This window comes from Streptomyces sp. NPDC058086, from assembly GCF_042885015.1.
Lineage (GTDB): Bacteria > Actinomycetota > Actinomycetes > Streptomycetales > Streptomycetaceae > Streptomyces.
In genome coordinates this window covers 115343-164813 of sequence record NZ_JBHVST010000015.1, presented here as the reverse complement: position 1 = coordinate 164813, position 49471 = coordinate 115343, and the positions used below count along the sequence as shown (strand labels likewise).

Below are 49471 nucleotides of genomic sequence, written 5' to 3'. Positions count from 1 at the left end.
TCCTTGTCCACGCGGCAGGGCAGGTTCCCGTGGCGTGCGTCACACGGTCAGGAGACATGGGGCTCCGCGGCCAGGCTCGCACATCACGGCCGCCGCCTCCGTGGGCCGAGCGACATCTCGGGCGGCAGCGAGTACTGGGCGGCACGGCAGTTGAGCAGCAGAGCAGGTGGCGTTGCCAGGTTGCATGGAGGTCTTGTCAGGCGATCGCCGACACGACGTGCTCGGCCGCCACTCGGCACGTTTGAGCGCGTTGGCCGGTGACAGTGCGACTTTCCCAGATGGATGACACTTGGCTGAGTGCCACTCGGGGTTACGGCACCTGTTGGGGCGCCGCTTGATAGGCAGCGGGGGTGACGCCGTAGGTGCGGGAGAACCATCGGGTGAGATGGGCTTGGTCCGCGAAGCCGGCCTCGGCGGCTGCCGTCGATGGCGCCGTGCCCTTCGCCAGGAGCGCGCGGGCTCGGCGCAGCCGCACATCGCGTTGGTAGTCACTGGGTGCGAAGCCGTACGCCGCGCGGAAGCCCCGGTACAGCGCGAAGCGACTGCATCCGGCCACTCGAGCCAGGTCTTCTGCGGCGATGTTCTCGGCGAATCGCTGCCGTAGCAGACCGCGGGCCCGTGCCACAGCAGCCAGACCCACCCTGCTCTGCTGATCCGGCGGGCGCGCCGGACGCGTGGCGGCGTCGCGGGTCAGGGCCAGCACGGCGGCGGTGAGGCGCTCGTCGATGACCAGTCGGGGCGCGTTCTCGACGACCGCGGTGTGGAGGCAGGCCACGGATCGGGCCAGGGCCGGGTTGTCCACCACCGGGGTGTCGAAGAGCGGCAATCCGGCGTTGCCGGGAGCCGCGTCGGCGAGAACGTCCCGGACAAGATCCTCGCCGAGGTGCAGCATCCGGTAGCGGTACCCGTGGTGGACGGCCGACTGTCCGTCGTGTGGCTCGTCCGGATTGAACGCCATGACCAGTCCCACCGCACTGACGTGCCGCTCTCCCCTGCACACGAACGACTGGGCGCCGTCGTCGGTGACTCCGAAGGAGTACGTGTCGTGGGCGTGCATCGGATAGGCGTAGTCCTCGAAGCGGGCGTCCATGACCTCCAGCGCAAGCCCGGGAACCCGCCAGTAGGCGGCGCGCTCTCTGGAAGGCGTCATGTCCTAATTGTGCCGCACGAGCGTTCAAGCCTCCGGACCTCCTCGACGCGCACTCTGGACCCATCGCCGCGACCAGCGAAGGAATCACAAGAATGACCGGGAACGTCTCAGCAGCACCGACGAGCCTTCAGGGGACAGAGAGAGTCCGCCTGGCCGTCTACAACGGATTCGCCCGCACCGGCCGTGCTCCGAGCGTGCCGGAACTCGCCGCACTCACCGGACTCGCCCCCGACCAGGTGCGTCAGGAACTGCGCACCCTTCACGACAGTCATGATGTGGTCCTGGACCCGCAGGACAACGACCAGGTCGTGATGGCCCACCCCTTCGCGTCCGTGCCGCTCGGCTTCTCCGTCATGGGGGCGCACACACTGTGGTGGGGCGGGTGCGCCTGGGACTCGTTCGCCATGCCCCACCTGCTCCGGGACGAGCCTGACGTCTTGGTCGCCACCCGCTGTCCGGCCTGTGACACCCCGCACGCCTGGGTGGTCGGCCGAGACGCACCCCCGCAAGGCGACCAGGTAGCCCATTTCCTCACCCCCATGCACCGGGCCTGGGACGACGTCGTGCACACCTGCGGCAACCAACGCCTGTTCTGCTCCACCGACTGCGTCGGCACATGGCTGCGGCGGACGGGCCAGGAACGCGGCTACGTCATGGATCTGGGCACCCTGTGGCGCTTCGCCGGCGACTGGTACACCGGACGCCTGGAACCGGGCTACACCCGCCGCGACCCCGCCTCCGCCACCGCCTACTTCGCCAAGGTCGGCCTGCACGGATCCTTCTGGGGACTGCCCGACTAAGGTCCCCGTCCGCTTGCCGCCCCCTTGAACGACCTTCCGGTGTCAAGTACAGCGATCCGATCCACAGAGCCGACCTGGTCAGCCCGCCGCTCTGGTGTCACTTACCGCGCAAAGTCGCAGACAGGCGCCCGCTCGACCAGGGGAAGGGTGTCGAAGTGCTTGTTAGGTATTTAGCTAAGGTGCTAAATATTGGCCATGACAGGAGCCCAGGACGAGGCGGGGGCCTTCCGTGCGCTCGCTGACCCAACGAGACGCCAGATCCTTGAAGACCTCAGGGGTGGCGAGCTCGCGGCCGGTGAGATCGCGAGCAGGTTCGCCATCAGCGCGCCATCCGTCTCACGGCATCTGGGTGTGCTCAAGAGTGCCGGGCTTGTCACCGAGCGCCGGGACGGCAACCGGATCCTCTACACGCTGGCCGAGGAACGCCTGGCGATCTGCATCGGGCGGTTCCTCACCGTCGTGTGCCCAGAGCAAATCGTGCTGCGTCACACCAAATGGCGCCCCGGGGCGCAGAGCGAGGGATCATGAGGCAGCCACACTTGTCCAGCGTCGTTGAACGACGGCTTCTGGTGAACTACCGGGTCGCCCCGGACGCCGCGGCACGCCTGCTCCCCGAGCCCCTGCGCCCGCATCTGGTGCACGGTTACGCGGTCGCGGGCATCTGCCTGCTGAGGCTGGGAAGCGTGCGGCCCACCTGGGCACCCAAGGCGGTCGGCCTGCGGAGCGAGAACGCGGCCCATCGGATCGCCGTGGAATGGGACGGACCGCACGGGGTGGAGACCGGCGTCTACATCCCACGGCGCGACACCGCCTCGCGGCTCAATGCCTGGGCCGGAGGCCGCGTCTTCCCCGGCGAACACGGCCGCGCCGATTTCGAGGTGCACGAGACACCCGGCCAAGTGCATGTCGCCTTCGCGACACGGGATGGCGACACCCGAGTGGATGCCACTGTCGAGCTGTCCGACGAGTTGCGGGGCAGTGAACTCTTCGCCGACCTCGCAGAGGCTTCCCGCTTCTTCCAAGGTGGGAAAAAGGGCTTCTCGGCCACCAGGTCCGGCCGTCACCTGGACGGCATGGAACTGCACACCGACGCCTGGCACGTGGAAGCCGGCCGGGTTCGCTCCGCCGCGTCGTCCTTCTTCGACGCCCCAGACCGGTTCCCGTCGGGGAGCGCAACCCTGGACTGCGCCCTGGTCATGCGGAACGTCCCCGCCAATTGGTCTCCCCTACCGGTCATGCCCGTCAACTGAGGCGCTCAACTCGCCAACTGAGGCGCTCAGTCCATCGGCCCGACGAAAGCACAGGTCGCGGCCAATCCCGCGGCCCGACATCCGGTCCACGCCTGGTCCACACACGCTGATCCACAACGTGACGGAGCCGGATCAAGGTGAGACAGGCTCCACGCAGAAGGGGTGCCTCTCAGCGAGAGGCACCCCTTCTGACCAGCACGTCTATGACCTGCGGTGGCGGTGCGATCCGAGCCCACGGAGACGCTTTCGCGTCCTCACGTTTTTCAAGACCGTTCCCTTAGGCCGCTCGGGCAACCCACCCCGCGCCACCGGCAATCGTCGGTGGCGCGGGGACAAAACTAACCGGTCAGCTGTCGCCGTCACGCTGTCCGAGGGTGACCTCGGCGGTGTGGGTCTTTCCGTCGCGCGTGTAGGTGAGCTTGACGACGTCGCCGGGCTGGTGGGTCCAGATCTCGCCGATGAGGGTCGGGCCGCTGTCGATCACCTGGTCGTCGAGCTTGGTGATGACGTCGCCGGGCTTGAGACCGGCCTTGTCGGCGGGGCCGCCGGAGGTGACCGCCGCTGAGCCGCTCGCGCCCTGCTCGGTGATCTTCGCGCCGCCGGTGCCGTCCTCGAGGGAGACCGAGGCGCCGATCACCGGGTAGACCGGCTTGCCCGTCTTGATCAGCTGCTGGGCGACGTGCTTCGCCTGGTTGATCGGGATGGCGAAGCCGAGGCCGATGGAGCCGGACTGGCTGGTGCCGCCCAGACCGCCGCTGCTCGAGGACTGGATCGCCGAGTTGATGCCGATGACCGCGCCCTGGGCGTCCAGGAGAGGTCCACCGGAGTTGCCCGGGTTGATCGAGGCGTCCGTCTGCAGGGCGCTCATGTAGGAGGCCTTGCTGCTGGCACTGCCGTCGCTGGAGGCCACGGGGCGGTTCTTGGCGCTGATGATGCCCGTGGTCACCGTGTTCGAGAGGCCGAAGGGCGCTCCGATCGCGATCGTGGAGTCGCCGACCGCCACCGAGTCGGAGTCACCCAGGGTGAGCGGCTGCAGGTCCGACGGCGCGTTCTTGAGCTTGATGACCGCGACGTCGTAGCCCTGCGCGTGGCCGACGACCTCGGCGTCGTACTTCTTGCCGTTGGGGAAGGTCGCGGTGAGCTTGCCGCCGTCGACCGCGTCCGCCACGACGTGGTTGTTGGTGAGGATGTGGCCCTGGGTGTCGAAGACGAACCCGGTGCCGGTGCCGCCCGAGCCGCTGCTGCTCTCGGCCTCGATGGTGACGGTGCTCGGCAGCGCCTTGGCGGCCACGTTCGCGACCGTGCCCGAGGCCCGCTTCACGTCACCGCTGCCGCTCGGCGCGGAGACCGTCGTCGAGTCGGTGGAGCTGTCGTTGTTCTTGGCCAGCGAGTAGCCGATGCCGCCGCCGACGCCGCCCGCGACCAGCGCGGCCACCAGGATCGCCGCGGCCAGGCCGCCGCGCCGGTTCTTGGGCTTCGGCGTGGGCTGCCCGTAGGAGGAGCCCCAGCCGCCCGCTCCCGAGCCGCCACCGTCCGCGTACGACGGAACGGCGGGCGGCGGGGGCGGCCAGGCCGCCTCAGCGGCGGAGAGCGGCGCTCCGGGCGCCCCGGAGTCGTGTCCCTGCGCCCCGGGAGCCCCGGCACCGAACGACGCGTACGCCGGTGTCTGCTCCGGTGCGCCGGGGGCGCTCGGAGGCACCGTCGGGATCTGGGCGGTCGGCGCGCCCCCCTCGGGCGGAGCGCTCTGCGCGGAAGCAGCGGGAGTTTCCACCGGCACAGGAGGTGCGGACGGGGCCGGGGGTACTGCAGTGCCCTCGTTCTCGGTGCTCACAGCTCTTCTCCTCGGTCCACGGCTGTTGTTCTCGGTCGCACTCGGTCACGCTCACTCACGCTTGTCAGACGGTCCGGCGCGATGCAGCTGTGCTGGTGTGCATGTGCTTTTTGTACGCCGTCAGCTTTTCCCACGGGACGTCAGAGCACCATAAGCGGTGGCTGTGGGTCCAGGACCATCCTTTATATCGGGCCTTTTATACTAAAAGAAACATTCCTGGTGTCTCGGCCCCCACGTCGGCGCCGTGACGGTGGCACCATGACGCGGTGACCCACGCACGACAGCACCCGATTCAGGTCGTCGCCCACCGCGGGGCCTCCGAAGAGGCTCCCGAGCACACCCTGGCCGCGTACAAGAAGGCGATCGAGGACGGTGCGGACGCCCTTGAGTGCGATGTACGGCTGACCGCGGACGGACATCTCGTCTGCGTGCACGACCGCCGCGTCAACCGTACGTCCAACGGCCGCGGAGCCGTCTCGGCCCTGGAGCTCGCCGAGCTCGCCGCCCTGGACTTCGGCTCCTGGAAGAACCGCGACGAGTCCCCCGACTGGGAGTACGGCCCCGGGGACCCGGAGGACACCTCCGTCCTCACCCTGGAGCGGCTGCTCGAACTCGTCGCCGACGCGGGCCGCCGCGTGGAGCTGGCCATCGAGACCAAGCACCCCACGCGCTGGGCGGGCCAGGTCGAGGACCGGCTGCTGCTCCTCCTGAAGCGCTTCGGCCTGGACGCGCCGGCGAGCGCCGCCGCCTCTCCGGTGCGCGTCATGAGCTTCTCGGCGCGCTCCCTGCACCGCGTCCGGTCCGCGTCTTCGACGCTGCCGACGGTCTATCTGCTGCAGTTCATCTCGCCCCGGCTGCGCGACGGACGGCTGCCGGCCGGTGTCCGGATCGCGGGCCCCTCGATGCGGATCGTACGCAGTCACCCTGGATACATCGAACGGCTGAAAAGAGCCGGTCATCAGGTCCACGTCTGGACGGTGAACGAACCCGAGGACGTCGATCTCTGCGTTGAACTGGGCATCGACGCCATCATCACCAACCGCCCGCGCGCGGTGCTGCACCAACTCGGCCGCTGACCTCGCGGCTCACCGTCCGGAAAGCACCGCTCGAAGCGCCGGCAACGGCCGTCCGGCCACGTCAATCACCGCCGAGATCCAGCCACATGGTTACAGGGAGTGCACCGGCGCGTTCGTTCCGTGTTCGATCGTTACGAGTGCGTCAGCACACGTGGATTGGCCGGTTTCCGGTCCAGTCCAAAGGGGCATCCACTCCGTGGCGTGGGGCAAAGGAGGTCTCGGGGGTGGCGTTGGTGGTGGCACGGGAGGTGCCCACGTCGTCGAGCATGGCCGTTCCCCATGGCCCTGCGGGCGTGGGGAGAGCAAGACATCGGATGCGCGACCAACTGCGCACCGGTGGAGTGACGGAATCGGTCATCGACGACGCCGTACTGATCCTTTCCGAACTTTTGAGCAATGCGTGCCGACACGGCAGGCCCCTCGGCGACGCCCTGGCCGGGGACGGCGACGTCCGGGCCGCTTGGCGCGTCGACGCGTCCGGGAGGCTCACCGTCGAGGTGACGGACGGCGGCGGTCCGACCCGCCCGGTTCCCGCCACGCCCTCGGTCACCGCGCACGGCGGCCGTGGGCTGAACATCATCACGGCGCTGGCCAAGGACTGGGGCGTACGGGACGACACCCGCGGAGAGGTCACCGTGTGGGTCGTCGTCCAGGACGACGTGACGGACACGGCCGCCGCGCGCCGGCGGGACGACTTCGCTACGCGCGTCGCGTCACCGGGTGTGGCGGGGCTGCCCGGACTGGACTTCGCGGACGTCTTCGACGACTTGGACTGACGACCGCGCACGGACCGAACACCCACCACACCCACCACACACCGGACGGACCGACCACCACACGCACCGCACACCGGACGGACCGACCACCACACGAACCGCACGGACCGGACGGACCGACCACCGCGCACACCAGGACGGGACGGGGGAGGAAACCCCCGACAGGACGGGGGAGGAAACCCCGGACGGAAGGCTCTGTTCCGGGACGACTCGGTGCGTTGTCCACAGGGTCCCAGCAGCCGACGTACGAGCGGCTAGGCTCGCGCCAGTACGAGACGAGCCGTGATCGGGAGACACCCACGATGGCCAAGAAGCGACCCCAGACGAAGGCCAAGCAGCCTCAGCTCAAGGACGGGGAGATCCCGGTAGTCGGCGCTCGCGAGCCCTGCCCCTGCGGCAGCGGCCGCCGCTACAAGGCCTGCCACGGCCGGGCGGCCGCACACGCGGTGACGGAGCTGGTCCAGCGCCCCTTCGAGGGCCTGCCGAGCGAGGGCGACTGGGTCGCGCTGCGCGAGCTGGTACCCGCCGCGACGGTCGAGCTGAAGCTCAAGGAGGGCCTGCCCGAGGGAGTTCCCTCGGTGACGCTCGCCACCGTCCTGCCGATGGCCTGGCCCGCGCTGCGCCGCGACGACGGCTCGGTCCTGATCGGCCTGCAGAACGACACGGCGTCCGGCGACATCAGCCGCGACCTCGCCGACACCCTCCAGCGCGCGCTCACGGCGCGGCCCGGCACCCCGATCCAGGGCCGCCGCGCCCCGGCCGACGGCCCGCGACTGCAGGAACTGCTCGACCCCGAAGGCACGTTCGAGCCAGTTGTGCACTCGGGCTTCGAATTCTGGGTCCCGGACGCGGAGCACTCGACGCCGGAGGTCACCGCCTCCCTGGAGCGGGCCAACGCGGCGGCGATCCCGACCGTGAAGCTCTCCGGCGTGGACGCGGCGTACTGGTGCGAGACCCCCGACAAGAACCACCTGCGCTGGGTGATGCCGTACCCGGAGGAGCAGCTTCTGGACGCGCTCGCGCGGCTGCACGCGGCCGGTCGCTCGAACCTCGGCGAGGGCACCCGGCTGGTCGGTTCCTTCCGTGCGCACGGACTCACGGTGCCGGTCTGGGACCTGCCGACAGGCGTCACGGCCGACGATGTGGAAAAGCCGGCGGCCGAGTTCGCCGAGCGCCTCGCGACCGCCCTGGCCTCGGATGCACCGCTCACCGTGGACGAGCGGCGGGCACGGGGCGGCCTCACGAACCGACAGGTCACGCTCAGCTGACACACAGCGGGGACACTGACCGACCGGTCAGCTGGTCGCTGCTTCGCGGAACAGGTGACTCCTGTCACAACTCCCGGTGGTGACAGGTAAATCCGTGTCCGAATAGCCGAGATCGAATTTGCGAACCGCCGATCTCTTGTTACCGTTCGAGTAGCCCGGTTGCTGGTGCATCCCCCGTCGCCAGCAACCGGGTCTTTCCATGTACGGATTTCCCTGCGGCGTCAACCGCCTTGCTACGGGGCCGAGTTGCTCCCCGAGGCGCCCTACGGACCGCTCTCCGGTCCGCTTCCCCAGGTACTCTCGGAATCGCTCCCCGAGGCGCTCTGCGCCTCGCTTCCCGACCGCAGCAGCATCGGCCCGCTCCCGGCGCTCCTCGCGAACTCCGCGACCGCCGTGTACGCCCCCACACCCCCCGCAGTACGCCCTCTGGGCGTCTCGCACACCCCCGGGTCGTCCTCGGCGCCCACCACGCAGTTCATCTCCACGGTGCGGCCACCGGGGCCCATGAGGCTCAGTGCGGAGCTCAGCGCGTCACCGGTCACGTTGCGGTAGTAGGTGCGCGCCCAGGTGTCCTCCCCCTGGGTCATGACACAGGTCTGCGCCTCGATGCCGTCGGGGGAGGAGAGTTCCGGGCCGCAGCGGGCGGCGGTGGCCCGGCCGAGGCCCAGGAGCCGGGGCACGGGCGCGGAAGCGGGAGGGGTCGCGGAAGCGGAACGGGGAGCGGCGGGGGCGGCCGTTCCCTTGTCGTCGATCGTCCGGGACGCGCGTAGGGCCTCGGAGCTCCCGTCACCGACGGGTCCTGCGGAGGCCACGGTCAGTGGCAGGGCGACCGTGAACACCACGAGGCCCGCCAGCGCCACCAGGCGAACCCTTTGGAAGTCCGGCTCGGCGCGTAGAGACGATGGGGCTCTGTGTCCCCCGGAATGACGCTGCATAGTGCGGAACATAACGAGCGTGGGTGGGCGCGCGGCTCACCGCGCGCCGGGCACCCTACAACTCGGGCGCGCTCACACCCGTACGAGTGAGCGCCTCCACCACCGCGTCCACCACGGCCTCCACATCGGGCACCCAGGGCGCGGCCGAGCCGGGCAGTGGTGCGCGCTCCCAGCGGATCTGGCCCTGGCCGGTCTCGGACGGGGGCAGCGCGATGTAGCCGCCCTCGCCGTGGAAGCGCAGGGACCCCGGCACGAAGTCCTTGGCGTAGAGGAGCTCGCCGAGCTGCTCCATGGAGTAGGGCGCGACGAGGATCGCCCAGCGCGTGGGCGCCGCGACGACCGGGCCGAGGCGCATGCCCGTGCGGTCGAGCGCGTCGAGTGCGCGGGCCGCCGCGAGGGCGGGCAGGCTCACCGCGCAGGGGGCCATGCCTCCGGTGGCCAGCACGATGGGTGCGGACGGCCGGTTGGTCCACCACCAGCGCACCATGCGCTCGTCTGTGGTGGCCGCGAGGAGGCCGGGGTCGAAGGGGTGGGCACCGGGCACCGTGCACTCCGGGTCCGGGCACCCGCAGCGGGCACGCCCCTGCGGGTCCGGTGCCACACCCGGGAGTACGGGCCACTGCCAATCGGCCGCGAAGGTCAGGGCCGCGCTGAGCATCTCAGGGCTCCCGTTGTTTCGCCTGGACAGGAGCCTGCGTCGCCTTCCGAGGATCTCGCGCATGAGCGCTCGTTCCTTTCCGTTGCACGCCTGGCAACACCGTGGATCACATCACACCATGTGTCGATCACTTCACTGTGCGTACCTGCTGGCGCATCACACCCTTGCGTGAGGCAAGGGGAACCCATCTGGGCCGAGCGTTGGCTGCGTCCGCGTCCATACTGCGTCTGTCTAAAGCATGGGCATGGCGTGGGGTGGCGGCGCCTGGCGATTTGCCGTCCCGCTGTCTCTTGCCGCCTCCGCCACGGGAGGATGGGGCACGGTCGTCGGTGGTTAAGACGCCCGGGTCCGTCGCCAGGTTCCGGGCGGATCCCAACCACCCCTGGCCTTCACCGAGTACGTACCCATCACGACCGCTGTGACGCTCCGTCGAACGAGGCCAGTCGACCTCAATGACCCGTTACCCGAGTCAGTTTTAAGCCAACTTTGCTTTCCCGCAAGGGTTACCGAGGGTCTCATGGACACCAGGAATCCCAGCAGGACAATGCTGGACATCCCCTCACGAGTGCGTGTACATGTGGAGACACCGCTAGCGGCGCAGAACGACATGGGGGTTTGCGATGCTATTGAGCAATACGCACCGGTCGGAAAGCCGGACGCCATGAACGCCCCTCACGTTCCGAAAGTGGCCGGAATCGATTCAACGGTTCCCGCGCCCGCACACACTGTCGCGCCGACGACGTCCGTCACGGGTTCCGCGACGGGTTCCGCAACGGGCTCTTCTTCGGCCACCTCGTCCACCGGCCCCGGAGCCGTTCTCCAAGATCGGCTCGCCGGCTGGGTGTCCGACCTCACCACCCTCCACGAACTCACCGAGCGCCTGGTGCGCACCGCGACACTGAGCGACGCGCTGCAGGAGCTGCTGCGCGCCGGAGCCGCCCTCGTGGGCGCCCGACGCGGTCTCGTCGTCATGGAACCGGGCGACGGACTCGGCCCGGACACCACCATCGGCCTGGGACTCGCCCGCGCCGACCTCGGCCACATCGAGACCGTCCCGCGCAGCGCCATGTCGTACGGCAGGATCCTGGACGGACTGCCCGGCGGCGAGGGCGAGATCTCCCAGCCCGACCTGCTCTCCGAGGACGGGCTCGACCCCCGCCACCGCGAGGTGGCCGCGCGGCTCGGCTACGCCGCGAGCTACGCGCTGCCCCTGTCCACCAAGGCGGCGGGCCGGCTGGGCGCCGCCGTATGGCTCTACGACGAACCCGCCGAACCGGTGGAGCGCCAGCGCCACCTCGTCGGCCTCTACGCCCGCTACGCGACCGAGCACCTGGCACGGCTGCTGGAACTGGACCGCACACGCGCGTGCATGAAGACGATCTCCCGGGAGCTGCTTCCGCCGCGACTGCCCCGGGTCTCCGGTGTCCAGCTCGCCGCCCGGCACCGCACGGGCCCGCGCGGCGGCGGCGACTGGTACGACGCGCTGCCGCTGCCCGACGCCGCGCTCGGCCTCGCGGTCGGCTCCGTCACCGGGGCCGGGCCCAGCGCGGTCGCCGCCATGGGCCGGCTGAGGGCCTCCCTGCGGGCGTACGCCGTGATGGAGGGCGAGGACCCCGTCGCCGTCCTGTCCGACCTCGAACTGCTGCTGCGCCTGACCGAGCCCGCCCGTTCCGCGACCGCCCTCTTCGCGTACTGCGAGCCCGCCCTGCGCAAGGTCACGCTCGCCGGTGCCGGACACAGCCCGCCGCTGGTGATCGGCGCGCGGCGCACCGAGTTCGTGGAGACCTCCCTGTCCGCACCCCTGGGCATGCTCGCCTGCTGGGAGGCGCCCAGCGTCGAACTGACGGCCGAGCCCGGCGAGACTGTGCTGCTCTACACCGACGGCCTGCTGCACCGCACCGGCGACCCCATGGACCGCGCCTTCGCCCGGCTGCACGCGGCGGCCGCCAGCGTCCCCAGGACGCTGCGTGAGGACCCCGGCGCGCTCGCCGACCATGTTCTGCGGTCCATGCTGCCGGACGGGCTGGACGAGGCGGACAGCGCGGAGGACGTCGTACTGCTGGCGGCGCGCTTCGAGTGAGGCCCTCGGGCCGCGCGGCTGAGCTCTGCGCGTAACAGGACTTCCGGCCCTGGGCCCACCTCTGTACGACCGTACGATGATGGGTGTCCCCCTGCTCCGGCACAGCGGAGAACTGGGGGGAAGGTCCAGAGTCGTATCTAGGAGGCAGACCGTGTCGGAGGCGCTCAACCCGGAGACCCCGGAAGCCGTGCTCGACGATGCCGCTGACGAAGCGGGCGAAGAAGAGCCGATCAAGCAGCGCAAGAACGGCCTGTACCCGGGCGTGTCCGACGAGCTCGCCGAGAACATGAAGTCCGGATGGGCCGATACCGAGCTGCGCGGCCTCACGCCGATCGCGCAGGCCGAGTACACCGCCGCCCGCCGCGCCGCGCTCTCCGCGCGCTTCCCGGGCGAGCGCCTGGTGATCCCGGCGGGCAACCTGAAGACCCGCTCGAACGACACGGAGTACCCCTTCCGCGCCTCGGTCGAGTACGCGTACCTCACCGGCAACCTGACCGAGGACGGCGTCCTGGTCCTGGAGCCCACCACCGACGGCCACAAGGCGACGATCTACCTGCTGCCGCGCTCCGACCGCGAGAACGGCGAGTTCTGGCTGTCCGGGCAGGGCGAGCTGTGGGTCGGCCGCCGACACTCCCTCACCGAGGCCGAACAGCTGTACGGCATCCCCGCCTCCGACGTACGCGAACTGGCTGGCAAGCTGCGCGAGGCCACCGGACCGGTCCGGGTCGTGCGCGGCTACGACGCCGGCATCGAGGCGGCCCTGACCGACAAGGTCACCGCCGAGCGCGACGAGGAGCTGCGGGTCTTCCTCTCCGAGGCACGGCTGATCAAGGACGACTTCGAGGCCGGCGAGCTGCAGAAGGCCGTCGACTCGACGGTGCGCGGCTTCGAGGACGTCGTGAAGGTCCTGGACAAGGCCGAGGCGACCAGCGAGCGCTACATCGAGGGCACCTTCTTCCTGCGCGCCCGGGTCGAGGGCAACGACATCGGCTACGGCTCGATCTGCGCCGCCGGCCCGCACGCCTGCACGCTGCACTGGGTGCGCAACGACGGGCCCGTGCGCTCCGGAGACCTGCTGCTGCTCGACGCGGGCGTGGAGACGCACACGCTCTACACCGCCGACGTCACGCGCACGCTGCCGGTCAACGGCCGCTACAGCGAGATCCAGAAGAAGATCTACGACGCCGTGTACGAGGCCCAGGAGGCCGGTATCGCGGCCGTGCAGCCCGGTGCCAAGTACCGCGACTTCCACGACGCCGCGCAGCGCGTGCTGGCCGAGAAGCTCGTCGAGTGGGGTCTGGTCGAGGGTCCGGTCGAGCGCGTCCTGGAGCTGGGTCTGCAGCGCCGCTGGACCCTGCACGGCACCGGCCACATGCTCGGCATGGACGTCCACGACTGCGCCGCCGCACGGACCGAGACGTACGTGGACAGCACGCTGGAGCCGGGCATGTGCCTGACCGTCGAGCCGGGCCTGTACTTCCAGGCGGACGACCTGACCGTCCCCGAGGAGTACCGGGGCATCGGCGTGCGCATCGAGGACGACATCCTGGTGACCGAGGACGGCAACCGGAACCTGTCGGCGGGGCTGCCGCGCCGCTCCGACGAGGTCGAGACGTGGATGGCGGCCCTGAAGGGCTGACGTGGGGCTGATGTAGGGCTGACGTAGGGCTGATGGCCGGGTACGAGAAGTGCCCGGCCATTCGTCTGCGGGTAGGCCGTTGCTGGTCGCAGTTCCCCGCGCCTCTTTGGGCGCGGGAACTCACGGGGGGGATTAGTGCGCGACGACTTCTGGTCCGGTGTCGGGGTGGATCTGCATCTGGAGCCGGACGTGGCCGCGGGGCGCAGGACCGGGCTCGAACGGGCTCTGCGGGACGCGGTGCGTGACGGACGGCTCGCTCCGGGCACACGATTGCCCCCGACCCGGCGGCTCGCGGCCGAACTCGGCATCTCGCGCGGGACGGCCAAGGGGGCGTACGACCAACTGGTCGCCGAGGGGTACCTGACGGCCCGGCAGGGGTCGGGCACAGAGGTCGCGGTGCTTCCCGCGGACGCCGTGTCGGAGGCCGTCGGGGCGCCCCGCGCGCGTGCGCCCCGTTTCGATCTGCGGCCCGGCAGCCCGGACGTCGGTACGTTCCCGGCCGCGGCGTGGCTGCGGGCACTGCGCCGCGCGATCGCGACGGCGCCCTCCCTGGCGTACGACTACGGGGACCCGCGCGGCCGGATCGAACTGCGGACGGCGCTCTCGGGCTACCTGGGACGGGCCCGGGGTGTGATCGCGCCGCCCGAGCGGATCGTGATCACCTCGGGGTACGTGCAGGGGCTCGCGCTCCTCACACGGGTGCTGGACGGCGGGGTGGTGGCGATGGAGGACCCCGGGCTCCCGTTCCACCGGGACGTGGTGCGGCGGGGCGGGGGCACGGTGGTGCCGCTGAAGGTGGACGAACGAGGCGCCTGCGCCGGGGAGTTGACTTCCTCGCAGGCGGACGCGGTCGTCGTCACGCCCGCCCATCAGTACCCGACCGGGGTGACCCTGCACCCCGAGCGGCGGCGGGCGCTCACCGACTGGGCACGCGCGCGGGGCGGGCTGATCGTCGAGGACGACTACGACGGTGAGTTCCGCTACGACCGGCAACCCGTCGGCGCCCTCCAGGGCATGGCACCGGGGCAGGTCGCCTACCTGGGTACGGCGTCCAAGACGCTCGGGCCCGCGCTGCGGCTCGGCTGGATGGTGCTGCCGCCGCACCTGGTCGACGCGGTGGCCGACGTGAAACTGCACAGCGACCATCACACCGAGTCCATCGGCCAGTTGGCGCTGGCCGAGATGATCACCAGCCACGCGTACGACCGTCATGTGCGCGCCTGCCGGCTGCGGTACCGGCGGCGCCGGGACCAGCTGCTCGACCGGCTTGGTGCGCGCAGGAGCGTGCGCGGTATCGCGGCCGGGCTGCACGCGCTGGTGGACGTGGCGGACGAGGCGGAGGTACTGGCGCGGGCGGAGGAGGAGGGTCTCGCCGTCGGGCATCTCGGCGAGCACTGGCACGAGCGCGGCGAGGGGCGGCCTCAGGGCTTGGTCGTGGGCTACGGGACTCCCCGGGAGCGGATCTATCCGGAAGCGCTGGAGGCGTTGGGGCGAGTGCTGGACGGGAGCCAGGGGGTGTCGGGCGGGAGCCGATTGGGTCGCAAAAAGGCGTGAGGATTGGGCCTGTTGACGGGTCCACCGGGCTCGTAGCGTCGAAGCCATGACGAATCCGGCAGCATCCGCGCAGTCGAGCCGCCTCGTCCCGCCCGCGGGACCGCAACGCGTCCTGGCCCTCGCCCAGCTGACCAACTCCGTGGGCGACGGCGCCTATTACGTGACCTCCGCGCTGTACTTCACCCATGTCGTGGGACTGGCCCCCGCGCGAGTGGGGCTCGGACTGACCGTCGCCTGGGCGATCGGCTCTCTCGTGGGCGTCCCGCTGGGGCGGCTCGCCGACCGGCGCGGGCCGCGTGGCACGGCGGTGCTGCTGGCCCTCGCGACCGGAGCGGCGGTGGCGTCCTTCCTGGTCGTCCGCGGCTTCCTGCCCTTCGTCCTCGCGGCCTGCGCGTACGCCTCCGCGCAGTCGGGGCTCGCGGCGGCCCGGCAGGCGCTGCTCGCCGGGCTGATACCGGCCGGGGAGCGGACCGGGCTGCTCGCCCATCTTCAGTCGACCCTCAACGCCGGCCTGGCGGTGGGGGCGGGCCTCGGCGGCCTCGCACTGCACGCCGGCACACGGCACGCGTATCTCGGGGTGTTCGCGCTGGACGCGGTGAGCTTCCTGCTCTGTGCGGGTGTGCTGCTGCGGCTGCCGTCCGTGCCGCGAGTGACCGTACGGCCCGGTCACGGGGCCGGTGTCCTGCGCGACCGCCCGTACGTGCTCGTCACGTTCCTCAACACCGTGCTGCTGCTGCGGATGCCGCTGCTCAGTCTGGGCATCCCGCTGTGGATCACCGAGCGCACCCAGGCGCCCGCCTGGCTGGTCTCCGCGCTGTTCGTCCTCAACACCGTTGCGGTGATGGTCTTCCAAGTGCGGATGGCGCGCGGTGTCACGGGCCTCGCCCCGGCCACGCGCGCGATACGCCGTTCCGGACTCATGATGCTGGTGTCCTGCGCGGTCTTCGCGCTGTCGGCCGGTGCCTCGCCGTGGGTCGCGGCCGGGGTCCTGGTGGCGGGCGCGGTGCTCCAGGTCGTCGCCGAGATGCAGCAGTCCGCAGGCTCCTGGCAGGTGGGCTTCGACCTCGCCCCGGCCGACCGCATGGGCGAGTACCAGGGCTTCTTCGGCACGGGCGTCACGGTGGCGCGCACCGCGGGTCCGCTGGTCCTGACCGCGCTGCTGGTGGGCTGGGGCACGCCGGGATGGCTGCTGCTGGGGGGACTGATGCTGGGGGCTTCGTACGGGATGGGCCCGGCGGTGCGGTGGGCCGCCACACGCGAGGCGACAGCCCACCGCCGGGACCAGGACCGGGACCAGGACCGGAATCAGGACCAGGACCGGAATCAGGACAGGGACCGGAATCAGGACCAGGACCAGGACCAGGACCGGGACCGGGACCGGGACCGGGACCAGGTCAGGCAGCAACCCGTACCGGTGAACTGACCACCACCGGAAGCGAGTCCACGAACAGGGCGCCGGCGAGCAGTCCCCCCGTGCCACGAGGGCTCCACGCGCGCGTGTGGAGGTCGTCGTCGAAGGCGGCCAGAGCCGCGCGGCCGGCCTCCGTCGCCGTACCGCCCGCCTCCAGCACACCCCGGGCACCCGCCTGGACGTGCCGGAGCCCGTGCGGGCCCGCCGTGTACAGCAACTCGGTGTCCTGGAGGGTGGACATGACGGTGAGGAGGGCATCCAGCCGGGCGTGCGGCTCGGACGCACCGGCGGAGCGTGAGGCGGCGAGCGCGTCCAACGCCCGTCGTATGTGCGGGAATCCGGCGCGTGCCTCGCCCCGCGCCCCGGCCGCCCCGTACTTCGCGGACATGGAGGACCCCCGGGAAGGCCGCCGGGGCGCCCGCCTGTCGGGGTGCGCCGCGATCCGCTTGGCGGTGGCGGCGACCTCGGCACCCTTGGCCCCTGGGTCCAGGGCCGCCCCCGCGACCAGGAAGCCCAGGACCCACAGCGCACCGCGGTGCCCACCGCCCGCCAGCGTCAGCGAGTGTTCGGTGGACCGGCCGATCGCGCCCAGTTCCGTGCGGAGTTCGGGCGTGGGCCGGCCGGTGCGGCGGGCGGCGGCCGCCATGGCCGCGAGGCCGGGCGTCAGCGCCTTGGCCGACCAGCGCAGGGAACACAGGTCCCGGCGGGTCGCCCGGGCCCCGAGATCGCGCGGATCGGGCAGGCCGGGCTTGGGGGTGAGCTCCAGTTGCCCTGTCAGCGCGGCCACGGCGGCCCGCGCCAGCGTCTCGTCCTCGCGGCTGCTCATGCGCGAGCCCTAAGAGGACGAGGACGCCGAGGCGGACGGACTGGCACTGTCGCTCGGGGCGCCGCTCGGCGGCGTACCGGTCGGAGCATCGCTCGGCGCACCGCTCGGGGGCGTACCACCACCACCGCTGCCCGCGCCGGTGCTCTCGGCGTCGGGGTCGATGCCCAGGATGATGGACCCCTTGAAGCCCTTGGACGGGTCCTTCTTGTGGACCGGCTTCAGGGCGAGCAGCCCGCTGGAGGTGCCGCCGCCGTCGTACACCATGTCGTCGGCGAGCTTGGTGTAGCTGCCGGTGTGCTTGGAGTACGGCTCCAGGGCCTGGACCTCGGCGGCGATGTCGTCGTCGAAGAAGAGCTGCCCGGTGAAGTTGACCTTGCCGCCCTCGTAGGTGCCGTCCGCCTTCTCGCCGCCGGTGTGCACCTTGACGTGGATGTGCGTGGTGCGGGGCGTGTACCAGCCGGGGAAGATCGTCTCGAACTTGACGACCCCGTTGGCGTTGGCGACCTGATAGCCGCGCAGGTACGTCTGGTCGTTGGCGGTCGAGCCGTCCTCGCTCTCGGCGGGCGCGGAGCCGCCGGGGTTGGCGGTGGTGTAGCCGGAGTAGTAGCCCCAGGCGTCGCAGTGCCAGATCTCCACGGCCGCGCCCGCGACCGGGCCGCAGGAGTCGGTGGTGTCCTGCACCGTGATGCGCAGCGTCAGCGGGACGCCGCCCTTGCCCTCGGTGATGTCCTTGCGCACCAGAGCCCCGTCGAGGTAGTACGGCCCCTCCGTGACGCTGGACATCAGCACGCACTGGCCACTGCTGGTGGAGGACGCCGAGGCGGTCGCCTCGGCGTCGGCGGCGGTGGTCGTCTCGTCGGCGAACGCCGATTGGTAGCCCGCTACCGCGAGCCCGCCCGCGGCGACCGTGCCGCCCGTCACCGCGAGCGCACGGCGCCGGGTGACCGATGTGTCTTTGTGGCTTCTCGTCATGATCGGAAAGCTAGGAAGGGCAGCCGTCAGGGGCATGGGGTGGGGCTGTGAGGAGGGTAAGAATTCTGAGAAAGCTGAAGTCGACGGGAAATCGCCCTCTCCGGGGAGCGCGAAAACGCCGGAGGCGTCACCACGCGTACGGCAGGTCCACCTTGATCACCGTCGGCCCCCCGACAGGGCTGGTCAGTCGCACGGCCCCGTCGAGCGCGGCGACCCGCCGTCGCATGCCGAGCAGTCCCGAACCGGCCGCCTCGTCGGCGCCGCCGCGGCCCTCGTCACGGACGACCACGCTCAACCCCGTCGGTGTACGGGCGAGCAGGACCGCCGCCCGCTCCGAGCCGCTGTGCTTGCCCGCGTTCGTCAGGGCCTCGGCCAGCACGAAATACGCGGCCGCCTCGATCGCCGCGGGGGCCCGGACCCCGCTCTGCGCCCCGTCCTCCAGACCGTCCACGTCCATGGTCACGTCGAGCCCGCTGCTCGCCGCGAGCGCCCGCGCCGCCCCGACGAGACCACGGTCGGTGAGGATCGGCGGGTGGATGCCACGGACGACGTGACGCAGTTCGGTCAGCGCCTCTTCGGCCTGGTCCTGGGCGTCGTCGAGGAGTTTGCGGGCGGCGTCCGGGTCGCGTTCGTACGCCCGTTTGGCGATACCGATCCGCATGGAGAGCGACACCAGCCGCGCCTGCGTACCCTCTTGCAGGTCCCGCTCGATGCGGCGCAGTTCGGCCTCGTGCGCGGCGACCGCGCCCGCCCGGGTCTCGGTCAGTTCCTCGACCCGCTCCGCGAGCAGCGCCTTGGGTGAGGGCTTGAGCAGGTTGGTGGACCAGGCGGCGTCGAGGTCCGCGAGACGGCTGATCAGCGGCAGGACCAGCGGTGAACGGCCCAGCACACCCTGCCGTACGCCGTCGACGAGCAGGCCCGCCGGCCACAGCGGCAGCGCGAGGACGCCCAGGAAGCCGTAGGCGTAGTGGGCGACCATCCAGCGCAGGTCGTTGAAGGTGCCCGGGTCACGGACCGCCGTGCGCATCCGCCGACGGAGGGAGCCCTCGATGCGCTGGTACGCCTCGGGGATCTCGCGGCCCGTCCACTCGGCGACCTGGCGCCGCTTGGAACCGGCGAAGCGGCGCACCAGGAGCACCGTCTCGGGCAGCAGTCCGGCACCGACCACCACGAGGGTGGCGACCGCCGTGATCAGCAGCACCGTGATGAAGATGATCGAGCCGAACGCCAGTACGGCGGCCCGTCCCAATTGGACCGTGGCTCGCGCTGCCTGCCGCACTGTCGTACCCATGCCGTCCAGGCTAGGCACGCCCGGTGCGGCTGCGCGGGAGAGCAGGCTCCAGATAGATGGTGTAGCCCGCTACACCACAGGTTCGGGAGAGCACTCACTCGTGGCGGCGAGCTTCCGACGGGATCGTTGAATCCGGAAGCTCACGCCCCTACAGACTCCCCGCCGAAGGAAAAGGTTCATGAAGTCGCTGCTCTCCTCGATCGTGCTCTGGTCGCTGTTCCTGGTCGGCCTCTCCGCCACCGTGGCCTCCGGTGCCGTACTCGACGGCACGCAGAAGGACGTGGCCACCTACGGCGGGATCGCCCTCTCCCTCGTGGCCGGCTCCCGCATCGCCAAGAAGGAACCGATCAAGTCGTTCCTCTCCTCCCGTCCTGTGCTCTGGTTCCTGTTCCTCTTCAACGGAGTCGTCGCCGCGGCCGCCGGCTTCGCCCTCGACGGCGTGCAGGGGATCACGGCCGCGGCCGGTATGGGCCTCGTCTCGCTCGGCGCGGGCTTCGGCCTCCTCCAGAGCCGCGGGACACAGAACCGCGGGACACAGAACCGCGAGACGCAGAACCGCGAGACGCAGGGCCTCGAAACGCAAGGCCTCGAAACGCGGGGCCGCAGGACGCCGACCCCGGCCTGACGCGCCTGCCACGCCCACTCCGGCCCGACGCTCTTCCCCCCTCGGCCTCCGACCCCGGCGCCGACGACGCCGCCTCCGGGCCACGGGACACCCCGGCATGCCCGTCCCCTCGCAGCACCCCACCGCTCGCTGCCCCGAACACAGACCTTGGAGACCCCTCCCGTGGCTACTTTCCTCTATCGACTGGGCCGTACGGCCTTCCGGCGACGCTGGTACGTCGCCCTCATATGGGTGGCCGTCCTGGCCGCGGTCGGCTTCGGCGCCGCCAAGGCACCCGCCGCCCCCGACGCTTCGAACTCCATGCCGGGCATCGAGTCCCAGAAGGCGTTCGACCTCATGGAGCAGCGCTTCCCCGGGGCGAAGGCCGACGGGGCGAACGCCCGGATCGTCTTCGTGGCCCCCGACGGGCAGAAGATCACCGCTGCCGAGAACAAGAAGACCATCGACAAGCTGGTGGACGAGGCGGCCGACGGCTCGCAGGTCGCCGGCGCGGTCAGCCCGTTCCAGGCGAACGCGGTGAGCAAGGACGCGACGACGGCGTACGCGACCGTCACTTACAAGGTGAAGGCCGACGACCTCACCGACGCGACCAAGAACCACCTAGAGGACGCCATCACGCAGGCCAAGCACGCGGGTCTGACCGTCGAGGTCGGCGGTGACGCGCTGGCGACCCAGCCCGCCGCGGGCGGCTCGGCCGAGGCGATCGGTATCGCGATCGCCGCCGTCGTCCTGCTGATCACCTTCGGTTCGATGGCCGCCGCCGGGCTGCCGCTGCTCACGGCCGTCCTCGGTGTGGGCGTCTCGATGGCCGCGATCATGGCCCTGTCCAGCGCGTTCGGCCTCTCCTCCACCACCGGCACGCTCGCCACCATGCTCGGCCTCGCCTGCGGCATCGACTACGCCGTCTTCATCGTCTCCCGCTACCGCGAGGAACGCGCCAAGGGCCACACACCGCAGGAAGCCGCGGGCCTCGCCACCGGCACCGCAGGATCCGCCGTCGTCTTCGCCGGCCTCACCGTCGTCATCGCCCTCGCCGGCCTCTCCGTCGTCGGCATCCCCATGCTCACCAAGATGGGCCTCGCCGCCGCCGGAGCCGTCATGGTCGGCGTCTTCATCGCGCTGACACTCGTTCCGGCCCTCCTCGGCTTCTGGCCCAACGCCGTACTCTCCCGCCGCTCCCGCAAGCGCGGACGGATCAAGGAGGGCGGCGAGAACAACGGCGGCAGCCGCTGGGCACGCTTCGTCCTGCGCCGCCCGGTGCCCGTCCTGATCGCCTCGGTCGCCGGGCTGGGCGCCCTCGCCGTGCCCGTCATGGACCTCCAACTGGGCATGCCCGGCGCCGAGGCCAAGCCCACCTCGACGACCGAGCGCCGCGCCTACGACGACCTCGCCAAGGGCTTCGGCCCCGGCTTCAACGGCCCCCTGACCATCGTCGTCGACGCCAAGGGCGCCGCGAACCCCAAGACCGCGGTCACGACCATCGAGAAGAAGATCAAGGCCACCGACGGGGTCGTGTCCGTCTCCCCCGCACGCTTCAACCCCGCGGGTGACACCGCGGTCTTCTCCGCCGTCCCCTCCACCGCGCCCACCGACACGAAGACCCAGGACCTCGTCAAGACCATCCGGAACGAGCGCCCCGCCACCGAGGCCTCGACCCGCGCCGAGTTCGAGGTCACCGGCACCACCGCCCTGAACATCGACGTCGCCCAGAAGACGCAGAACGCGCTGATCCCCTACCTGATCGTGGTCGTGGGCCTGGCCATCCTGCTCCTGATGGTGGTCTTCCGCTCCATCCTGGTCCCGATCAAGGCCGCCGTCGGCTTCCTCCTCTCGGTGCTCGCCGCCCTCGGCTCCGTCGTCGCGGTCTTCCAGTGGGGCTGGCTGGCCTCGCTCCTCGGCGTGGAGACCACCGGGCCGATCATGAGCATGATGCCGATCTTCCTGGTGGGCATCGTCTTCGGCCTCGCGATGGACTACGAGGTGTTCCTCGTCGCCCGGATGCGGGAGGCCTACGTCCATGGCGACAACCCCAGCCGGGCCATCCAGAGCGGCTTCCGCCACAGCGCCCGCGTCGTCGTGGCCGCCGCGCTGATCATGATGGCCGTGTTCTCCGGGTTCATCGGCGCCGGCGAGTCGATGATCAAGATGATCGGCTTCGGCCTCGCGATCGCCGTCATGTTCGACGCGTTCGTCGTCCGCATGGCCTTCGTACCGGCGGTCCTGGCCCTGCTCGGCAAGGCCGCCTGGTGGATGCCGCGCCGGCTGGACCGGATCCTGCCCAAGGTCGACGTGGAGGGCGAGGCGCTCACCCGGCAGTCCGCGATCGCCCCGGCGCACGACGACCCGGCCGCACGGGAACCGGCCCGCGTCTGACCGTCCCACGCGCCGGAGGGCCGCCCGTGCCGAGCACGGGCGGCCCTCGCCCCGTAACCCCCGGCCGCCTTCAGGCTCGTACGCCCCGCCCCAAGGCCCTCTCCGCCCTCGCCGCACGCCCCCGCGAGTCCCAAGCCCGTACGCCCTCACAGGGTCACCAAGCACGCAGCCGCCCGAACCGCCCAGGTCCAGCTCGCCTACTCCCACGACCGGTTGACCCTCACGGTCGCCGACGACGGAGGCACCGTCCGATCCGCCCCGCCCACACCGCCGGTCCCGGGCGGCGGCTTCGGTCTCGTCGGCATGCGCGAACGCGCCCAGTCCGTGGGCGGCCGCCTCCGGGCCGGCCCGTCCCGGGGGAGGCTTCGAGGTCAGGGCCGAACTCCCGCTGAGCGAGACCGCCTTGGCGATCCGTCCCTACCAGGGCGCCAGAGCCTGCCCGGGCGCCACAGCCTGTTCGGGCGCCAGAGCCTGTTCGGCGGACAGGCCCTAAACCGCCATCAGCGGCGCGTCCTTCTTCCACTTGAGGATCTTGTCGAAACTGACCACCGCGCCGCCCCGTCCCGGTTCGTTGCCGATCTGGACGTGATCGGCGAGTTCCCGGATCAGGCACAGCCCCCGGCCGTGCTCGGCATCGGTGCGGACCGGGCGGAGCGCGGGACGCGCACGGCCCGGGGCGAAGCCCGGGCCGGAGTCGGAGACCTCGATGCGGCACTTCTCACCGTCGAGGTAGGCGGTGACCCGATAGGCCTCGGACGCGGTACCGGGAGCGGCGTCGCCGCCGTGCTCCACGGCGTTGGCGCAGGCCTCGCTGAGGGCCACGGAGAGGTCGTACGAGACGTCCGGATCGACGCCCGCCGTCTCCATCGTGCCGAGCAGCAGACGCCTGGCGAGCGGAACGCTCGCAGCCTCACGCCGCAAATGGAGTGACCACCAGATGCTCATGCTCCAGCCTCCCGGCCGCGGCTCGACATACCGTTACGTATTGCCGCAACCACCTGTGCGCAATCGCCTGCAAGACGTGATGCCGCCCATACGGCGGATGCGCACGCGACAACGCTCGGTGTATGTGCGGGTGGTTCGGCCCAGATCGTGATCTTCCGGACCACGGCTCGCGGACCGTCATCTTGCGGACCTGCCGTAGGAAGCGGGTAGGTCCAGTGCGATGATGAGCCCGCCATGACTGCCCCCCACCAGCGCAGGGCGCGCTCCGGACACGAGCTCCGGATTCTGCGGGCCGCGGTGTTCGCCGCGGTCTGTGTCGTGCTGGCCGCGGCCGGTCATGGGCTCGCCTCCTGCGCCACCGTCCCGCTGTGGACACTCGGCGCCGGATTCCTCGCGGTCTTCGCCGTCGCCGCCGCGCTGGCGGGACGGGAGCGTTCGCTGCCCGGCATCGCCGCGCTGCTCGCGGGTGGTCAGACCGCCCTGCACACGCTCTTCGGGCTCGCCGGAACCGCTACGGCGGGCTCGGGCTCCATGTCGATGGCCGACACCTCACTCGTGGAACGTGCCGCTCGCCTCGTGTGCGGCACGACCGCGGCGGCGATCAGCCCGGCTCAGGCCATGAAGATCCTCGCTGACGCACGGCTCGACACCGGCACGACTCCGTCCATGTCCATGCCCATGCCCCACTCCTCGGACGCGATGTCGGCCGCCACGGGGTCCCCGATGTCCGTGTGGCCGTCCCTGCCGATGCTGCTCGGCCACGTCCTCGCGGCCGTCGCCGCCGGTTGGGTGCTGCGCCACGGTGATCTGGCGCTGCTGCGGCTGATACGGCTGTCCGCGCACGGGGTCTCGGAAGGGGCGCTCGTACGGTCCCTGCGCGGGGCGCTCGCGCTCGTACGCGCCCTGCGGGCCGGACTTCCGGCTACACCCGACGCGGCACCGCGCGCCCGGCGCACCGCGCTTCTGACGCCGCCCAAGCCCCGTACCGCCGAGCTCCAGCACAGCGTCGTCCGCCGCGGACCGCCCCACTCCACCGCTCTCGTCCTCGCCGCCTGACACGACGCGCCACTCCACCGGACCGATCCGAAGGGGATGCCGTCGTGCGGCACGCGCGCGTGCACGCGAAGACACCCCCCAGGGGCCCATCGCGCCTTTCGCACGCGCACCCTCCTTCTCTTCTCATCGGACTGAAAGTGGAGTGCTCTCTTCCATGAAGGCTTCCCGTATCGCCGCCGCCGGTGCCGTCGCCGCCTCGGCCGTCCTCGCCGTCTCCGCCCCCGCCTTCGCGCACGTCAGCGTGCAGCCGGAGGGCGAGGCCGCCAAGGGCGGTTACGCCGTCGTCGACTTCAAGGTCCCCAACGAGCGCGACGACGCCTCGACCAACAAGGTCGAGGTGAACTTCCCGACCGACCACCCGCTCGCCTCCGTCATGCCGCAGCCCCTCGACGGCTGGTCCGTGAAGGTCACCAAGAGCAAGCTGGCCAAGCCGCTCACGATGCACGGCGAGAAGATCTCCGAGGCCGTCACCAAGGTCACCTGGACCGCCACCGGCAAGGGCATCGAGCCGGGCTTCTTCCAGAAGTTCCCGCTCTCCGTCGGCGCGCTCCCCGAGGACACCGACGAACTCGTCTTCAAGGCGATCCAGACGTACGACAACAAGGAGGTCGTGCGCTGGATCGAGCCGCAGAAGGAGGGCCAGGAGGAGCCCGAGAACCCGGCTCCGGTGCTCACGCTCTCCGACGCGTCCACGGACGGCCACCACGGGTCCTCCGGCACTGCCAAGGACGCCTCCGACACCTCCACGGCGGCCCCCGCCTCGTCCTCGTCCACCTCCGCCTCCTCCTCCTCCTCCGACAGCAGTGACACCACCGCGCGCGTCCTCGGTGTCGTCGGCATCGTCGTCGGCGCGGCGGGCGTGGCGTACGGCGTTCTGGCCGGCCGTCGGCGCACCGAGGCCTGAGGCCCACCGCACCCCTTCGTTGTGCACCGGTAGGTCGTACGCCCTCGTCAGAGAGGTCGTACGACCCCGGTGCACACCGGAGCCCTCACATCTGGGACATTTTTCTATGCGCAAGAAGACGTATGCCGCGGCCGCCCTGTTCGCCGCCGCCGCACTGACCCTTTCCGCCTGCGGCAGCGGCGACGACAGCAACAAGCCCATCGCCGACGTGTCCGCCGAGGCCGGCACGGGCAAGGCGGCCACGGTCCTCGACAAGGCGTTCGAGAAGCCCGACCTGGTCCTCACCGACACAAACGGCAAGAAGTACGACTTCCGGGCCGAGACCAAGGGCGTCCCTACGCTGATCTACTTCGGCTACACCCACTGCCCCGACGTCTGCCCGACGACGATGAGCAACCTCGCCGTCGCCAAGAAGCAGCTGCCCAAGGCCGAACAGGACAAGCTCAAGGTCGTGTTCGTCACCACCGACCCGGCCCGCGACACCCCCGCCGCGCTCGGCAAGTGGCTCAAGGGGATCGACCCCACCTTCGTCGGCCTCACCGGCGACTTCCCCACCATCCAGGCGGGCGCCCGCACCCTGGGCATCTCCATCGAGCCGACGGCGAAGGACAAGAACGGCAAGCTCGTCTCCGTGCACGGCACCCAGGTCATCGCGTTCTCGCCGAAGACCGACGGGGGCTATGTGATCTACGGCGAGGACGCCACCGTCGACGACTACACCAGGGACCTCCCCAAGCTCATCAAGGGAGAGAATCCGTGAGCCGACCCGGAGCCCCTTCGAGGCGTCTCGCGGGATGTGCGGCGCTGACGGCCACGGCGCTGGCGCTGGCGCTGGCGGGCTGCGGCTCCAACGACTCCTCCTCGGACAAGGCGGGCAAGCCCGAGCTGAAGATCACCGGCGCCTACATGCCCGCCCCCGTCATCGACACCATGGCGGCCGGCTTCTTCACCGTCACCAACTCCGGCGGCGCCGACACCCTGACCTCCGTCACCAGCGACCTCGCCTCCGACGTCACGCTGCACTCCACCAAGGGCGGCGCGATGGAGGAGCAGAAGTCGTTCGCCGTGCCCGCCGACGGGTCACTCGACTTCGCGAGCGGCGGCAACCACCTCATGTTCGAAAAGCTCACCCACAAGCCTCTGGAGGGCGAGAAGGTGTCGGTGACCCTGCACTTCACCAAGGCGGGCGCGGTGAAGGTCTCCATGCCGGTGAAGTCCGCGACGTACAACCCGAAGACCGGGCACTGAGGGAGGGATCACCGTGACACAGACCATCGCTCCCCGTACGGCTGCCACCACCACTGGAGGGTTCGCTTTTCGGGTACGGGCACTGCTGTTGCTGCTCCTCGCCGTGATCGGCGCGGTCCTGGCCGGCGCCGCGCCCGCCTCCGCGCACGCCGCGCTGACCGGCAGCGACCCCCAGCAGGGAGCGGTGGTCGGCCAGGCACCCGCCCAGATCTCGCTGACGTTCTCCGAGAAGGTCGCGATGTCCGACGACTCGGTGCGCGTGCTCGACCCCAAGGGGAAGCGCGTCGACACCGGGAAGGCGGCCGACCTGGGCGGCACCACCTACGGCGTGAAGCTCCACTCGGGGCTGCCCGACGGCACGTTCACCGTCACCTACCAGGTGGTGTCGGCGGACAGCCACCCCGTCTCCGGCGCGTTCACCTTCTCCATCGGCGCGCCCTCGCAGACCTCCGTCGCGCTCTCCGACCCGGCCGTGGGCGGTGGAGTCGTCGGCGCACTCTATGGGTTCGGGCGGTATGTCTCGTACGCCGGATTCATCCTTCTGGTGGGTGGCGCGGCCTTCGTACTGGCCTGCTGGCAGCGCGGCGCCGGGGTCCGTCCGGTGCAACGGCTCGTGGTCTCCGGGTGGCTCACGCTGACCGGCGCCACCCTCGCGCTGCTGCTCCTTCGCGGCTCCTACGTCGGCTCCGGCAAAGTCGGCGACATCTTCGACCTGACACTGCTCGGGCAGGTGCTGCAGACCAAGGCGGGCGCGGCACTGGTCTCGCGGCTGCTGCTGCTCGCCGCGGGCGCGCTGTTCATCGCGGTGCTCTTCGGGGCGTACGCGCGGCGGGACGAGGCCGACGCGTCGGATGAGACCGACGTGGCCGACGGGTCCGACGAGGGCGGCGCGTCCGACAGGGGCCGCGTCGATGCCGATGCCGAGAAGAGGGACCTCACCTTCGGGCTCGCGATCGGCGGCGCCGTCGTCGCGGCGGGCCTGGCGGCAAGCTGGGCGATGGCCGAGCACGCCTCCACCGGTATCCAGGCGGGCCTCGCGATGCCCATCGATGTGCTGCACCTGCTGGCGGTCGCCGTCTGGCTCGGCGGGCTGTCGACGCTGCTCGTGGCGCTGTTCCGGGCGCCCGCCGAGACGCAGATCGACGCGGTGGCCGTACGGCGGTTCTCACGCGTCGCGTTCGCCGGCGTGACCGTGCTGGTCGTGACCGGGATCTACCAGTCCTGGCGCCAGGTCGGCTCCTGGTCCGCGCTGACCGGAACGTGGTACGGGCAGTTGCTGCTCATCAAGATCGGCCTGGTGGCCGTCCTCGTCGGCATCGCGTGGATCTCGCGGCGGTGGACGGCACAGCTGACCGAGGCGCCGCGGGCGAAGGCCATGGCGACAGCCGGGGCGACAACCGGGGCGACGGCTCTCGCCGGACAGCGGACGAAGGTGCCCGCGAGCTCCAGAGACTCAAGCTCTGAGGACTTGAACTCCGCGGGCTCGGATTCCAGGGGCTCGAACTCCGGGGGCTCGAACTCCGGAGACTCCCGGCGCGCCGATCAACTCGCCCGGCAGCAGGCCGCCGTGACCACCGCGCGTCAGAAGCGCCTCCGCGACGCCGACCCGGCCCGGGCCGGCCTGCGCCGCTCGGTGCTCGCCGAGACGGGCGTCGCCGTCGTCCTGCTGGCCGTGACGACCGTGCTGACGTCCACCGAGCCGGGGCGCACGGAGGAAGCGGCCCAGCAGGCCACCACGTCCTCCTCGCAGCGGTCCGGGACACTCTCCCTGAAGCTCCCGTTCGACACGGGTGGCCAGGACGGCAAGGGCACCGCGGAGGTCACCCTCGACCCGGCCCGCGTCGGCGGCAACGAGATGCACGTCTTCGTGGAACGGCCGAACGGCAAGGCCTTCGACGTCCCCGAGGTGAAGGTCGCCTTCACCCTGGAAGCCAAGAAGATCGGCCCGCTGCCCGTGACCCCCGACCGCATCGCCACCGGCCACTGGTCGGCGATCGGCGTGCAGATCCCCATGGCGGGCGACTGGGAGATCGCGGTGACCGTGCGCACCTCCGACATCGACCAGACGACCGTCACCAAGAACGCGAAGATCGGCTGAACCTCACCATGGCTGACCAGCCCACTCCGGAAGCCACCACGGAAAACACCCCTCCAGGAGAGACCCTTTCCCAGAAGCCCTCTTCTGGCGGGGTCTTTTCCCGGCGCCGGCTGCTCGGCACCGCCGGTGCCACCGGTCTCGCCCTGGGCGCGGCCGGAGGTGCCGCCGGGTACGCGGCAGCGCCCGCCGCCGACAAGGCAGCGCCCCTGACCTCGCTCGGCGCGGACACGGTGATGTTTCACGGGAAACATCAGCCCGGCATCACCACCGCGCTCCAGGCCCGTGGCCACCTCGTCGCGTTCGACCTGGCCGCGGGCGCGGGCCGCAAGGAGGCCGCCGCACTGCTGCGCCGCTGGTCGACGACGGCCCAGCGGCTGATGGCGGGCGAGGCCGCCGCGCAGGACGACACGGACGTCGCCCGTGACGCCGGACCGTCGTCCCTGACGGTCACCTTCGGCTTCGGAAACAGCTTCTTCGCGCGGACGGGTCTGGAGAAGCAGCGCCCGGTCGCCCTCGACCCACTGCCCGACTTCTCGTCCGACCACCTCGACAAGGCGCGCAGCAACGGCGACCTGTGGGTGCAGATCGGCGCCGACGACGCCCTGGTCGCCTTCCACGCCCTGCGCACGCTCCAGAAGGACGCGGGCAGCGCGGCCCGGGTGCGCTGGCAGATGAACGGCTTCAACCGCTCGCCCGGCGCCACGGCCCAGCCGATGACGGCCCGCAACCTGATGGGCCAGATAGACGGCACCCGCAATCCGAAGCCGTCCGAGTCCGACTTCGACCGGCGCATCTTCGTGCCGGCCGCCGGCGACCCGGCATGGATGGCGAACGGCTCGTACGCCGTCGTACGCCGGATCCGGATGCTCCTCGACGACTGGGAGAAGCTGTCGGTCAAGGCCCAGGAGGACGTCATCGGGCGGAAGAAATCCACCGGGGCGCCGCTGACCGGTGGCACCGAGACGACCGCCATGAACCTCGACAAGACCGACGCCGACGGCAACCTGGTCGTCCCCCTCAACGCGCACGCCCGGATCACCCGGCCCGACCAGAACGGCGGCGCCGCGATGCTGCGCCGTCCGTTCTCCTTCCACGACGGCTTCGACACGGACGGGGTGCCCGACGCGGGCCTGCTCTTCGTCTGCTGGCAGGCGGATCCGCTGCGCGGCTTCGTCCCGGTGCAGCGCAAGCTCGACCGGGGCGACGCCATGTCCACGTACATCCGCCACGAGACGAGCGGGCTGTTCGCGGTGCCGGGCGGGGCGGCGGAGGGGGAATACGTGGGTCAGCGGCTGCTGGAAGGGTGATCCGCGCAGGACGGGGCCCATTAGGGTGACGGGTATGTCGGCGACGCGCTACACCTATCTCGGCCCCGAGGGAACGTTCACCGAGGCCGCCCTCCGCACGCTCCCGGAAGCCGCGACACGGGAGCTGGTACCCATGGTGTCCGTGCCGGCCGCGCTCGACGCGGTGCGCGCGAGCGAGGCCGCGGGCGCGCTCGTCCCGATCGAGAACTCGGTCGAGGGCGGTGTCACCGCCACCCTCGACGAGCTCGCCAAGGGCGAGCCGCTGATGATCTACCGCGAGGTCGTCCTGCCGATCGCCTTCGCCCTGCTGGTCAGGCCCGGCACGGCACTGAAGGACATCAAGACGGTCACCGGCCATCCGGTCGCCCAGCCGCAGGTACGCAACTGGCTCGGCGCCCACCTGCCGAACACCGTGTGGGAGTCGGCGGCCTCGAACGCGGACGGCGCCCGGCTGGTCCAGGAGGGCCGGTACGACGCGGCCTTCGCGGGCGAGTTCGCGGCGGCGACCTACGGGCTCGAGCCGCTGGTCACCGAGATCCACGACGCGGCGAACGCCGAGACCCGCTTCGTGCTGGTCGGCCGTCCGGCCCGGCCCGCGGCCCCGACCGGCGCCGACAAGACGTCCGTGGTCATCTGGCTCGGCGACGACCACCCGGGTGCGCTGCTCGAACTGCTCCAGGAGTTCGCCGTGCGCGGCGTCAACCTGATGCGGATCGAATCAAGGCCGACCGGCCAGGGCATCGGCAACTACTGCTTCTCCGTGGACGCCGAGGGCCACATCACCGACCGCCGTGTGGGCGAGGCGCTGATGGGCCTCAAGCGGATCAGCCCCCAGGTGCGCTTCCTCGGGTCCTATCCGCGGGCCGGGGTCGCCCTGGAGGACGTACGGCCGCTGCGGCCCGGGACGTCGGACGGTGCGTTCTCGGCGGCGTCGGACTGGCTGGCGCGCTGCCAGGACGGACGGTTCTAGGCCGGATCCAGGCTGGATCGAGGCCGGTTCCAGGCCGGTTCCAGGCCGGTTCCAGGCCGGTTCCAGGCCGGATCGAGGCCAGTTCGGGCTCCCGCGTCGGCGGCTCGTCGGCGCGGCCTTTTCCACTGTCCTGCTCCGCATTCCACCAGTCCTACCTGCCGATTTTCGTCATCCACAGATGTTATCCACAGGTGTGCTTCTCGACCTGGGGACAAGTCGACAACGAAGCATTACATCGTCGACAAATCGGCCTACAGGACCCAAGTTCGTCCACAGCCCCGCACGTCACCCCTCGTCCACTCTTTTCCCTTGATCAATCCTTTGGAGCGAAGCATTTCCACTCGAACGTGGGTGTACGGATGGTTTGACCCGGGAATTCTTCGTCCCGCATGCGGCTTTCGGAACGATCACCTCCGAAGTCCACAGATCTTCCGCACAGCCTGTGGATAACTCTGCGAGGGTGTGGATCCCTGTGGACAACCCCTTCTCAAGTCCCGCCCTCCACAAGGGAATCCAGTCAACCCCATGACTACCGTCTGCCCCGTTTCAGGGAGTACCGTCCCTTTTATTGACGCGGACCGGCGCTCATGGACGATCATTGATGATCAAGGAATTTCGGTCCGGCATTTCACTCATGACGTCACAGAAGTGACGGAGCGGAATATCGAGTCGATGGCCGGAAGCGCGCACCGGTAGCCTTGAGGGGTGATTGACCTTCGCCTGCTCCGTGAGGACCCCGACCGTGTTCGCGCCTCCCAGCGCGCCCGTGGAGAGGACGTCGCCCTCGTCGACTCCCTCCTCTCTGCCGACGAGCGGCGCAGGTCGTCCGGCGTCCGCTTCGACGAGCTCCGATCCGAGCAGAGGGCGCTCGGCAAGCTGATCCCCAAGGCGTCCGGCGACGAGAAGGCCGAGCTGCTGAAGAAGGCCGGGGAGCTCGCCGCCGCCGTCAAGACCGCCGACGCCGAACAGCGCGAGGCGGACGAGGAGACCAAGCGTCTGCTCCTCCAGCTCGGCAACCTGGTCCACCCGGACGTCCCGGTCGGCGGCGAGGAGGACTTCGTCGTCCTGGAGACGCACGGCACGATCCGCGACTTCGGCGCCGAGGGCTTCGAGCCCAAGGACCACCTGGAGCTCGGCGAGGCGCTCGGCGCCATCGACGTCGAGCGGGGCGCCAAGGTCTCCGGCTCGCGCTTCTACTACCTGACGGGTGTCGGCGCGCTCCTGGAGCTCGCCCTCGTCAACGCGGCGATCGCGCAGGCCACCGAGGCCGGCTTCACCCCGATGCTGACCCCGGCCCTGGTCCGCCCGCGCGCCATGGAGGGCACCGGCTTCCTCGGCCAGGCCGCGGAGAACGTGTACCACCTGGAGAAGGACGACTACTACCTGGTCGGCACCTCCGAGGTCCCCCTCGCGGCGTACCACATGGACGAGATCCTCGACGCCGACCAGCTGCCGCTGCGCTACGCCGGATTCTCGCCGTGCTTCCGCCGCGAGGCCGGCACGTACGGCAAGGACACCCGCGGCATCTTCCGCGTGCACCAGTTCGACAAGGTCGAGATGTTCTCGTACGTCGACCCCGAGGACGCGGAGAACGAGCACAAGCGGCTCCTGGACTGGGAGAAGCAGTGGCTGACCGGCCTCGAGCTGCCCTTCCAGGTCATCGACGTGGCCTCGGGCGACCTCGGCGCCTCCGCGTCCCGCAAGTTCGACTGCGAGGCGTGGATCCCGACCCAGGGCAAGTACCGCGAGCTGACCTCGGCCTCGAACTGCGACGGCTTCCAGGCCCGCCGCCTGTCCGTGCGCATGCGCGACGGCAAGAAGGTCCAGCCCCTCGCCACGCTGAACGGCACGCTGTGCGCCGTCCCGCGCACGATCGTGGCGATCCTGGAGAACCACCAGCTGGCCGACGGCTCCGTGCGGGTGCCCGAGGTGCTGCGTCCGTACCTGGGCGGACGTGAGGTTCTGGAGCCGATCTCCAAGTGACCGCCGCCGCCGGGGCGACCGGTCCGGTCGGATCCACCGGTCCGGTCGGATCCACGGGTCCGACCGGATCGTTCCCCTACAAGCTCGTCGCGACCGATCTCGACGGCACGCTGCTGCGTTCCGACGAGACGGTCTCGGAGCGCACGCGTGAGGCACTCGCCGCGGTGACCGCGGCGGGCGCCGCGCACATCGTCGTCACCGGGCGCGCGGTGCCCTGGACCCGGCACATACTCGACGACCTCGGCTACGAGGGTCTCGCGGTGTGCGGCCAGGGCGCGCAGGTGTACGACGCGGGGGAGCACCGGCTGCTCACCTCGGTGACGCTGGACCGGCAGCTGGCCGGGCTCGCGCTCGCCAAGATCGAGGCGGAGGTCGGCCCGCTGCTGCTGGCCGCGAGCCGCGACGGGCTCGACGGCGAGGTACTGGTCGGCCCCGGCTACCGCAGGCAGGACGGCCCGCTCCCGGTCGTCCCGATCAGGGACGCGACGGACCTCTGGTCGGCCCCTCTGAACAAGGTGTACGTGCAGCACCCCACGCTCTCCGACGACGAACTGGCCGCGGTGGCGGCCAGGGTCGCGGGCGGCCTGGTCGGCGTCACCGTGGCGGGTGCGGGGATAGTGGAACTCCTCCCCCTCGGCCTCTCCAAGGCCACGGGGCTGTCCCTCGCCGCCCGTCGCCTCGGTGTGAAGGCCGCGGACACGATCGCCTTCGGTGACATGCCCAACGACATCCCGATGTTCGCCTGGGCGGCCCACAGCGTGGCCATGGCCAATGCCCACGACGAGCTCAAGGCCGTCGCGGACGAGGTGACGTCCTCGAACGAGGAGGACGGCATAGCGGTGGTGCTGGAGCGGTTGCTGGGCTAGCGGGTGCGGACACAGCCCGAGGCGGATGCCGGCAGTGCCGGATGCCCTGTGAGCACCCCAACCCTGCCAGGTCCCGGTGACAACGTCTCGCGGAGGATGCGCGGATCGAACGCGCGCGGGGTTGACCCCGACCACGGCTTAGCAAGCCGGTGCCTTACCTCTCGGCCAATCCTCCGGGTGGGCGGCCCGCGCGGCGTACGCGCGCTCGAAGCGGCCGCCCCGGGCAGCCCCCCGTGCGGGCGGGCTCCAACGGAGGGGTAACTACTCCGGAGCCTGCCGCGGGCTGCCCTGTAGGGAGCTCGACGGACTGCTACTCATGGGCATCGTCGCGCTCCTCTCCCAGAACGTGGCGCCGACTCGATGCGGCGGCCTGGACATAACTACTGTGCCCGTACGCCGACTTGGGCGCCACTGAATAAAGCCGCCCCTCAAAGGGGGTTACCGGCGGCGCCACCTGCGCCGACGTGCCTTGCTGAAGAACCACCCAGCGGGCGGCTCGTCGGAGCGCCAGGGCTGCGGGTCGGGTCCCCCCTCGCGCCAGCGGGCGGCGAGCATACGGGCGCGGGCGGACGGTTCGGTCGTCTCGGCCGACCGTATGAAGCTCTCGTCCAGTACGAGGCCGTCCCAGACGTCCTCGGTCTCCCTCTGTTCCTCGCCTTGCGGTTCCGCCATCCCCGTTCCTCCTAGCCGCGCGTCCCCTCCGCCCAGTGTGCCGGGACAGAGGTGAAGCCACTGTCAAGAAAAAAGGTGAAGCCACTCTCAAAGAAAGGCCGTCGAAGAAAGGCCTTCAAAGAAAAAGAGGGGGCGCCACGCGCGCGTACGTGGCGACAACCGGCACGCGCGCGTGGAACCCCCGGCTCACTCCTCGCCGGCCAGCGTCAGCGACCGCAGCCGCTGCCCGGCGTACCAGGTGGCGAGCACGGTCACCACGACCAGGAGCACCGTCGCGGTGGGCAGGCCCACGTCCGAGGTGACGAGGTCGCCGCCGGTGACCTTGTGGCCCACGGCGAGCGCCCACTGCTGGACGCTGAGCGTGCGCGCGCCGGACACCAGCGACCCGAACAGGGCCTCCCAGACCAGCGCGTAGACGAGCCCGAAGACCACCGCGTGCCGGGTGACCGTCCCCAGCAGCAGGAACAGCGCGGCGTACGCGATCGAGGCGACCAGCGCCGCCACGGTGTAGGCGACGGCGACCTGCTGGCCGTTGCCGTTGAGGATCATGCCGGCGATGAACGTCGGCAGGGCGGAGAACGCCATGGTGACGGCGATCGCGACGATCAGTTTGGTGAAGATGATCGTCGGCCGCTTCAGGGGCTTGGCCAGCAGATACACCACCGAGCCGTCGTCGATCTCGGGGCCGATCGCGCCGGTGCCGGCGATGACGCCGATGATCGGCACCATCGTGGCGAGCGCGAACCCGCCGAGCAGGTCCGATGCCACCTGGTCGTCGGCTCCGGCGAAGCTGCGTACGGCCGCGGAGATCACGATGAGCAGGACGGGCAGCGCACCGAGGATGAGGGCTCGGCGGCGGCCGAGCAAGGCTCGATAGGTGAGCCGGGCGACTGTGGGGTCGTACATCTTGGCCTCCTACGCCGCGACGAGATACGAGAAGACGGACTCGAGGGACTCGTCGGACGGCGAGACCGTGAGCAGCCGGATGCCGTGCTCGCGCGCGACGCGCGGCAACAGCGCCGTGAACCGGCCGAAGTCGACCGCCTGGATGCGCAACGCGCCCTCGGCCAGGTCCACTTCGATGCCTGACGTCGACGGGTCGGCGATCAGCGCGGCGGCCAGCGCCCGGTCGTCGCTGGAGCGCACCAGGTAGCGGTGCGGGCGGTCGGTCATCAGGCGGCGGATGCGGCGGAAGTCGCCGCTGGCCGCGTGCCGTCCGGCGACGATCACCTCGATGTGGGCGGCGAGCTGTTCGACCTCTTCGAGGATGTGGGACGAGAACAGCACCGTGCGGCCCTCGTCGCCCATGCGGCGCAGCAGGTCCATGAGCTGCATGCGCTGGCGCGGGTCCATGCCGTTGAAGGGCTCGTCGAGCAGCAGCAGGGACGGGTCGTGGACGAGCGCGGAGGCCATCTTTACGCGCTGCCGCATGCCCTTGGAGTACGTCGAGATCTTGCGGTCCTGCGCGTACTCCATCTCGACCGTGGCGAGCGCCCGCTGAGCGGCCTTCGCTCCGAGGCCGTGCAACTCGGCGTTGGCGACGACGAATTCCTGGCCCGTGAGGAAGTCGTACATCGCCTCGCGCTCCGGGACGATGCCGATGTGCTTGTAGATCTGTTCGTTGCGCCAGACCGGCCGGCCGTCGAGGGTGACGGTGCCGGTGGAGGGGGCGAGGAAGCCGCCCATCATGTTGATGAGGGTGGACTTCCCGGCGCCGTTCGGGCCGAGCAGGCCGGTGACGCCGGGGCCGATCGTCATCGTGATGTCGTTGACCGCCACCACGTTGCCGAACCAGCGCGAGACATGGTCGATGTTGAGCGTGGTCACAGCCCGACCTTTCGGTAGCGGCGCATCAGGAGGCCGTAGGAGCCCGCGATGAGCCCCAGGACGACGACGAGGTAGACGACTCCCTGCCCGGACGAGGGGCCCTCACCGCCGGGGAAGGCGGAGGTGGCGCCGAGGAAGGCCGTCTGCACCCCGTCGATGAGCGTGATGGGAGAGAAGAGGCCGAGCCAGGGCACGGCCGAGGAGCTGGACTGGTTGAAGGCGATGGCCTGGACGGTCGACACGGCTCCGTAGGAGATGGTCAGCGCCGCGATGACGGCCGCGATGCCGAAGCCGCGGCGCGGGGTGATCGACGAGATGACCAGGCCGATCCCCGCGAAGAGCAGCGACAGCAGTGCCACGGAGACCAGCCCCTGTCCGAAGCCCTTCGTCTGGTCGGAGAAGTCGAGCTTCGCCAGAAGTGCCCCTACGTAGAGCACGATCAGCGGCGCGGTCGTCAGGATGAACAGCGCCGAGGCCAGCGCCGCGTACTTGGCGCGTACGTAGTCGACGGTCTCGATGGGGCGTGAGAAGTACAGCGGCACGGTCTTGAAGCGCAGGTCGCGCGAGACGGACTGCGGTCCCTGGGAGGCGACGTACAGACCGATGACGGCCTGCATGATGACCGCGTAACGCGTGTAGTCGACCGGCAGGGCCTTCGCCTTGGTGGCGACCGCGACGGCCACCATGATGAGTGCGGGGACGCATATCACCACGAAGAGCAGCATCGGCAGCACCTTGGACTTGACCGAGCGGCCCAGGCCGTAGGAGCCGCGCAGGGACTGCGAGTACAGCGAGCGACGGGCGTAGGCGCGGCCCAGGCGCGGGCCGTCGTAGTGGCGGTAGCCGATGTCGTGGATCCGGGTCTGCTCACCACGCGGGGTGAGGGACTGCTCAACTGCCATGGCCCACTGCCTCCTTCCGTACGCCCTGCACGTCCGTCCCGTCCGTCTGTTCCTCGCGGAAGACCTCCGCGATGTGGTGCCGGCGCTGTTCCATCCGGATCAGGCCGAGGCCGAGGTCGGCGACGACGTCGCGGACGAGGTCGTAGGTCTCCTCGCCCTCGGCGGTCAGCAGCAGGATGTGGCCGGCGCCCGGCAGCCCGCTGCCGTCGTGGGTCTCGACCCCGCGCGCGTGGAGCGCCTCGCGGACCGCCTTGGTGCCGTCCGGGTGCTCGTCGGTGTCGGTGACCTCGATGGCGAGGGTCGTGGTGGTCTGGGTGAAGTCCGTGGTGGAGCTGGACCGCAGCAGCTTGCCGCCGTCGACGACCACGACGTGGTCGCAGGTGCGCTCCAGCTCGCCCAGCAGGTGCGAGGTGACCAGGACCGAGATCCCGAAGTCGGTGTGGATACGGCGGATCAGGCCGAGCATCTCGTCGCGGCCGACCGGGTCGAGGCCGTTGGTCGGCTCGTCGAGGAAGACCAGCTGGGGGTCGTGGACGAGGGCCTGCGCGAGCTTGACGCGCTGCTTCATGCCCGTCGAGTAGCCACCGATGGGGCGGTAGCGCTCCTCGTACAGTCCGACGTGGCGCAGGGTGTCCGCGGTGCGCTCGCGGGCTGCGGCCGGCGGGAGCCCGGACATGCGCGCCATGTGGACGACGAACTCGGTGGCCGAGACGTCGGGGGGCAGGCAGTCGTGCTCGGGCATGTACCCGACCCGCTCACGGATGGCGCCGCCTTGGGTGGCGACATCGAGTCCGAGCACTTGGGCGCGGCCCTCGGTGGCGGGGGAGAGACCCAGCAGGATCTTGATCAGTGTGGACTTGCCAGCTCCGTTGGCTCCGACGAGTCCGGTCACACCGGGTCCGACGTCCACGGAGAGCCGGTCAAGAGCGGTCACCCGGGGGTACCGCTTGCTCAGGCTTTCGGTCGCGATCACAGTCACGTTGTCGAAGGTAGTGGCGCACGCCACAGCGGTCGTCAACCCACGGAGCTGTATCCGCGTCAGACTCCAGTCGTACGGGCCCGTAGGGGTCCCCCTGAAGTCGAACAACCGGCGGGGGTTTATCCACATCGGACCGGTTGTCCACAGGTGCCACGCAGGTCTATTGACGCAGCCTCTAACAACTGTCACATTCGCCAGTGTCACGTTACGGACACGTACCGTGCGGCGCTGGGCGAAGGAGAAGTGACTCTCGTGACTCTCGAAGGCGCGCGCGAGCGCCGGGTGCGGACGGGTGGGATCGAGCTGTGCGTCGCCGAGCTGGGCGATCCGGCGGGGCCCACGGTGGTGCTCGTGCACGGCTATCCGGACTCGAAGGAGGTGTGGTCCGAGGTCGCGACCCGCCTGGCCGAGCGTTTCCACGTGGTGCTGTACGACGTCCGTGGCCACGGCGGGTCGACGGCCCCGCGGCCACTGCGGGGCGGGTTCACCCTGGAGAAGCTGACGGACGACTTCCTGGCCGTCGTCGACGCGGTGAGCCCCGACCGCCCGGTGCACCTGGTGGGGCACGACTGGGGTTCGGTGCAGTCCTGGGAGTTCGTCACGGTCGCGCGCACCCAGGGCCGGATCGCCTCCTTCACCTCCATGTCCGGGCCGTCCCTCGACCACTTCGGCCACTGGATCAAGCGGCGCGTGCGGCGGCCCACCCCGCGCAGGGTCGGCCAGCTCCTCGGCCAGGGCGCCAAGTCCTGGTACGTGTACCTGCTGCACACGCCCGTGCTGCCGGAGCTCGCCTGGCGCGGCCCCCTCGGCAAGCAGTGGCCGAAGATCCTGCGGCGGGTCGAGAAGGTGCCCGCGGGCGACTATCCGACCTCCTCGTTGCCGACGGACGCGGCGCACGGCGCGTGGCTGTACCGCGACAATGTGCGGGCCCGGCTGAGCAGGCCACGCCCGGACGCCTACGCGCACGCGCCCGTGCAGCTCGTCACGCCCCTGGGGGACGGGTTCCTCTCCGAGCGGCTCTACGACGACCTGGAGGAGTGGGCCCCGCAGCTGGTGCGTCGCACCCTCCCGGACAAACACTGGATCCCGCGTACACGGCCCGACCAACTGGCCTCCTGGATCACCGACTTCGTGCACGCCAACGAGGACGGCGTGCCGGTGCGGGACACCATCGCCACGGGCAGGTACGCCGACCGGTTCGGCGGGCAGCTCGTGCTGGTCACCGGCGCGGGCAGCGGCATCGGACGGGCCACCGCCTTGGCGTTCGCCGAGGCCGGCGCGCGTGTGGTGGCCGTCGACCGGGACGCGCAGGGCGCGGCCCGCACGGCGGAGATGTCCCGGCTGATCGGCTCCCCCGAAGCCTGGGCCGAGACGGCCGACGTCTCCGACGAGCAGGCCATGGAGAAGCTCGCCGAAAGGGTCGCGGGCGAGTACGGCGTGGTGGACGTGCTGGTGAACAACGCCGGGATCGGACTGTCCGGGTCCTTCTTCGACACGACGCCGGAGGACTGGAAGAAGGTCCTCGACGTCAACCTGTGGGGCGTGATCCACGGCTGCCGGCTCTTCGGCAGGCAGATGGCCGAGCGTGGACAGGGCGGCCACATCGTCAACACCGCGTCGGCGGCGGCGTACCTGCCCTCGAAGGCGCTGCCCGCCTACAGCACCTCGAAGGCGGCCGTGCTGATGCTCAGCGAGTGCCTGCGCGCGGAGCTGGCCGGGCAGGGCATCGGCGTCTCGGCGATCTGCCCGGGTTTCGTCAACACGAACATCACCTCGACCGCGCACTTCGCCGGGGTGGACGCGAGCGAGGAGAAACGCCGCCAGAAGAAGTCGGCGCGGTTGTACGGGCTGCGCAACTACCCGCCGGAGAAGGTGGCCGACGCGATCCTGCGCGCGGTCGTCCGCAACCAGGCGGTCGTGCCCGTCACCCCCGAGGCGCACGGCGCCCGCCTGATGTCCCGGCTGGCACCGAGGGCGCTGCGCGCGATCGCGCGGATGGAGCCACCGCTGTGAGGTTCGCGATCGCCCGCAACAGGGCTGTACGCAAGGGCCTGTTGCCCGCCCGGGAGGAGCTCGGCACGGCCATGTCCCGTTGTCCGCGGGGGTCGTACCATCCCTCGGGGGAGGGCTCGCCGCGCGGGGCCGTCGCGTAGTACCCAGGGGGTCGGGAGGCAGGCAGCGTGAACGACGAGCCGGTCCGGGTCGCGTACCGCATCGAGGATCTGGCGCACCACAGCGGCGCCACGGTCCGGACGATCCGCGCCTACCAGGACCGTGGGCTGCTCCCCCGCCCCGAGCGGCGCGGTCGCGCCAACGTGTACGCGGACGCGCATCTGGCCCGGCTGCGGCAGATCGCCGACCTCCTGGACCGCGGCTACACCCTGGCCTCCATCAAGGAACTCCTGGAGGCCTGGGACGCGGGCCGGGGGCTGGGCGGGATCCTCGGGCTGGTCGCGGAGGTCGACGGACCGTGGACCGACGAGGAGGCCGTGCGCATGTCGCGGGCCGAGCTGGACGAGCGGTTCGGCGGCAGTCCGGACGACGCGGCGGTGGCGGAGGCGGTGGAGCTCGGAGTGCTGGAGCGCGTCCCCGGCGACGGCGAGGTGTATCTGGTCCCGAGTCCCCAAGAGCTCGCCGTGGCGGTGGAGTTGTACGCGGCCGGCGTTCCGCTGTCCGCGATCTCGGGCCATCTGCGGGAGTTGAGGGGCAAGGTCGAGCACATCGCAGCGCGTTTCCTGGAGTTCACGACCGAGCACGTCTTCGCGCGCTATCTCGGTGAGCATCCGCCGAGCGACGCGGAGGCGGCCGAGGCGGCCTCCCTCGTACGCCGTCTGCGACCGCTCGCGCAGCAGACGGTGGACGCGGAACTGGCGCGCGCCATGCGGCTGTTCGCGACCCGGCACCTGCGTGAGCGTCTTGGGGCGGGGCGGTCCGAGGAACCTACGGACGAGACGCGTTCCGTTCAGCTCCCCGTCGCCACAATGCGGGCCATGGAGAACCTGGTTGGTGCTGAGCAGGTGGCGGCCTTCGTCACGGCTGCCGTCGAACGGGAGGTCCAGGCCAGGACCTTGGACCATCTCACTTCAAATTACAACAATCACAGCATTGTTGATGAAATCCCCTGAATCTTCTGTGCGTTGTCCACAGATTCGTCAATTCACCTGTGGATAACCGGACTTGCTTGTGGATCAAACCTCCGAACCAAAATCAAATGCGTGACCCGCCTCTCGCCAGGCACGCTGGCAGGATGAACGAACCGATGGATGAAAGACGCACCGTGAAGGTGTCGAAGTACCTCTCGAAGCATCTGCGGCATCAGCCCGAGCGGATCGGGCTCACGCTCGGCGAGGGAGGCTGGGTCGAGATCGACACGCTGATCGCGGCAGCGGCGGCGCACGGCTTCCGGATCACCCGCGAGGAGCTGGACCATGTGGTGGCCACGAACGACAAGCGGCGCTTCGCCGTGGAGGGCACCCGCATCCGCGCCAGCCAGGGCCACTCCGTCGAGGTCGACCTCGGACTGCCCCCGGCGACTCCGCCGGAGTACCTCTACCACGGAACCGTGGCCCGCAATCTGGACGCGATCCGGGCCGAGGGGCTGCGGCCCATGAACCGGCACGACGTGCATCTCTCGCCCGACCGCGAGACCGCGACCCGCGTCGGCGCCCGCCGCGGCCGGCCCGTCGTGCTCGGCGTGGACGCCGCCGCCATGCACCGCGACGGCCATGTCTTCCGGGTCAGCGCGAACGGGGTGTGGCTCACCGAGGCCGTGCCGCCGAAGTATCTGCGCTTCCCCGGCCCGCACTGATCGTCCACCGGCCGGTCGGTCAAGGGGCGCCGGTGGAGCGATCACGCGGTGGCCACGACCACCCTGCGGCTCCGCTTACGCTCGATGCATGAGTCTGCGTCTGAGCACTGTGATCCTGCCGTACCTCCGCTGGCACGAAGGCGGGCGTGCCGCCTGGCAGCGTGCGGAGCAGCTCGGCTTCCACACCGCGTTCACGTACGACCACCTGTCGTGGCGGACCTTCCGGGACGGCCCCTGGTTCGGTGCCGTGCCCACGCTCACCGCAGCGGCCGCCGCCACCGACCGACTCCGCCTGGGCACGCTCGTGACCTCGCCGAACTTCCGGCACCCGGTGACCCTCGCCAAGGAACTGATCTCCCTCGACGACATCTCGAACGGCCGGATCACCCTGGGCATCGGCGCGGGCGGCAACGGATTCGACGCCACGACGCTTCTGAAGAGCGGCCAGGAGCCCTGGACCCCGCGCGAGCGCGCCGACCGCTTCGGCGAGTTCGTACCGCTGCTCGACCGCCTCCTCACCGAGGACGCGGTCTCCCACGACGGCGAGTTCTACTCGGCACACGAGGCGCGCAACATCCCGGGCTGTGTCCAGCGGCCCCGACTGCCCTTCGCGGTGGCAGCCACCGGCCCGCGCGGCATGAGGCTCGCCGCCCGCCACGGGCAGGCCTGGGTGACGACCGGCGACCCCAAGCTGTACGAAACGGGCACCCCTGAACAGTCGGTTCAGGCCATTCGCGGACAGGTGGAGAAGCTCGCCGCCGCCTGCGCCACGGTCGGCCGTGACGTGTCCGAACTCGACAAAGTCCTGCTCACCGGCTTCACCCCGGACCGTGGCCGTCCGCTGGAGTCCCTCGACGCGTTCGTCGACTTCGCGGGCCGGCACGCGGAGCTGGGCCTCACCGACATCGTGATCCACTGGCCCATCCCCGACTCGGACTTCGCCGCGGACGAGAAGGTCTTCGAGCAGATCGCCATGGAGGCCCCGGCACAGCTGGCCTGACGGCCGGCGACAGCGGGGCCGGCGGCAGCGGGGGTGGCGGCAGCGGGGTGTAACGGTACTGGTGAGAGCGGTAACCACTCACATGTGCGGGCTCCCGCACGGCCGTGCGGGCATATGCGCGAGAATGGCCCGGTGACCTCAGCGACCCGACAGCCAGAGACCCCGGCAGCCGCCCTTCCGCCGCGCCTGATCGCCACGGACCTCGACGGCACCCTCCTGCGCGACGACAAGTCCGTATCCGAGCGCACGGTCGCCGCCCTCGCCGCCGCCGAGAAGGCCGGCATCGAGGTCTTCTTCGTGACCGGCCGCCCGGCCCGCTGGATGGACGTCGTCAGCGACCACGTCCACGGCCACGGCCTGGCGATCTGCGGCAACGGCGCCGCCGTGGTCGACCTGCACGGCGGCCCCGGCGCCCACCGGTTCGTCAAGGTCCGCGAGCTGGCGCGGGAGAACGCGCTCGACGCCGTACGACTGCTGCGGGAGGCCGCGCCTGGCACCGTGTTCGCCGTCGAGCAGACGTACGGCTTCTACCAGGAGCCCGCGTACCCCAAGCTGCACATGGAGATCCCCGACACCCTCGCGACCGCCGAGCGGCTCCTGGCCCCGGACGCCCCCGGCGCCGGCGAACCGGTGCTCAAGATCCTCGCCTTCCACCACGAGCTCGACCCCGACGCCTTCCTCACCGTGGCCCGTCGTGCCGTCGGCGACCGCGCCACCATCACCCGCTCCAGCCCCAGCGCCCTGCTGGAGATCAGCGGCCCCGGCGTCTCCAAGGCCAGCACGCTCGAACTGTGCTGCGCCGAGCGCGGTATCTCCCCCGAAGAGGTCGTCGCCTTCGGAGACATGCCGAACGACGTCGAGATGCTGACCTGGGCGGGCACGTCGTACGCGATGGGCAACGCGCACCCCGCCGTGATCGCCGCGGCCTCCGGTCGCACGGTCGCCAACAACGAGGACGGGGTGGCGGTCGTCATCGAGAAGATCCTCGCCGAGCGGCTGTAGGAGCGGCTGGGCAGGACCGGCGGTCCCACAGCGGCCCAGAACTCCGAACCGATCCCGCGCCCAGAGCTCCAAACCGGTCCCGTGCCCGGCGTTCCGAAGCGGTACCGCGCCCGGGGTTCCGAACCGGTCCCGTGCCCGGGGTTCTAAACCGGTTCCGCCTGCGGAGCGTGCGGCGCCTGCCACACCACCGTCGTACCGCCGCCGCCGCCGCCATCGGCCCCGGGCCCCGGTCCGTACCAGCTGTCGCCGCCCAGCGACTCGGCGCGCCGCCCGAGGTTCCGCAGGCCGCTGCGCCGGCCGCCCTCGGGGATGCCGACGCCGTTGTCCGCGACGGTCAGCCGGACACCCTGTCGGCCGTCCGGCAGGACGACGGTCGCGTCGACGACGACGTCGATACGGGAGGCCCCGGCATGCCGGAAGGCGTTGGAGAGGGCCTCGCGCAAAGCCGCGATGAGGTTCTTGCCCGTGAGTTCACCGACCGCCGTGTCGACGGGCCCGACAAATCGGTGCGTGGGCCTGAAGCCGAGCGGCACGGCGGCCATGTTGATCTCCCGCAGCACCCGCGTGCGCAGCCCGGACGGCGATTCGGCAGGTCCCTTTTGGAGCGCGAAGACGGCGGTGCGGATCTCCTGGATGGTGACGTCGAGTTCATCGACCGCCTTTTCGACGCCCTCCCGCACCTCGGGCACGGCCGAGTTGCGCTGTGCGCTCTCCAACAGCATCCCGGTGGCGAACAGCCGCTGGATGACGAGGTCGTGCAGGTCACGGGCGATCCGGTCGCGGTCCTCGTAGACCGCGAGCCGCTCCCGGTCGCGCTGTGCCTCGGCCATCATCAGCGCGAGCGCGGCCTGCGAGGCGAAGTGCGTGGCGAGGGTGCGCTCGGTCTCGGTGAAAGGACGCCCGCCCCGTTCCCGGGGAGTGACGAGGGCTCCCAGGAGACGGCCGCCGCACTGGAGGGGAAGCATCATCGTCGGCCCGTACTCGCGGGCGAAGTCGGTGACCATGCGCGGGTCGGTGGCCGCGTCGTCGAGGAACACGGCCTCTCCGTCGAGGAGTTCGGCGACCAGTTCGCTCTCCGGCGGGACGACGGCTCCCAGCACCTTGGACGGGCGGTCCTTGGCGACCGCGCTGATCTCCAGACCGCCCTCCGCGGCGGGCAGCAGCACGACCCCGGCCACCGATCCGGAGAGCCTGCGGGCCTGTTCCGCGACGACCTGGAGGGCGTCCTCGGCGTCGTCGGCCGACAGGAGTGCCCGGGTCACGGCCACCGATCCGTCGATCCACCGTTCGCGTTGCTGGGCGGCCTCGTACAGCCGGGCGTTGCCGATCGCGATACCCGCCTCCGCGGCCAGCACGCGGACCATGTTGAGGTCGTCGTCGGTGAACGGGCCGCCGCCGCGTTTCTCGGCCAGGTACAGATTCCCGAAGATCTCCCCCTGCACCCGGATCGGAACCCCCAGGAAGCTGCGCATCGCCGGATGGTGCTCGGGGAATCCGCACGCGCGCGTGTCCTCGTCCAGCTGCGCGAGCCGTACCGGCGCCGGGTCGTGGATGAGCGCCCCGAGCAGCCCCTTGTGTCCGTCGGGCAGCTGCCCGATCCGCCGGGCGGTCTCCTCGTCGACGCCGTGGAAGACGAAGTCCGCGAGTCCCTCACCGTCTTCCGCCACGACCCCGATGGCGGCGTAGCGCGCGTCCGCCAGCTCGGCCGCCTTCTCGCAGATCCGGTCCAGCGTCGAGTGCAGCTCCAGCCCCGACCCGATCGACCGCACCGCCTCCAGCAGCCGCGGCACGTCCGGGCCGCTGTCCGGACGGGGGGAGGCGGGCACCACTGACATGCTTCGAGAGTAGTTAGTCCCCTTTGGGCCGGAAAGTTGAGATGTTGCCCGGGGGCGCTAGCGCGCCGCCGCGCCGACCAGCAGATCCCCCGCCGCCTCCCGCTCCAGCATCTCCCGCAACGGCCCCGCCACCACCGACAGCTCCGCGTAGGCACCCCGCTGCGCCACCCGTCCCGCCGCCAGCACGATCACCTCGTCCACCGCCGCGAGACCGGCCAGCCGATGCGTGATCAGCAGCGTCGTACGGCCCTCGGTCGCCGCCAGCAGGTCCGCGGTGAGCGCGTCCGCCGTCGGCAGGTCGAGATGTTCCGCGGGCTCGTCGAGAACGAGCACGGGGAAGTCGGCCAGCAGCGCGCGAGCGAGCGCCAGCCGCTGGCGCTGACCACCGGACAGCCGCGCCCCGTGCTCGCCGATCAGCGTGTCGAGCCCGTCGGGCAGTCCGTCCACCCACTCCAGGAGCCGGGCCCGCGCGAGCGCGTCGCGCAGCTCGGCCTCGGTGGCGTTCTTCCGGGCCAGCAGGAGGTTCTCGCGCACCGTGCTGTCGAAGAGGTGCGCGTCCTGGGCGCAGAGCCCGACCAGTCGGCGTACGTCGTCCCCGTCCATCCCGCACGCGTCCGTGCCGCCCAGTGTGTACGTCCCCGCCTCCGCGTCCAGGAACCGCAGCAGCACCTGTGCGAGCGTGGTCTTGCCGGAGCCGGAGGGGCCGACGACGGCGACCCTGCGGCCCTGTTCGAGGGTCAGCTCAAGGCCGGCGAGTGCGTCCCGGTCCTGTCCGGCATGGCGCGCCCGGAGCCCCTGTACGCGCAGCGGGAACGGCGACGCGGGCGCCGGCTGCGGGAGCTCCGGTTCGCGTACGGGATCGGGGGCGTCCAGCACCTCGTACACACGCTCCGCGCTCCTGCGCACCCGCTGTCGGTACTGGACGGCGAGCGGAAGCCCCAGGACGGCCTCGAACGCGGCCAACGGGGTGAGGACGACCACGGCCATCGCCACGCCGCTCAGTCGCCCGCCGGCGACGGCCTGGGCGCCCACGAGGGCGGTCGCCGCGACGGTCAGTCCGGTCGCCAGCGCGATGAGCCCGTCGCCGAGCGCGGTCGCGGTGGCGGCCCGGGAGGCGATGCGGGTCAGCACGGTGTCGGCCCGTCGCGCCTCGGCCGTACGGGTGGGCAGCGCGCCCGCGACCGTCAGCTCGGCCGTGCCGGTGAGGAGGTCGGTCACCCGGGTCGCCAGGGCGCCGCGGGCGGGGGACAGCCGGTGCTCCGCGCGGCGCGCCACGGCGCCGGTCAGGAGCGGGACACCGACCCCGGCCGCCAGCAACCCGACGGCGAGGGCGGCCCCGGCCTCGGGAAGCAGCCAGGCGGTGAAGCCGACGGAGGCGGCGGACACGAGGAGCGCCGCCCCGGCGGGCAGCAGCCACCTCAGCCAGTAGTCCTGCAGGGCGTCCACGTCGGCCACGAGCCGCGACAGCAGATCGCCCCGGCGGGCCGTCCGCAGTCCGGCGGGGGCCAGGCGCTCAAGGCGCCGGTAGACGGCGACCCGCGTGTCGGCCAGCATCCGCAGCACCGCGTCGTGCGACACGAGTCGCTCCGCGTACCGGAAGACGGCCCGGCCGATCCCGAACGCCCGCGTGGCGGTCACGGCCAGCATCAGGTACATCACCGGCGGCTGCTGCGACGCCCGCGAGATCAGCCACCCGGAGGTGGCCATCAGCCCGACGGCACTTCCGAGGGCGAGGCTCCCGAGGAGAAGGGCGAGAGCGAAACGACCACTCCGGGGGCCGGCCATCGCGCGGACCCGGGCGAGTACGCCTCCGCGCCGCGGAGGGGCCGGGTGGGCCTCTTCCGTAGCGGCCGAGGGCACGCCCTCGGGCTCGACCGGCCGGAGCTCCTTCGTGCCCTCGCCGTGGACGGAACCGGTCGCGACGACCGACGCCGCGGCCTCGAGCCGCACCACCCGGTCGGCCACCTCCAGCAGCGCGGGCCGGTGCACCACCAGCAGCACCGTCCGGCCGACGGCGAGCCTGCGCACCGCCGCCACGACCTCCGCCTCCGTCGCCCCGTCCAGCGAGGCCGTCGGCTCGTCGAGGAGCAGCACGGGCCGGTCCGCGAGAAACGCCCGGGCCAGCGCGAGACGTTGGCGCTGCCCGGCGGAGAGTCCGCTGCCGTCCTCGCCGAGAACCGTCCCGACGCCGTCGGGCAGGGCGTCCACGAACTCCAGCGCCCCCGCTTCGGCCAGCGCCCGGCGCACCGCCGCGTCGTCGGCGTCGGGCCGGGCGAGCCGTACGTTGTCGGCGATCGAGCCGGCGTAGAGGTGCGGCCGCTGAGGCACCCACGCCACCCGGGACCGCCATTCCTCCACATCGGCCTCGGCGAGATCGACTCCCCCGATCCGTACCCGCCCCGAGCCGGGCTCCACGAACCCCAGCAGCACGTTCAGCAGCGTCGACTTGCCCACACCGCTCGGTCCGACGAGGGCCACCGTCTCACCGGGCCCGACCACGAAGGAGACATCGGAAACCGCATCCCCGGAGCGCCCCGGATACCGGACCGTCACGCCCTCGAAGCCTATCTCGCCCTCCGGCGCGACGAGAGAGCCGGTGGCCTGCACCGGGGTCTCCAGCACCGAGAAGATCTCCTCCGCCGCCGCAAGCCCCTCGGCGGCGGCGTGGTACTGCGCTCCCACCTGTCGCAGCGGCAGATATGCCTCGGGGGCGAGGACGAGGATGACGAGCCCGACGTACAGATCCATGTCGCCGTGGACGAGCCGCATCCCGATGGTCACCGCGACCAGGGCGACCGAGATCGTGGCGAGCAGCTCCAGCGCGAAGGACGACAGGAAGGCGATCCGCAGCGTCCGCATGGTCGCCTGGCGGTACTCGCCGGTGATCCGCCGGATCGACTCGGCCTGCGCCTTGGCCCGCCCGAAGATCTTGAGCGTGGGCAGACCGGCGACCACATCCAGGAAGTGCCCCGAGAGCCGGGACAGCAGTCGCCACTGACGGTCCATCTGGGACCGGGTCGCCCAGCCGATCAACGCCATGAAGACGGGGATGAGCGGCAGGGTGACGACGATGATCACCGCCGACACCCAGTCCTCGGTGACGATCCGCGCAAGCACGGCCACGGGCACCACGACCGCGAGTCCCAACTGGGGGAGGTAGCGCGAGAAGTAGTCGTCGAGCGCGTCCACCCCCCGCGTGGCGAGGGTGACCAGTGACCCGGTCCGCTGCCCGCTCAGCCACCCGGGGCCGAGCGTGGCGGCCCGCTCCAGCAACCGCCCTCGCAACTCCGACTTGACCGCCGCGCTCGCCCGGTGTGCGGCGAGTTCGGTGAGCCAGGAGACAGCCGCCCGCCCGATGGCGACCGCGACCAGCAGGACCAGGGGCGTCCGGAGTTCGGAAGCCGAGTGGCCGTGTTGGAAAGCACCGACGACCACTTCGGCGATGAGCATCGCTTGGGCAATGACCAGCGCCGCCCCGGCCGCACCCAGCCCCACGACCGCCATGAGGAAGAAGCGAGTGGCACGGGTGTACCGCAGCAGACGCGGATCGATTG

Annotated in this window: 41 protein-coding genes, 1 tRNA gene and 1 pseudogene (1 of these 43 only partly in view); 27 read left to right on the top strand and 16 right to left on the bottom strand. The window is 70.9% G+C overall.

Features of this window, described 5'->3' with window-relative positions:
- Positions 1–310: 310 nt before the first annotated feature.
- Positions 311–1150: an AraC family transcriptional regulator gene (locus ACFVWD_RS15010; protein WP_389596295.1), complete on the bottom strand. Its 840-nt coding sequence runs from the start codon at positions 1148–1150 to the stop codon at positions 311–313.
- Between the two features lie 92 nt (positions 1151–1242).
- Here ACFVWD_RS15010 and merB point away from each other — a divergent pair, with 92 nt between their 5' ends.
- The 3 genes from merB to ACFVWD_RS14995 all read left to right on the top strand — a co-directional run bounded on the left by merB (position 1243) and on the right by ACFVWD_RS14995 (position 3200).
- Positions 1243–1950 carry an organomercurial lyase gene (gene merB / locus ACFVWD_RS15005; RefSeq protein ID WP_389596294.1) on the top strand — a complete coding sequence of 236 codons (708 nt, stop codon included), beginning with the start codon at positions 1243–1245 and terminating at the stop codon, positions 1948–1950.
- Between the two features lie 195 nt (positions 1951–2145).
- Positions 2146–2478 (top strand): metalloregulator ArsR/SmtB family transcription factor, encoded by a 333-nt coding sequence (locus ACFVWD_RS15000; protein WP_389596292.1) that lies wholly within the window; start codon positions 2146–2148, stop codon positions 2476–2478.
- Complete coding sequence (locus tag ACFVWD_RS14995; RefSeq protein WP_389596290.1) at positions 2475–3200, top strand: DUF2071 domain-containing protein; 726 nt, start codon at positions 2475–2477, stop codon at positions 3198–3200. The genes ACFVWD_RS15000 and ACFVWD_RS14995 overlap by 4 nt, the downstream gene beginning before the upstream one ends.
- Before the next feature lie 346 nt (positions 3201–3546).
- On the opposite strand, the gene ACFVWD_RS14990 is transcribed toward ACFVWD_RS14995, so the two are convergent.
- Positions 3547–5031 (bottom strand): trypsin-like peptidase domain-containing protein, encoded by a 1485-nt coding sequence (locus tag ACFVWD_RS14990; protein WP_389596288.1) that lies wholly within the window; start codon positions 5029–5031, stop codon positions 3547–3549.
- A 266-nt stretch (positions 5032–5297) separates the two neighbouring features.
- Between ACFVWD_RS14990 and ACFVWD_RS14985 the strand changes: the two genes are divergently transcribed.
- From ACFVWD_RS14985 to ACFVWD_RS14975, 3 genes are all read left to right on the top strand, one after another.
- Positions 5298–6107: a glycerophosphodiester phosphodiesterase gene (locus tag ACFVWD_RS14985; protein WP_389596287.1), complete on the top strand. Its 810-nt coding sequence runs from the start codon at positions 5298–5300 to the stop codon at positions 6105–6107.
- Positions 6108–6244: 137 nt separating this feature from the next.
- Positions 6245–6883, top strand: coding sequence for an ATP-binding protein (locus tag ACFVWD_RS14980; RefSeq protein WP_389596286.1), 639 nt, complete (start codon positions 6245–6247; stop codon positions 6881–6883).
- A 302-nt stretch (positions 6884–7185) separates the two neighbouring features.
- A complete protein-coding gene (locus tag ACFVWD_RS14975; protein ID WP_389596284.1) occupies positions 7186–8151 on the top strand; it encodes a DUF5926 family protein in 966 nt (321 codons plus the stop codon).
- Positions 8152–8414: 263 nt separating this feature from the next.
- On the opposite strand, the gene ACFVWD_RS14970 is transcribed toward ACFVWD_RS14975, so the two are convergent.
- Together ACFVWD_RS14970 and ACFVWD_RS14965 are read right to left on the bottom strand one after the other, a co-directional pair.
- Complete coding sequence (locus ACFVWD_RS14970) at positions 8415–9086, bottom strand: hypothetical protein (protein ID WP_389596283.1); 672 nt, start codon at positions 9084–9086, stop codon at positions 8415–8417.
- Positions 9087–9141: 55 nt separating this feature from the next.
- Positions 9142–9807, bottom strand: coding sequence for a bifunctional DNA primase/polymerase (locus ACFVWD_RS14965; RefSeq protein WP_389596281.1), 666 nt, complete (start codon positions 9805–9807; stop codon positions 9142–9144).
- 481 nt (positions 9808–10288) lie between these two features.
- On the opposite strand from ACFVWD_RS14965, the gene ACFVWD_RS14960 reads away from it, so the two are divergent.
- The 4 genes from ACFVWD_RS14960 (at position 10289) to ACFVWD_RS14945 (ending at position 16440) form a co-directional block, all read left to right on the top strand.
- On the top strand, positions 10289–11824 hold the full coding sequence (locus ACFVWD_RS14960) for a PP2C family protein-serine/threonine phosphatase (protein WP_389596307.1): 1536 nt from the start codon (positions 10289–10291) through the stop codon (positions 11822–11824).
- Positions 11825–11975: 151 nt separating this feature from the next.
- Entirely contained in the window at positions 11976–13463 is a 1488-nt protein-coding gene (locus ACFVWD_RS14955) for an aminopeptidase P family protein (protein WP_389596280.1), read from the top strand.
- A 135-nt stretch (positions 13464–13598) separates the two neighbouring features.
- Positions 13599–15017, top strand: coding sequence for a PLP-dependent aminotransferase family protein (locus tag ACFVWD_RS14950; protein ID WP_389596278.1), 1419 nt, complete (start codon positions 13599–13601; stop codon positions 15015–15017).
- Positions 15018–15063: 46 nt separating this feature from the next.
- On the top strand, positions 15064–16440 hold the full coding sequence (locus ACFVWD_RS14945) for an MFS transporter (protein WP_389596276.1): 1377 nt from the start codon (positions 15064–15066) through the stop codon (positions 16438–16440).
- On the opposite strand, the gene ACFVWD_RS14940 is transcribed toward ACFVWD_RS14945, so the two are convergent.
- From ACFVWD_RS14940 to ACFVWD_RS14930, 3 genes are all read right to left on the bottom strand, one after another.
- A complete protein-coding gene (locus ACFVWD_RS14940; RefSeq protein WP_389596274.1) occupies positions 16412–17254 on the bottom strand; it encodes a triphosphoribosyl-dephospho-CoA synthase in 843 nt (280 codons plus the stop codon). The genes ACFVWD_RS14945 and ACFVWD_RS14940 overlap by 29 nt on opposite strands.
- Positions 17255–17263: 9 nt before the next feature.
- Positions 17264–18226 (bottom strand): intradiol ring-cleavage dioxygenase, encoded by a 963-nt coding sequence (locus ACFVWD_RS14935; protein ID WP_389596272.1) that lies wholly within the window; start codon positions 18224–18226, stop codon positions 17264–17266.
- 127 nt (positions 18227–18353) lie between these two features.
- Complete coding sequence (locus ACFVWD_RS14930) at positions 18354–19517, bottom strand: sensor domain-containing protein (protein WP_389596270.1); 1164 nt, start codon at positions 19515–19517, stop codon at positions 18354–18356.
- A 178-nt stretch (positions 19518–19695) separates the two neighbouring features.
- Between ACFVWD_RS14930 and ACFVWD_RS14925 the strand changes: the two genes are divergently transcribed.
- From ACFVWD_RS14925 to ACFVWD_RS14915, 3 genes and pseudogenes are all read left to right on the top strand, one after another.
- Entirely contained in the window at positions 19696–20142 is a 447-nt protein-coding gene (locus ACFVWD_RS14925) for a hypothetical protein (protein WP_389596269.1), read from the top strand.
- 162 nt (positions 20143–20304) lie between these two features.
- Positions 20305–22515: an MMPL family transporter gene (locus ACFVWD_RS14920; protein ID WP_389596268.1), complete on the top strand. Its 2211-nt coding sequence runs from the start codon at positions 20305–20307 to the stop codon at positions 22513–22515.
- 153 nt (positions 22516–22668) lie between these two features.
- Positions 22669–23008 (top strand): annotated as a pseudogene (locus ACFVWD_RS14915) (ATP-binding protein); the annotation flags it as partial.
- Here the strand turns inward: ACFVWD_RS14915 and ACFVWD_RS14910 are convergent.
- The gene (locus ACFVWD_RS14910) at positions 23005–23460 is read right to left on the bottom strand and encodes an ATP-binding protein (RefSeq protein WP_168493464.1); all 456 of its coding nucleotides are present in this window, start codon (positions 23458–23460) and stop codon (positions 23005–23007) included. The pseudogene ACFVWD_RS14915 and the gene ACFVWD_RS14910 overlap by 4 nt on opposite strands.
- A gap of 234 nt (positions 23461–23694) precedes the next feature.
- On the opposite strand from ACFVWD_RS14910, the gene ACFVWD_RS14905 reads away from it, so the two are divergent.
- The 9 genes from ACFVWD_RS14905 to ACFVWD_RS14865 all read left to right on the top strand — a co-directional run bounded on the left by ACFVWD_RS14905 (position 23695) and on the right by ACFVWD_RS14865 (position 33892).
- Positions 23695–24516 carry a hypothetical protein gene (locus ACFVWD_RS14905; RefSeq protein WP_389596266.1) on the top strand — a complete coding sequence of 274 codons (822 nt, stop codon included), beginning with the start codon at positions 23695–23697 and terminating at the stop codon, positions 24514–24516.
- 154 nt (positions 24517–24670) lie between these two features.
- Positions 24671–25420, top strand: a complete 750-nt coding sequence (locus ACFVWD_RS14900; protein WP_389596264.1) for a YcnI family protein — start codon at positions 24671–24673, stop codon at positions 25418–25420.
- Positions 25421–25526: 106 nt separating this feature from the next.
- A complete protein-coding gene (locus ACFVWD_RS14895) occupies positions 25527–26180 on the top strand; it encodes an SCO family protein (RefSeq protein WP_389596262.1) in 654 nt (217 codons plus the stop codon).
- Positions 26177–26668: a copper chaperone PCu(A)C gene (locus ACFVWD_RS14890; RefSeq protein WP_389596260.1), complete on the top strand. Its 492-nt coding sequence runs from the start codon at positions 26177–26179 to the stop codon at positions 26666–26668. Before ACFVWD_RS14895 ends, ACFVWD_RS14890 begins: the two co-directional genes overlap by 4 nt.
- Before the next feature lie 13 nt (positions 26669–26681).
- The gene (locus tag ACFVWD_RS14885) at positions 26682–28766 is read left to right on the top strand and encodes a copper resistance CopC/CopD family protein (protein WP_389596258.1); all 2085 of its coding nucleotides are present in this window, start codon (positions 26682–26684) and stop codon (positions 28764–28766) included.
- Positions 28767–28774: 8 nt separating this feature from the next.
- The gene (gene efeB, locus ACFVWD_RS14880) at positions 28775–30073 is read left to right on the top strand and encodes an iron uptake transporter deferrochelatase/peroxidase subunit (RefSeq protein WP_389596256.1); all 1299 of its coding nucleotides are present in this window, start codon (positions 28775–28777) and stop codon (positions 30071–30073) included.
- 34 nt (positions 30074–30107) lie between these two features.
- A complete protein-coding gene (gene pheA, locus ACFVWD_RS14875; protein ID WP_101398990.1) occupies positions 30108–31043 on the top strand; it encodes a prephenate dehydratase in 936 nt (311 codons plus the stop codon).
- A gap of 705 nt (positions 31044–31748) precedes the next feature.
- On the top strand, positions 31749–33026 hold the full coding sequence (serS, locus tag ACFVWD_RS14870) for a serine--tRNA ligase (RefSeq protein ID WP_389596254.1): 1278 nt from the start codon (positions 31749–31751) through the stop codon (positions 33024–33026).
- Positions 33023–33892 carry an HAD family hydrolase gene (locus tag ACFVWD_RS14865; RefSeq protein WP_389596252.1) on the top strand — a complete coding sequence of 290 codons (870 nt, stop codon included), beginning with the start codon at positions 33023–33025 and terminating at the stop codon, positions 33890–33892. Before serS ends, ACFVWD_RS14865 begins: the two co-directional genes overlap by 4 nt.
- 90 nt (positions 33893–33982) lie before the next feature.
- On the opposite strand, the gene ACFVWD_RS14860 is transcribed toward ACFVWD_RS14865, so the two are convergent.
- The 6 genes from ACFVWD_RS14860 to ACFVWD_RS14835 all read right to left on the bottom strand — a co-directional run bounded on the left by ACFVWD_RS14860 (position 33983) and on the right by ACFVWD_RS14835 (position 38266).
- A tRNA-Ser gene (locus ACFVWD_RS14860) sits at positions 33983–34067 on the bottom strand.
- Positions 34068–34330: 263 nt separating this feature from the next.
- On the bottom strand, positions 34331–34564 hold the full coding sequence (locus ACFVWD_RS14855) for a hypothetical protein (protein WP_168509608.1): 234 nt from the start codon (positions 34562–34564) through the stop codon (positions 34331–34333).
- Positions 34565–34750: 186 nt separating this feature from the next.
- On the bottom strand, positions 34751–35470 hold the full coding sequence (locus tag ACFVWD_RS14850) for an ABC transporter permease (protein ID WP_351423878.1): 720 nt from the start codon (positions 35468–35470) through the stop codon (positions 34751–34753).
- A 9-nt stretch (positions 35471–35479) separates the two neighbouring features.
- Positions 35480–36391, bottom strand: coding sequence for an ABC transporter ATP-binding protein (locus ACFVWD_RS14845; protein ID WP_168493479.1), 912 nt, complete (start codon positions 36389–36391; stop codon positions 35480–35482).
- Complete coding sequence (locus ACFVWD_RS14840; RefSeq protein ID WP_389596250.1) at positions 36388–37293, bottom strand: ABC transporter permease subunit; 906 nt, start codon at positions 37291–37293, stop codon at positions 36388–36390. The genes ACFVWD_RS14845 and ACFVWD_RS14840 overlap by 4 nt, the downstream gene beginning before the upstream one ends.
- Positions 37283–38266 (bottom strand): ABC transporter ATP-binding protein, encoded by a 984-nt coding sequence (locus ACFVWD_RS14835; RefSeq protein WP_360263881.1) that lies wholly within the window; start codon positions 38264–38266, stop codon positions 37283–37285. Before ACFVWD_RS14835 ends, ACFVWD_RS14840 begins: the two co-directional genes overlap by 11 nt.
- A gap of 258 nt (positions 38267–38524) precedes the next feature.
- Between ACFVWD_RS14835 and ACFVWD_RS14830 the strand changes: the two genes are divergently transcribed.
- From ACFVWD_RS14830 to ACFVWD_RS14810, 5 genes are all read left to right on the top strand, one after another.
- Entirely contained in the window at positions 38525–40285 is a 1761-nt protein-coding gene (locus ACFVWD_RS14830; RefSeq protein ID WP_389596306.1) for an SDR family oxidoreductase, read from the top strand.
- Between the two features lie 167 nt (positions 40286–40452).
- Positions 40453–41397 carry a MerR family transcriptional regulator gene (locus ACFVWD_RS14825; protein WP_389596248.1) on the top strand — a complete coding sequence of 315 codons (945 nt, stop codon included), beginning with the start codon at positions 40453–40455 and terminating at the stop codon, positions 41395–41397.
- A 134-nt stretch (positions 41398–41531) separates the two neighbouring features.
- Entirely contained in the window at positions 41532–42080 is a 549-nt protein-coding gene (locus tag ACFVWD_RS14820) for an RNA 2'-phosphotransferase (RefSeq protein ID WP_168517548.1), read from the top strand.
- 88 nt (positions 42081–42168) lie between these two features.
- Positions 42169–43080, top strand: a complete 912-nt coding sequence (locus tag ACFVWD_RS14815) for an LLM class flavin-dependent oxidoreductase (protein ID WP_389596246.1) — start codon at positions 42169–42171, stop codon at positions 43078–43080.
- 114 nt (positions 43081–43194) lie between these two features.
- Positions 43195–44082, top strand: coding sequence for a Cof-type HAD-IIB family hydrolase (locus ACFVWD_RS14810; RefSeq protein ID WP_389596245.1), 888 nt, complete (start codon positions 43195–43197; stop codon positions 44080–44082).
- Positions 44083–44225: 143 nt separating this feature from the next.
- Here ACFVWD_RS14810 and ACFVWD_RS14805 read toward each other — a convergent pair whose 3' ends face one another.
- Both ACFVWD_RS14805 and cydD read right to left on the bottom strand, forming a co-directional pair.
- Positions 44226–45917: a GAF domain-containing sensor histidine kinase gene (locus tag ACFVWD_RS14805; RefSeq protein WP_389596243.1), complete on the bottom strand. Its 1692-nt coding sequence runs from the start codon at positions 45915–45917 to the stop codon at positions 44226–44228.
- A gap of 57 nt (positions 45918–45974) precedes the next feature.
- Positions 45975–49471: the 3' portion of a thiol reductant ABC exporter subunit CydD gene (cydD, locus tag ACFVWD_RS14800; protein ID WP_389596241.1), read on the bottom strand. Its footprint extends 7 nt past the window's final position; only the last 3497 of its 3504 coding nucleotides appear in the window; its start codon lies beyond the right edge, outside the window; its stop codon occupies positions 45975–45977.

Excerpts from the sequence above, each read along its gene's own strand:
- ACFVWD_RS15010 (WP_389596295.1), bottom strand. The coding sequence starts at position 1,150 with ATGACGCCTTCCAGAGAGCGCGCCGCCTACTGGCGGGTTCCCGGGCTT.
- merB (WP_389596294.1), top strand. The coding sequence starts at position 1,243 with ATGACCGGGAACGTCTCAGCAGCACCGACGAGCCTTCAGGGGACAGAG.
- ACFVWD_RS15000 (WP_389596292.1), top strand. The coding sequence starts at position 2,146 with ATGACAGGAGCCCAGGACGAGGCGGGGGCCTTCCGTGCGCTCGCTGAC.
- ACFVWD_RS14995 (WP_389596290.1), top strand. The coding sequence starts at position 2,475 with ATGAGGCAGCCACACTTGTCCAGCGTCGTTGAACGACGGCTTCTGGTG.
- ACFVWD_RS14975 (WP_389596284.1), top strand. The coding sequence starts at position 7,186 with ATGGCCAAGAAGCGACCCCAGACGAAGGCCAAGCAGCCTCAGCTCAAG.
- ACFVWD_RS14970 (WP_389596283.1), bottom strand. The coding sequence starts at position 9,086 with ATGCAGCGTCATTCCGGGGGACACAGAGCCCCATCGTCTCTACGCGCC.
- ACFVWD_RS14965 (WP_389596281.1), bottom strand. The coding sequence starts at position 9,807 with ATGCGCGAGATCCTCGGAAGGCGACGCAGGCTCCTGTCCAGGCGAAAC.
- ACFVWD_RS14960 (WP_389596307.1), top strand. The coding sequence starts at position 10,289 with ATGCTGGACATCCCCTCACGAGTGCGTGTACATGTGGAGACACCGCTA.
- ACFVWD_RS14945 (WP_389596276.1), top strand. The coding sequence starts at position 15,064 with ATGACGAATCCGGCAGCATCCGCGCAGTCGAGCCGCCTCGTCCCGCCC.
- ACFVWD_RS14940 (WP_389596274.1), bottom strand. The coding sequence starts at position 17,254 with ATGAGCAGCCGCGAGGACGAGACGCTGGCGCGGGCCGCCGTGGCCGCG.
- ACFVWD_RS14935 (WP_389596272.1), bottom strand. The coding sequence starts at position 18,226 with ATGACGAGAAGCCACAAAGACACATCGGTCACCCGGCGCCGTGCGCTC.
- ACFVWD_RS14930 (WP_389596270.1), bottom strand. The coding sequence starts at position 19,517 with ATGGGTACGACAGTGCGGCAGGCAGCGCGAGCCACGGTCCAATTGGGA.
- ACFVWD_RS14925 (WP_389596269.1), top strand. The coding sequence starts at position 19,696 with ATGAAGTCGCTGCTCTCCTCGATCGTGCTCTGGTCGCTGTTCCTGGTC.
- ACFVWD_RS14910 (WP_168493464.1), bottom strand. The coding sequence starts at position 23,460 with ATGAGCATCTGGTGGTCACTCCATTTGCGGCGTGAGGCTGCGAGCGTT.
- ACFVWD_RS14905 (WP_389596266.1), top strand. The coding sequence starts at position 23,695 with ATGACTGCCCCCCACCAGCGCAGGGCGCGCTCCGGACACGAGCTCCGG.
- ACFVWD_RS14900 (WP_389596264.1), top strand. The coding sequence starts at position 24,671 with ATGAAGGCTTCCCGTATCGCCGCCGCCGGTGCCGTCGCCGCCTCGGCC.
- ACFVWD_RS14895 (WP_389596262.1), top strand. The coding sequence starts at position 25,527 with ATGCGCAAGAAGACGTATGCCGCGGCCGCCCTGTTCGCCGCCGCCGCA.
- efeB (WP_389596256.1), top strand. The coding sequence starts at position 28,775 with ATGGCTGACCAGCCCACTCCGGAAGCCACCACGGAAAACACCCCTCCA.
- pheA (WP_101398990.1), top strand. The coding sequence starts at position 30,108 with ATGTCGGCGACGCGCTACACCTATCTCGGCCCCGAGGGAACGTTCACC.
- ACFVWD_RS14855 (WP_168509608.1), bottom strand. The coding sequence starts at position 34,564 with ATGGCGGAACCGCAAGGCGAGGAACAGAGGGAGACCGAGGACGTCTGG.
- ACFVWD_RS14850 (WP_351423878.1), bottom strand. The coding sequence starts at position 35,470 with ATGTACGACCCCACAGTCGCCCGGCTCACCTATCGAGCCTTGCTCGGC.
- ACFVWD_RS14840 (WP_389596250.1), bottom strand. The coding sequence starts at position 37,293 with ATGGCAGTTGAGCAGTCCCTCACCCCGCGTGGTGAGCAGACCCGGATC.
- ACFVWD_RS14820 (WP_168517548.1), top strand. The coding sequence starts at position 41,532 with ATGGATGAAAGACGCACCGTGAAGGTGTCGAAGTACCTCTCGAAGCAT.
- ACFVWD_RS14815 (WP_389596246.1), top strand. The coding sequence starts at position 42,169 with ATGAGTCTGCGTCTGAGCACTGTGATCCTGCCGTACCTCCGCTGGCAC.
- ACFVWD_RS14810 (WP_389596245.1), top strand. The coding sequence starts at position 43,195 with ATGCGCGAGAATGGCCCGGTGACCTCAGCGACCCGACAGCCAGAGACC.
- ACFVWD_RS14805 (WP_389596243.1), bottom strand. The coding sequence starts at position 45,917 with ATGTCAGTGGTGCCCGCCTCCCCCCGTCCGGACAGCGGCCCGGACGTG.